The 56225-nt window shown below is 74.0% G+C and carries 54 protein-coding genes and 1 riboswitch (1 of these 55 only partly in view); of the genes, 27 read left to right on the top strand and 27 right to left on the bottom strand.

Annotated elements, in window-relative coordinates:
- Positions 1-242 precede the first annotated feature (242 nt).
- The gene (locus ACQEVU_RS27070) at positions 243-626 is read left to right on the top strand and encodes a tetratricopeptide repeat protein (RefSeq protein ID WP_433328246.1); all 384 of its coding nucleotides are present in this window, start codon (positions 243-245) and stop codon (positions 624-626) included.
- On the opposite strand, the gene ACQEVU_RS27065 is transcribed toward ACQEVU_RS27070, so the two are convergent.
- A complete protein-coding gene (locus tag ACQEVU_RS27065; RefSeq protein WP_433328244.1) occupies positions 599-1495 on the bottom strand; it encodes a GlxA family transcriptional regulator in 897 nt (298 codons plus the stop codon). The two genes, ACQEVU_RS27070 and ACQEVU_RS27065, sit on opposite strands and share 28 nt — an antisense overlap.
- Here ACQEVU_RS27065 and ACQEVU_RS27060 point away from each other — a divergent pair.
- From ACQEVU_RS27060 to ACQEVU_RS27050, 3 genes are read left to right on the top strand one after another with little or no spacing between them, the layout of a single operon-like run.
- Positions 1470-2405, top strand: a complete 936-nt coding sequence (locus tag ACQEVU_RS27060; protein WP_433328242.1) for an MFS transporter — start codon at positions 1470-1472, stop codon at positions 2403-2405. The two genes, ACQEVU_RS27065 and ACQEVU_RS27060, sit on opposite strands and share 26 nt — an antisense overlap.
- Positions 2406-2414: 9 nt before the next feature.
- Positions 2415-3080, top strand: coding sequence for an alpha/beta hydrolase (locus ACQEVU_RS27055; protein WP_433328240.1), 666 nt, complete (start codon positions 2415-2417; stop codon positions 3078-3080).
- Positions 3077-4195: a hypothetical protein gene (locus ACQEVU_RS27050; protein WP_433328238.1), complete on the top strand. Its 1119-nt coding sequence runs from the start codon at positions 3077-3079 to the stop codon at positions 4193-4195. Before ACQEVU_RS27055 ends, ACQEVU_RS27050 begins: the two co-directional genes overlap by 4 nt.
- A 4-nt stretch (positions 4196-4199) precedes the next feature.
- Here ACQEVU_RS27050 and ACQEVU_RS27045 read toward each other — a convergent pair whose 3' ends face one another.
- From ACQEVU_RS27045 to ACQEVU_RS27030, 4 genes are read right to left on the bottom strand one after another with little or no spacing between them, the layout of a single operon-like run.
- A complete protein-coding gene (locus ACQEVU_RS27045; protein ID WP_433328236.1) occupies positions 4200-4988 on the bottom strand; it encodes an SDR family NAD(P)-dependent oxidoreductase in 789 nt (262 codons plus the stop codon).
- Positions 4985-5776, bottom strand: a complete 792-nt coding sequence (locus ACQEVU_RS27040; protein WP_433328234.1) for an alpha/beta hydrolase — start codon at positions 5774-5776, stop codon at positions 4985-4987. Before ACQEVU_RS27040 ends, ACQEVU_RS27045 begins: the two co-directional genes overlap by 4 nt.
- Before the next feature lie 35 nt (positions 5777-5811).
- Positions 5812-8571 carry an ATP-binding protein gene (locus ACQEVU_RS27035; RefSeq protein WP_433328232.1) on the bottom strand — a complete coding sequence of 920 codons (2760 nt, stop codon included), beginning with the start codon at positions 8569-8571 and terminating at the stop codon, positions 5812-5814.
- Positions 8572-8605: 34 nt separating this feature from the next.
- Positions 8606-9541 carry a LysR family transcriptional regulator gene (locus ACQEVU_RS27030; RefSeq protein ID WP_433328230.1) on the bottom strand — a complete coding sequence of 312 codons (936 nt, stop codon included), beginning with the start codon at positions 9539-9541 and terminating at the stop codon, positions 8606-8608.
- Positions 9542-9635: 94 nt separating this feature from the next.
- Between ACQEVU_RS27030 and ACQEVU_RS27025 the strand changes: the two genes are divergently transcribed.
- Positions 9636-10805 (top strand): TDT family transporter, encoded by a 1170-nt coding sequence (locus ACQEVU_RS27025; protein ID WP_433328228.1) that lies wholly within the window; start codon positions 9636-9638, stop codon positions 10803-10805.
- Between the two features lie 911 nt (positions 10806-11716).
- Here ACQEVU_RS27025 and ACQEVU_RS27020 read toward each other — a convergent pair.
- A complete protein-coding gene (locus ACQEVU_RS27020) occupies positions 11717-12433 on the bottom strand; it encodes a TIGR03943 family putative permease subunit (protein ID WP_433328226.1) in 717 nt (238 codons plus the stop codon).
- The gene (locus ACQEVU_RS27015) at positions 12430-13377 is read right to left on the bottom strand and encodes a permease (protein WP_433328224.1); all 948 of its coding nucleotides are present in this window, start codon (positions 13375-13377) and stop codon (positions 12430-12432) included. Before ACQEVU_RS27015 ends, ACQEVU_RS27020 begins: the two co-directional genes overlap by 4 nt.
- A 290-nt stretch (positions 13378-13667) precedes the next feature.
- Between ACQEVU_RS27015 and ACQEVU_RS27010 the strand changes: the two genes are divergently transcribed.
- The 8 genes from ACQEVU_RS27010 to ACQEVU_RS26975 all read left to right on the top strand — a co-directional run bounded on the left by ACQEVU_RS27010 (position 13668) and on the right by ACQEVU_RS26975 (position 24373).
- On the top strand, positions 13668-16022 hold the full coding sequence (locus ACQEVU_RS27010; RefSeq protein WP_433328222.1) for a hypothetical protein: 2355 nt from the start codon (positions 13668-13670) through the stop codon (positions 16020-16022).
- Between the two features lies 1 nt (position 16023).
- Complete coding sequence (locus ACQEVU_RS27005) at positions 16024-19329, top strand: hypothetical protein (protein WP_433328220.1); 3306 nt, start codon at positions 16024-16026, stop codon at positions 19327-19329.
- Positions 19326-20408 carry a hypothetical protein gene (locus ACQEVU_RS27000; RefSeq protein WP_433328218.1) on the top strand — a complete coding sequence of 361 codons (1083 nt, stop codon included), beginning with the start codon at positions 19326-19328 and terminating at the stop codon, positions 20406-20408. Before ACQEVU_RS27005 ends, ACQEVU_RS27000 begins: the two co-directional genes overlap by 4 nt.
- On the top strand, positions 20398-21159 hold the full coding sequence (locus ACQEVU_RS26995) for a hypothetical protein (protein WP_433328216.1): 762 nt from the start codon (positions 20398-20400) through the stop codon (positions 21157-21159). Before ACQEVU_RS27000 ends, ACQEVU_RS26995 begins: the two co-directional genes overlap by 11 nt.
- A gap of 65 nt (positions 21160-21224) precedes the next feature.
- Complete coding sequence (locus ACQEVU_RS26990; protein WP_433328214.1) at positions 21225-21860, top strand: hypothetical protein; 636 nt, start codon at positions 21225-21227, stop codon at positions 21858-21860.
- A gap of 117 nt (positions 21861-21977) precedes the next feature.
- Positions 21978-22205, top strand: a complete 228-nt coding sequence (locus tag ACQEVU_RS26985; RefSeq protein WP_433328212.1) for an FIST N-terminal domain-containing protein — start codon at positions 21978-21980, stop codon at positions 22203-22205.
- Complete coding sequence (locus tag ACQEVU_RS26980) at positions 22133-22738, top strand: FIST C-terminal domain-containing protein (protein ID WP_433335100.1); 606 nt, start codon at positions 22133-22135, stop codon at positions 22736-22738. The genes ACQEVU_RS26985 and ACQEVU_RS26980 overlap by 73 nt, the downstream gene beginning before the upstream one ends.
- A 69-nt stretch (positions 22739-22807) precedes the next feature.
- A complete protein-coding gene (locus ACQEVU_RS26975; protein WP_433328210.1) occupies positions 22808-24373 on the top strand; it encodes a diguanylate cyclase domain-containing protein in 1566 nt (521 codons plus the stop codon).
- Here ACQEVU_RS26975 and ACQEVU_RS26970 read toward each other — a convergent pair.
- Positions 24359-25132: a helix-turn-helix domain-containing protein gene (locus tag ACQEVU_RS26970; protein ID WP_433328208.1), complete on the bottom strand. Its 774-nt coding sequence runs from the start codon at positions 25130-25132 to the stop codon at positions 24359-24361. The genes ACQEVU_RS26975 and ACQEVU_RS26970 overlap by 15 nt on opposite strands.
- A 112-nt stretch (positions 25133-25244) precedes the next feature.
- Between ACQEVU_RS26970 and ACQEVU_RS26965 the strand changes: the two genes are divergently transcribed.
- Positions 25245-25595: a VOC family protein gene (locus tag ACQEVU_RS26965; protein ID WP_433328206.1), complete on the top strand. Its 351-nt coding sequence runs from the start codon at positions 25245-25247 to the stop codon at positions 25593-25595.
- A 91-nt stretch (positions 25596-25686) separates the two neighbouring features.
- On the opposite strand, the gene ACQEVU_RS26960 is transcribed toward ACQEVU_RS26965, so the two are convergent.
- Together ACQEVU_RS26960 and ACQEVU_RS26955 are read right to left on the bottom strand one after the other, a co-directional pair.
- Complete coding sequence (locus tag ACQEVU_RS26960) at positions 25687-26439, bottom strand: C39 family peptidase (RefSeq protein WP_433328204.1); 753 nt, start codon at positions 26437-26439, stop codon at positions 25687-25689.
- Positions 26440-26445: 6 nt separating this feature from the next.
- A riboswitch (cyclic di-AMP (ydaO/yuaA leader) is annotated at positions 26446-26584 on the bottom strand.
- A 115-nt stretch (positions 26585-26699) separates the two neighbouring features.
- Complete coding sequence (locus tag ACQEVU_RS26955; RefSeq protein ID WP_433328202.1) at positions 26700-27434, bottom strand: class I SAM-dependent DNA methyltransferase; 735 nt, start codon at positions 27432-27434, stop codon at positions 26700-26702.
- Between the two features lie 197 nt (positions 27435-27631).
- Between ACQEVU_RS26955 and ACQEVU_RS26950 the strand changes: the two genes are divergently transcribed.
- The 3 genes from ACQEVU_RS26950 to ACQEVU_RS26940 all read left to right on the top strand — a co-directional run bounded on the left by ACQEVU_RS26950 (position 27632) and on the right by ACQEVU_RS26940 (position 31902).
- Entirely contained in the window at positions 27632-30580 is a 2949-nt protein-coding gene (locus ACQEVU_RS26950; protein WP_433328200.1) for a glycosyl hydrolase, read from the top strand.
- A 166-nt stretch (positions 30581-30746) separates the two neighbouring features.
- On the top strand, positions 30747-31196 hold the full coding sequence (locus ACQEVU_RS26945) for a GNAT family N-acetyltransferase (protein ID WP_433328198.1): 450 nt from the start codon (positions 30747-30749) through the stop codon (positions 31194-31196).
- Positions 31197-31200: 4 nt separating this feature from the next.
- On the top strand, positions 31201-31902 hold the full coding sequence (locus ACQEVU_RS26940) for a hypothetical protein (protein ID WP_433328196.1): 702 nt from the start codon (positions 31201-31203) through the stop codon (positions 31900-31902).
- A 152-nt stretch (positions 31903-32054) separates the two neighbouring features.
- On the opposite strand, the gene ACQEVU_RS26935 is transcribed toward ACQEVU_RS26940, so the two are convergent.
- The 9 genes from ACQEVU_RS26935 to ACQEVU_RS26895 all read right to left on the bottom strand — a co-directional run bounded on the left by ACQEVU_RS26935 (position 32055) and on the right by ACQEVU_RS26895 (position 40168).
- Positions 32055-32585, bottom strand: a complete 531-nt coding sequence (locus ACQEVU_RS26935; RefSeq protein WP_433328194.1) for a hypothetical protein — start codon at positions 32583-32585, stop codon at positions 32055-32057.
- A 110-nt stretch (positions 32586-32695) separates the two neighbouring features.
- Entirely contained in the window at positions 32696-33592 is an 897-nt protein-coding gene (locus ACQEVU_RS26930) for a phosphotransferase (protein ID WP_433328192.1), read from the bottom strand.
- The gene (locus ACQEVU_RS26925) at positions 33582-33974 is read right to left on the bottom strand and encodes an RrF2 family transcriptional regulator (RefSeq protein ID WP_433328190.1); all 393 of its coding nucleotides are present in this window, start codon (positions 33972-33974) and stop codon (positions 33582-33584) included. The genes ACQEVU_RS26930 and ACQEVU_RS26925 overlap by 11 nt, the downstream gene beginning before the upstream one ends.
- Before the next feature lie 28 nt (positions 33975-34002).
- Positions 34003-34962 carry a sulfate/molybdate ABC transporter ATP-binding protein gene (locus tag ACQEVU_RS26920; protein ID WP_433328188.1) on the bottom strand — a complete coding sequence of 320 codons (960 nt, stop codon included), beginning with the start codon at positions 34960-34962 and terminating at the stop codon, positions 34003-34005.
- Positions 34962-35750 (bottom strand): sulfate ABC transporter permease, encoded by a 789-nt coding sequence (locus tag ACQEVU_RS26915; protein ID WP_433328186.1) that lies wholly within the window; start codon positions 35748-35750, stop codon positions 34962-34964. The genes ACQEVU_RS26920 and ACQEVU_RS26915 overlap by 1 nt, the downstream gene beginning before the upstream one ends.
- On the bottom strand, positions 35743-36600 hold the full coding sequence (cysT, locus tag ACQEVU_RS26910) for a sulfate ABC transporter permease subunit CysT (protein WP_433328184.1): 858 nt from the start codon (positions 36598-36600) through the stop codon (positions 35743-35745). Before cysT ends, ACQEVU_RS26915 begins: the two co-directional genes overlap by 8 nt.
- Complete coding sequence (locus tag ACQEVU_RS26905; protein WP_433328182.1) at positions 36597-37649, bottom strand: sulfate ABC transporter substrate-binding protein; 1053 nt, start codon at positions 37647-37649, stop codon at positions 36597-36599. The genes cysT and ACQEVU_RS26905 overlap by 4 nt, the downstream gene beginning before the upstream one ends.
- A 98-nt stretch (positions 37650-37747) precedes the next feature.
- Positions 37748-39349: a Na+/H+ antiporter gene (locus ACQEVU_RS26900; RefSeq protein WP_433328180.1), complete on the bottom strand. Its 1602-nt coding sequence runs from the start codon at positions 39347-39349 to the stop codon at positions 37748-37750.
- A 9-nt stretch (positions 39350-39358) separates the two neighbouring features.
- Positions 39359-40168, bottom strand: a complete 810-nt coding sequence (locus ACQEVU_RS26895) for a helix-turn-helix transcriptional regulator (RefSeq protein ID WP_433328178.1) — start codon at positions 40166-40168, stop codon at positions 39359-39361.
- Positions 40169-40235: 67 nt separating this feature from the next.
- Between ACQEVU_RS26895 and ACQEVU_RS26890 the strand changes: the two genes are divergently transcribed.
- The gene (locus ACQEVU_RS26890; protein ID WP_433328176.1) at positions 40236-40949 is read left to right on the top strand and encodes an SDR family NAD(P)-dependent oxidoreductase; all 714 of its coding nucleotides are present in this window, start codon (positions 40236-40238) and stop codon (positions 40947-40949) included.
- Between the two features lie 6 nt (positions 40950-40955).
- On the opposite strand, the gene ACQEVU_RS26885 is transcribed toward ACQEVU_RS26890, so the two are convergent.
- The 3 genes from ACQEVU_RS26885 to ACQEVU_RS26875 form a co-directional block, all read right to left on the bottom strand.
- The gene (locus ACQEVU_RS26885) at positions 40956-41489 is read right to left on the bottom strand and encodes a carboxymuconolactone decarboxylase family protein (protein ID WP_433328174.1); all 534 of its coding nucleotides are present in this window, start codon (positions 41487-41489) and stop codon (positions 40956-40958) included.
- A gap of 63 nt (positions 41490-41552) precedes the next feature.
- On the bottom strand, positions 41553-42131 hold the full coding sequence (locus ACQEVU_RS26880) for an adenylate kinase (protein WP_433328172.1): 579 nt from the start codon (positions 42129-42131) through the stop codon (positions 41553-41555).
- 148 nt (positions 42132-42279) lie between these two features.
- On the bottom strand, positions 42280-42480 hold the full coding sequence (locus tag ACQEVU_RS26875) for a tetratricopeptide repeat protein (RefSeq protein WP_433328170.1): 201 nt from the start codon (positions 42478-42480) through the stop codon (positions 42280-42282).
- Positions 42481-42580: 100 nt separating this feature from the next.
- Here ACQEVU_RS26875 and ACQEVU_RS26870 point away from each other — a divergent pair, with 100 nt between their 5' ends.
- The 6 genes from ACQEVU_RS26870 (at position 42581) to ACQEVU_RS26845 (ending at position 49705) form a co-directional block, all read left to right on the top strand.
- A complete protein-coding gene (locus ACQEVU_RS26870) occupies positions 42581-42703 on the top strand; it encodes a hypothetical protein (protein ID WP_433328168.1) in 123 nt (40 codons plus the stop codon).
- 211 nt (positions 42704-42914) lie between these two features.
- On the top strand, positions 42915-44498 hold the full coding sequence (locus ACQEVU_RS26865) for a methyl-accepting chemotaxis protein (RefSeq protein ID WP_433328166.1): 1584 nt from the start codon (positions 42915-42917) through the stop codon (positions 44496-44498).
- 10 nt (positions 44499-44508) lie between these two features.
- The gene (locus ACQEVU_RS26860; RefSeq protein ID WP_433328164.1) at positions 44509-44880 is read left to right on the top strand and encodes a VOC family protein; all 372 of its coding nucleotides are present in this window, start codon (positions 44509-44511) and stop codon (positions 44878-44880) included.
- A gap of 22 nt (positions 44881-44902) precedes the next feature.
- The gene (locus ACQEVU_RS26855) at positions 44903-45874 is read left to right on the top strand and encodes a Gfo/Idh/MocA family protein (protein ID WP_433328162.1); all 972 of its coding nucleotides are present in this window, start codon (positions 44903-44905) and stop codon (positions 45872-45874) included.
- A 61-nt stretch (positions 45875-45935) separates the two neighbouring features.
- Positions 45936-46124 (top strand): hypothetical protein, encoded by a 189-nt coding sequence (locus tag ACQEVU_RS26850; RefSeq protein WP_433328160.1) that lies wholly within the window; start codon positions 45936-45938, stop codon positions 46122-46124.
- A gap of 524 nt (positions 46125-46648) precedes the next feature.
- On the top strand, positions 46649-49705 hold the full coding sequence (locus ACQEVU_RS26845) for a hypothetical protein (protein WP_433328158.1): 3057 nt from the start codon (positions 46649-46651) through the stop codon (positions 49703-49705).
- Positions 49706-49767: 62 nt separating this feature from the next.
- On the opposite strand, the gene ACQEVU_RS26840 is transcribed toward ACQEVU_RS26845, so the two are convergent.
- Both ACQEVU_RS26840 and ACQEVU_RS26835 read right to left on the bottom strand, forming a co-directional pair.
- Positions 49768-50172, bottom strand: coding sequence for a VOC family protein (locus tag ACQEVU_RS26840; RefSeq protein ID WP_433328156.1), 405 nt, complete (start codon positions 50170-50172; stop codon positions 49768-49770).
- A 10-nt stretch (positions 50173-50182) separates the two neighbouring features.
- Positions 50183-50542: a cytoplasmic protein gene (locus ACQEVU_RS26835; protein WP_433328154.1), complete on the bottom strand. Its 360-nt coding sequence runs from the start codon at positions 50540-50542 to the stop codon at positions 50183-50185.
- Positions 50543-50566: 24 nt separating this feature from the next.
- Here ACQEVU_RS26835 and ACQEVU_RS26830 point away from each other — a divergent pair, with 24 nt between their 5' ends.
- Positions 50567-51163, top strand: a complete 597-nt coding sequence (locus tag ACQEVU_RS26830; protein WP_433328152.1) for a TetR/AcrR family transcriptional regulator — start codon at positions 50567-50569, stop codon at positions 51161-51163.
- 83 nt (positions 51164-51246) lie between these two features.
- Positions 51247-53526 carry a glycosyl hydrolase family 18 protein gene (locus ACQEVU_RS26825; protein ID WP_433328150.1) on the top strand — a complete coding sequence of 760 codons (2280 nt, stop codon included), beginning with the start codon at positions 51247-51249 and terminating at the stop codon, positions 53524-53526.
- A gap of 97 nt (positions 53527-53623) precedes the next feature.
- Here ACQEVU_RS26825 and ACQEVU_RS26820 read toward each other — a convergent pair whose 3' ends face one another.
- The gene (locus ACQEVU_RS26820) at positions 53624-54556 is read right to left on the bottom strand and encodes a helix-turn-helix transcriptional regulator (protein ID WP_433328148.1); all 933 of its coding nucleotides are present in this window, start codon (positions 54554-54556) and stop codon (positions 53624-53626) included.
- Between the two features lie 64 nt (positions 54557-54620).
- Here ACQEVU_RS26820 and ACQEVU_RS26815 point away from each other — a divergent pair, with 64 nt between their 5' ends.
- Complete coding sequence (locus ACQEVU_RS26815; RefSeq protein ID WP_433328146.1) at positions 54621-55484, top strand: DNA-3-methyladenine glycosylase family protein; 864 nt, start codon at positions 54621-54623, stop codon at positions 55482-55484.
- Between the two features lie 188 nt (positions 55485-55672).
- Here ACQEVU_RS26815 and ACQEVU_RS26810 read toward each other — a convergent pair whose 3' ends face one another.
- Both ACQEVU_RS26810 and ACQEVU_RS26805 read right to left on the bottom strand, forming a co-directional pair.
- Positions 55673-55801, bottom strand: coding sequence for a hypothetical protein (locus ACQEVU_RS26810; protein ID WP_433328144.1), 129 nt, complete (start codon positions 55799-55801; stop codon positions 55673-55675).
- Positions 55798-56225, bottom strand: the end of a protein-coding gene (locus tag ACQEVU_RS26805) for a serine hydrolase domain-containing protein (protein ID WP_433328142.1). 637 nt of this gene lie beyond the right edge of the window; the window shows 428 of its 1065 coding nt (coding positions 638-1065); its start codon lies off the right edge, out of view — the gene reads right to left on this strand; the stop codon is at positions 55798-55800. The genes ACQEVU_RS26810 and ACQEVU_RS26805 overlap by 4 nt, the downstream gene beginning before the upstream one ends.

Raw genomic sequence — 56225 nt, 5'->3', positions numbered from 1 at the left:
GGTCAGCGCTCGCCTCGGCGCCGAGGAAACCGCGACCTGGCTGGCGCAGGACCGCACCCTGGACGCGGCGATGGCCGACACCGTCACCCTGGCGGCCGACGACGTCCTGCTGCGCGAGCACCTCGACCGCCTGGAGCCGATTCCGGGCGCCATCGAGCATCGCTATCGGCTGGCGCTGGCCCTCCACGAGCAGGTCGGCGACCCGGCCGGCATCGCCAGGGCCAACGGCCGCCTCGGCATCCTTGCCGGCGACCGCGGCGACCCCGCCGAGGCGGAACGCCGCCCGCGCTTCGCGCGAGTCCCATCGGCGGGCGCTTGCCATCTTCGAGCGGCTCGGCACGCAAACCGGACAGGCGGCGGCCCTCGGCCGGCTCGGCATCCTTCGCTCCGAGGCGGGGCGGCCCGTCCAAGCCATCGAGTTCCATCTCCGGGCCGCCGCCATCCGTCTCGCCTTCAGCGCGCGCGAAGCCACACCCGACCTCCGGCGCCTGGCTGAGCTTCGCGCGGGCCTGGGCGACGCCGTGTTCGACGATGCGCTCGCGCAGCTCCTGGACGCCGACAGTCACCGGCGCCTCATCGCGATCCTCGACGAATGCGATCAGGCGGCGGGGGAGCGGAACGAGTGACGGTACGCGGCGGGGGTGGTCGACAACGCGTTGCGGAAGCGGCGGCGCAGGTTCACCGCCGACGACAGGCCGACTCGCGTCGCGATCGTCTCGACCGGCAGGTCCGTCTCCTCCAGCAGCGCCCGCGTCCACGCGATCCGCTGGTCCAGCAGCCACCGGCCCGGCGAGATGCCGAGCTGCTCCAGGAAGTGCCGGTTCAGCGTCCGCGCCGACAGGCCCGAGCGGTTCGCCATGTCCCGCAGGGTCAGGGGGCGGTCCAGGTTGGCGATCGCCCAGTCCAGCAGCGGGGCGAGGGAGTCGGGCGCCGGGCCGAGGGCGGTCGGGGCCGGGCCCTGGCGCTGGCAGCCCTCCCGCGGCGGCGCGGCCGACAGCTGGCGGCCGATCCGCATCGCCAGGGCCGCGCCGTGCTGGCGGCGGACCTGGTTGAGGCACAGGTCGACGGCCGTGGCCGAGGCGCCGGCGGTGGCCACGTCGCCGTGGTCGATGTACAGCACCGAGCCGTCCGCATTGACCCGCGGATAGCGGCGGGCCAGGTCGTCCGTGCACTCCCAGTGTGCCGCGGCCCGGCGGCCGTCGAGCAGGCCGAGGGCGGCCGGGACGTACACGCCGCCGAAGACGCCGACGATGCGGGCGCCGCGGTCGTACGCCGCCCGCACCGCCGAGCCGAGGGCGGCCGAGAAGTCGGGGCCGGGGCACCAGCCGGCGATCAGGACCGTGTCGGCGTCGGACAGGGCCGAGAGGTCGTCCGCGACGACGATGTCGGTGCCCAGGGTGGTCGGGATCGGGCCCGGATGCTCGGTGCACAGCCGGAAGTCGTACTGCTGCGGGATCTCCGGGCCGTGGTTGCCGAAGACCGTCGCGTTCTTCACCGGCGTCCCGCCGATGTGGCTGCTGCTGCTCGCCTCGGCGCTGGCGGGCACCGCCGCCGCCATGTTCCAGCCGGGCGTCAACGGCATGGTGCCGCTCGTGGCCCGCGACCCGCAGCGGGCCAACGGCACGCTCAAGGTCGCCGACGCGCTCACGCAGCTCGCCGGGCCCGTCCTGGCCGGCCTGCTGATGGCGGCGACCAGCGCCGGCGCGGTGTACGCGTTCGACGCCGTCACCTTCCTGGTCAGCGGCGTGTGCCTGGGGCTGATCCGGCGCACGCTCACCAGGGACGCGAAGCCGGCCTCGACGGTGTTCACGGACCTCCGCCGCGGCTGGGTGGAGTTCCGCTCCCGCACGTGGGAGTGGGGGGTGATCCTCATCTGGATGGGCTTCGGCCTGTTCGTCTTCGGCCCGTACATCCCCCTGTCGTCTCAGCTCGTCGGCGCCCGGCTCGGCGACGCGGCGTACGGCTGGATGATGGCCGGCCTCGGCACCGGCACCGTGATCGGCGGCCTCGTCGCCATCCGGTTCCGCCCGGCCCGGCCGCTCGCCGCCGGCGCGGTCGTCCTCGCCGGCTGGGTGGCGATCCCGCTGTCGGTCGCGCTGGAGCCGCCGCTGCCCGTCCTCGTCGCCGGGCACGTCGCCGGCGGGGCGGCGTGGGCGTTCTGGTCGGTGATGTGGTCGACGAGCGTGCAGACGCTCGTCCCGCCGGAGGTGCTCAACCGGGTCACGGCGTACGAGGTCGCGGGCTCCGTCTGCGGCATCGCGGCGGGCCAGGCGCTGGTCGGCCCGGTCTCCGCCGTCGTGGCGCCCCGCGACCTGCTGCTGGTCGCGACCGCCGTCACGGCCGGGGTGGTCGCCGTGCTGCTGCTCGTGCGGCCGGTCCGCGACCTGCGCCGGGCGGCGCCGTAGGGTCGGGGGATGGCGTTCGGGTACCTCCTCGTGCACAGCCCCCTGGTCGGCCCGCGCACCTGGGCGGGCGTCGCCGACCGGCTGGAGACGGCCGCCGTGCCGTCGCTGGCGGACATCGGCGCCGGCGGCCCGCCGTTCTGGCCGCGGATCGTGCGCGCGGCCGCCGAGGGGGCGGCCGCGCTGCCGCCCGATCGGCCGGTGGTGCTGGTCGTGCACAGCAGCGCCGGCCTGTTCGTACCGGTGCTGGTGCGGGACCTGCCGCGGACCCCGGCCGCGGTCGTGTTCGTCGAGGCGGCGCTGCCGGCCCGCACCGGCCCGACGCACCCGGCCACCCCGCAGCGCCTCACCCAGCTGCGGGCCATGGCCGAGGACGGCCTGCTGCCGCGCTGGACGGACTGGTGGGGCGCGGACGACATCGCCCGGATGCTCCCGGACGAGCAGCCGCGGCTGCCGCTGAGCTACTACGAGCATCCGGTGCCGAACCCGCCCGGCTGGGAAGCGCTCGTCCGCGGGTACATCCGGTTCAGCGCCCCCTACGCCGACCGCGCCGCCGACGCCCGGGACCGCGGCTGGCCCGTCGTGCACCTGCCCGGCGGCCACCTGCACCAGCTGGTCGACCCGGCGGCGGTGGCCACCGCGATCACCGGACTCGCCGCGGCAGCAGCGCCGCGGTGACGGCCACCCGCGGCACCGCGATCCGCGCGAGCGCGATGGTCGTCGCGCTGCTCGTCGGCGGATGGCTGGTCTTCAGCGGGCCCGCGCGCCCGGCCCCGCCCGCGCCGCCCGGACCGCCCCAGCTCTCGCTGCGCAAGGCCTTCCCGGCCGCCCTGGTCACCGACAGCCCCGGCGCGCTGCCCGACGGCGCGCCGTTCATCCCCGGCCTGTACGTCGACGCGACGACCCAGGTCGGCGTCGCGCCCACCCCGGACGGCACCGCCCAGCGCGTCGTCCTGCGCACCGGCTCGCGGGTGCGCGAGCTGCAGCGGGTGGCGCAGTCCCGGTTCCCGCGCTTCACCGCGTTCGCCCGTGCCGGGTCGAGCGTCCTCTGGGTCGAGTCGACGGCCACCACGACCGAGCCGCTCACCCACCGCCTGTGGCGGGCCTCGATCGACGGGGATTCGGCGGCGGTACCGCTGAGCGCCGACACCGGCGACGCCGAGTTTCTCGGCGCCGAGCACGACCTGGTCGTCCACGGCGACCGGGTGTACTGGGCCGCGGCCACCCCGGACGGCCGGGACACGCAGGTCCGCTCGGTGCCGGTGACCGGCGGCGCGGTGACGGTCGAGCCGGTGGACGGCGCCTACGAGCTGTCGGCCTGGCCCTGGCTGCAGACGGCGGCGAACGTCCGGCAGGGCGGCGGCCGGCACGAGCTGCGCAACCTCGAGACCGGGCAGCGCGTCACGGTCGTGCGCTCCCCGGCCGAGACAGTCGACTGCGGGCCGTCCTGGTGCCGCTCATCGATCAGCGCCGGTACGGGCGGCGACACCAGCTACGACGTCATGCGCCCGGACGGCACGGGCCGTCGCCGGGTCGGCGGTACGGGCACGTTCGCGGCCGTGCCGGCGGTCGCGCTGCTGGACCGCTTCGCGGCGGTGACCGAGGCCGGCACGAGCGGCGCGTTCGACTCGGCGCGCCGGCTCGCGCTGTTCGACGTCGCGACGGGCCGCCTGGTGACGGTCGCCGACGGCGTCGACCAGGTCATGGCCGACGACCACACGCTGTGGTGGTCGGCCGGGGCCCGCCCGGCCGGCGTGTGGCACAGCCTCGACCTGGCGACGCTCGCCGCCTGAGGCGTCAGACGGTGCTGACCATGCCGCCGTCGATCAGCACGTCGGCGCCGGTGATGTTGCCGGCGGTCTCGGACGCCAGCAGCAGCACGACCTGGGCGACCTCGGACGGGCGGCTGAACCGGGCCGTCGGGATGCCGGCGACCGCGGCCGCCCGCACCGCGGCCGGGTCGAGGCCCTGCGCCCGGCCGACGGTCTCGGCCACGCCGCCGGGGCCCAGCCACAGGTCGGTCTCGACCGGGCCCGGGCTGACGGTGTTGACCCGCACCCCGGCCGGTCCCAGCTCCTTCGACAGCGACTTGCAGAAGCTGCGCAGCGCCGCCTTGGCCGCGCTGTAGTCGATGACGCCGGGGTCCGGCAGCGCGGCGTTCACCGAGCACACGGTGACGATGGCCGACGGGGCGCGGCGCAGCAGGTGCGGGACGGCCGCCCGCGTCGCGCGGACGGCCGAGAAGAGGTTGGCCTCCAGCGCCCACTGCCAGTCCTCGTCGGACACCTCGAGGAAGCCCCGGGTGCGCGGATGCACGCCGCCGACGTTGTTGACGAGCAGGTCGATGCCGCCGAAGCGGGCCACCGCCTCGTCGACGAGCGCCTGGCAGCCGGCCGCGGTCGTGAGGTCGTCCAGGACGATGCTCATCTCGCCCCGCTCGGCGAGCGCGCTGAGCTCGGCCGAGCCGTGGCGGGCGCCCGCGGCGACGCGGACGCCCTCCTCGACCAGGGCCTGCGCCACCGCGAGCCCGATGCCCCGGCCGGCGCCGGTCACCACCGCCGTCCGGCCGGCGAGGCCGAGGTTCACAGCGACTGGTCCTTCAGCCAGGTCAGGCAGGCGTCGGCCACCTCGCGCCACCCGGAGTCGATCGTCAGCGAGTGCGCCTTGCCGGGGAACGTCAGGATGTCGGTGACGGCCTCGGAGTGGCGGTACTGCTTGAGGGTCGCCCGGGTCACGGACTCGGGCACGGTGTGGTCCTTGCCGCTGGCGATCAGCAGCAGGGGCCCGCGGTTCTGGTTCTCGGTGTCGACCTTGGCCGGGGAGTGCGGGTTGAAGTTCGCCGTCGCCGCCTCGAACAGCGGCTTGCCCGGCGCCGGGATGCTCCAGCGCTGGAAGAGCTCGTCCGACTCCTCCTCCGACACGGTGTTGGTGAAGGCGAACCGGAACTGCTCCGCGGTCAGCGACACCGCCCGGTGCAGGTTCGCCGGGTTCTTGAACACCGGCAGCGTGGCCCGCAGCGCCGAGAGCGGCACTGGGAGTACACCCTTGATCTGCGCGGCGTCGATCGCGATGGCCGCGCGGGCCCGGTCCTGGCCGAGCAGCTTCTGGGCGATCATGCCGCCGAACGAGTGCCCGATGAGGATCGGCGCCGACGGCAGCCGCTCGATGACGGCCGCGAAGTGGTCCACCACGTCGTCGATGCCGTGGTCGCCGATCGCGTCGGGGTTGGCGCGCGACGACTCGACCGTGTCGCCGTCGCCGGGCCAGCCCGGGGCCTGCGGGTCGTAGCCGGCGTCGCGGAACAGCTGTACCCACGGGTCCCAGGACGAGGCGTGCAGCCAGAGGCCGTGGATGAAGAGCACGGGGATGGTCACGCGAGCACGGTAGGACGGCGCCGGACCGGCCGGCTTCAGTCGCGGCTAGCGTCAGTTGACTGCAACGCGGCGGCGAGCTGGTTGCGGGAGGTGATGCCGAGCTTCGGGAACATCCGGTACAGGTGCGAGCTGACCGTCCGATGTGACAGGAACAACCGCTGGCCGATCTCCCGGTTGGACAGGCCCTGCGCGGCCAGCTCGGCGATCTGGGCCTCCTGCGGCGACAGCAGCTCGCGCGGGTTTGACGTCGGCTGCCACCCGCGCTCGCCGGTCGCGCGCAGCTCCTGGTCGGCTCGCTGCGCCCAGGTGCGCGCGCCGACGGCGTCGAAGGCGCCGCGCGCCGCCCGCAGCGGGTCGCGGGACTCCACGACGCGCCGCTGCCGGCGCAGCCACGAGCCGTAGGCCAGCTCGACCCGGGCCCGGTGCCAGGGCAGGTGGCCGGCGGCGCCGTGCAGCGCGGCCCGGAACAGCGGCTCGGCCGACGCGCGGTCGGCCAGGACCGCCCGAGAGTACTCCAGGGCGATGATCGACCCCATCGCCGGGGAGCCGCCCGCGAGCTGCTCCATGGCGCCCAGCACCGACCGGGCCTCGGCGCGGCGGCCGGTGCGCACCGCGGCGTCGGCGAGGTAGCTGATCGTCCACACCTGCTGCATGCGCTGGAAGGCCGGGTCGGCGGGCTGGAACACGCGGCGCAGCTCGGCGTGCGCCTGTTCGTGCCGGTCGGCGCCCAGCTCGGCGATGCCGCGGGCCAGCTGCACGCCGGCCAGCAGCGACGACGCGGCGTTCGGGGTGCGCCGGGCCACGTGCTCGGCCTCGGCGAGCAGGTCGTGGCGGGTGTCCCAGCCCCGGCCCACCGCGTCGATGAGCGCCACGGCGATGCGCGCGGTCGCCGCCCACAGCGACTGGCCCGTCTCGTCGGCGAGCCGCATGGCCTCGTCGGCCGAGCTCGCCGCGTCGAAGACCCCGAGGTAGATCTCGCCCCAGGCCCGGATCGCCAGCGCCTCGGCGAGCAGGCTCATGCGGCCCTGGGTGCGCAGCTCCTGCACGGGCGTGGACAGGAACGCGACGGCCCGGCGGAAGTCGCCGGTGCAGAACGCGGCGATGCCCAGCAGGCCGGCCAGGTCGGCCCGCCCGCCGGCGTCGGCGGGCCATCGCGCGAGCTGCTCGATGACCACCGGTGCCTGCTCGGTGGACTCGGCCAGCGCGTAGATGGCCAGCAGGCGCGGGTCGTGCGCGGCGACGCCGACCTGCCGGGCGGCCAGCACGACCTCGTGGCGCAGCGCCTCGCCGGGGTCGCGCCACCAGACCCGCCGGGCCGCGCCGACCAGCAGCTGCATGGCCAGCTCGAGGTCCTGCCCGGCGGTGGCGTGCCGTGCCATGTCGACCAGGCGGCGGACCTCCGCCGGCTCGCCGGTGGAGCCGTCGTGGAAGACGCCCTCCAGCCACGTCAGCCGGGACCGGTCCCGCGGCCGCAGCGTCATGCCGGCGACCTGGGTCTTGATCTGCTCGACCTGGTCGAACCGGCCCAGCTGGTAGCCGAGCTCGGCCGCGCTGAGCAGGCGGGCGGCCTGGGCCTGCGGGTCGGGGCTCAGCGCGGCCGCCCGCTCCAGCCAGGCGGCGGCCGAGGCGACGGCGCCGCGGCGCTGGGCGTTGTCGGCCGCCTGTTCCAGCTCGGCGGCGACGCGCTCGTCGCGGCCGGACACGGCCGCCGCGCGGTGCCACACCGCGCGGTCCGGGTGGGCGACCAGGACGACGGCGAGGGCCTCGTGCGCCTGCTGCCGCTCGACCGGCGGCATGGCCTGGCGCAGGGCCGAACCGACCAGCGGGTGGGCGATGCGGCACCGCTCGCCGGCCACGGTCAGCAGCCCGTGCTCGAACGCCGGCTGCGCCGCGCCGCGGTCCAGCGGCGCGCCGTGCAGGATCTGCGCGGCGGCGAGGACGTCGTTGATGTCGTCGCCGTCGTCGACCGCGGCGACGGTCAGGATCGCGCGCACGGCCGGGCCGAGGTGCTCGGCCCGCGCGGCGAACGCCCGCTCCAGCCGCGTGGTCATCGGCAGGTCCTCGTCGAGCTCGGTCCAGCCGTGCCGCCCGGACTCCAGCGCGGTGGCGAACTCCAGCAGCGCGAGCGGGTTGCCGCGGGCCTGGCGCAGGACCCGTTCGCGGACCGTGGGCGACAGGCCCGGCGCCCGCGCGGTCAGCAGCGCGGCCGCCGACGCCTCGTCGATGCCGCCCAGCTCCATCCACTCGACCGTGTGGGCGTCGGCGAACGGCAGCGTCTCGGGCCGGGACGTGCACAGCACGACGACCCGCTCGCTGACGACCCGGCGGATGACGAAGGCCAGGGCGTCGATCGAGGGCCGGTCCATCCAGTGCAGGTCGTCGAGGCACACCAGCACCGGCGCCTGGCCGGCCGCGTCGACGAGCAGCTCCAGGACCGCCAGGAAGGTGAAGAACGGGTTGACCTCGTGCGGGTCGCTCATGGCGAAGCAGGCCAGCAGGGCCTCGCGCTGCATGGCCGGCAGCCGGTCGGCCCGCGGCAGCAGGGGCCGCAGCACCTGGTGGAGGCTGGCGTACGGCAGGTGCGTCTCGGACTGGCTGCCACGCGCGGTGAGCACGGTGAACCCGAGCGACCGCGCCTGCTCCACGGCCTCGGCCTGCAGGGCGCTCTTGCCGACGCCGGGCTCGCCGAGCAGCCCGACGGCCCGGCCCCGGGTGCCGACCCCGTCGAGGTGCCCGAACAGGGTCTGCAGCTCGCCGTCGCGCCCGACGAGGCGCTGGCCGGTCGTTGTCCCCACGGCGTCGAGCATTCCGGGGCGGACGGGCCCGTGTCTACCGGGCCCCGGCGATGTGGGCCAGGAAACTGCGCACGGCCCCGGCGGGCGGCACCCGCGGCCCGGTCCACACGGCGCGCAGCTCCCGGCGCAGGTCGAGCCCGGCGACGGGGACGCGGCGCAGGCGGCCGGTGCGGATGTCGTCGGCCAGGGCCAGCTCGCTCAGCACGGCCGGGCCGGCGCCGGCCAGCACCGCGGCACGCACGGAGGCGGTCGTGGACAGCTCCAGCGCGGGCCGCGCCTGGCTGACGTCCGGGCCGAGGCGGTGGCGCAGCGCGGTGGCCAGGAACTCGCGGGTGCCGGAGCCGACCTCGCGGGACACCAGCGGCGTGTCGCAGAGCTCCTCGGCGTCGACGGCGGCGGCGCGGCGGGCCCACCGGTGCTCGGGCAGCACGACGAGGACCAGCTCGTCGCGGGCGACGACCCGGCTGCGCAGGCCGCGCGGGGCGGCGAAGCCCTCGACGAAGCCGAGGTCGGCGTCGCCGGCGCGGACCTGGTCGATGACCTGGTTGCTGTTGGTGGCGTGCAGCACGACGTGCAGCGGCTCCTGGCCGCGGTGGCGGGCGTCGGCCTGCAGGGTGACCAGCCACGCCGGCAGCAGCTGCTCGGCGACGGTGAGGCTGGCGGCGATCCGCATCCGGCCGCGGGTGTCGGCGCGCAGCGACGCGATGCCGGCGTCGACCTCGCGGGCGGCCTCCAGCAGGCGATCGGCCCAGCCGGCGAGGACCGTCCCGGCGGACGTGAGGGTGGCGCCCCGGGTGGTGCGCACCGCCAGGCGCACGCCGATGCGCGCCTCGAGGCCGGCCAGGCGCGCGGAGACGGCCTGCTGGGTGAGGCCGAGGTCGCGCCCGGCCGCGCTCAGGCTGCCGGTGCGCGCGATCGCGAGCAGCAGCTCCAGCGACGGCAGGTCGGGCATCTTCGCGCTCAGGGGCACAATCAGTCATGGTATCCGGCCACAAGCCGCGCTTGTGGCCTCACAACCTAGCGCCTGCTACCGGGCGGTGCGCCGCGCGGGCAGCGTAGGGGACGTGAACACTCCGAACTGGTATGCGTCGGTCATGGGGACCGGCATCGTGGCCACCGCCGCGGCGTCGCTGCCCCTCCAGGTCCCCGGGCTGCGGGCGTTCGCCACCGTCGTGTGGGCACTGGCGGTACTGCTGCTGCTCGCCCTCACCGCGGCCGCCCTGGCCCATCGGCGCGGGCACCACCTCGACCCGGTCATGGCGCACTTCTACGGCGCCCCGCCGATGGCACTGCTCACCGTCGGCGCCGGCACGCTGCTGCTGGGCCGCGACGTCATCGGGACCCGCGCCGCGGTCGACATCGACTGGGTGCTGTGGTTCGCCGGGACCCTGGCCGGGCTGTTCACCGCGGCGGCGATCCCGTACCTGCAGTTCACCCGGCACCCGGGCGCGGACCGGCGGCCCGCGTTCGGCGGTTGGCTGATGCCGGTCGTGCCGCCGATGGTGTCGGCGTCGACCGGGGCACTGCTCGTGCCCTACGCGCCGGCCGGGCAGGCCCGCCTGACGCTGGTGCTGGCCTGTTACGCCATGTTCGGGCTCAGCCTGCTCGCCTCGCTGGTCATCATCACCCTGATCTGGGGCGCGCTGGTACGCCAGCAGGCCGGGATGGTGCCGACCCTGTGGATCGGCCTCGGGCCGCTCGGCCAGTCGATCACCGCCGCGAACCTGCTCGGCGGCGTGGCCGGCCTGGCCCTGCCGGCCCCGTACGCGGACGCGCTGCGGGCCTTCGGGGTGCTGTTCGGCGTGCCGGTCTGGGGCTTCGCGCTGCTGTGGGCGTCGCTCGCCGCCGCCGTCACGATCCGCGCCGCCCGCGACCACCTGCCGTTCGCGCTGACCTGGTGGTCGTTCACGTTCCCGGTCGGCACGGTCGTCACCGGCACCTCGGCCCTGGCCCTGCACACCGGCGCCGACCTGTTCCGCGTCGCCGCCGCGCTGTTCTACGCCGGCCTGCTGGCCGCCTGGGCCGTCGTCGCCGTGCGCACCGCCCGGGGCGTCATCCGCGGCGAGCTGACCTCAGCGCAGGGCGGACAGGTCCAGCAGGTGCCAGGTCATCGTCTCGTTGTCGCCGGTGGCCCACCACAGCCAGGAGCCGGACAGGCCCTCGGCGGTCGCGACCGCGATGCTCAGGCGGCGGCCGGCCTTCAGGTCGTACACGCTGAGCCGCTCGCTCGCTGAGGCCGCCTGTGTGGAGATCGGCGCGCTGAGGAACTCGAAGCGGTCCAGCGCGGCGACGTCGACGAACAGCGGCACCTCGCCGTCGGCGTTGATCCGGCCCGTGTCGCCGGTGCCGTCGGTGCGGCGCAGCGTGACGACCGCCGACTGCTGGGTGGTGACGACGGTGCGGCACCAGACGGCGCCGCAGTACACGTCCTGGCCCGGCGGCTCGGTGAACGTGCGCCGCCGGCCGGTGGTCAGGTCGAGCTGGATGACCGGCCGCCCGCCGATGCCGTCGTCGGCCGCCCACGGCCACCCGGTGAGGTGGAAGGTGCCCTCCAGTGGGCGGACGTCGACGGTACCCCCACTCAGCGCCACCGACCGCAGGTCGGTCGTCGGCACGGTCGTGCCGCGGGTCGCCGTCCACCACACCCGGCCCTCGGCGACCTGCAGGTCGTGGGTGCTGCCGGTGAAGGTGGCGTGCCCCGTGTCGGTGGCCAGGACCGTCACGTGCCCGGCGGCGTCGGCCCGGTGCAGGGTGGCGCGGCTGCCGCCCTGATCGTCGGCGACGCTGGACATCCAGTACACCCAGCCGCCGTCGACGGTGACGGCGTCGAAGGAGCCGCCGCCGGCGATCGGGATCCGGTCCAGGCGCCGCGGGTGGGCCGGGTCGGCCGGGTCGAGCAGCGCCAGGGACGCGGTGTCCGGGTCGGCGTCGGCGATCTGGACGACGACGCTGTGCGGGTCCAGCACCGCCGCCGGCGTGAACGTGGTCCCGTCGGGCAGCGTCGCCGCCAGGTCGACGGTGGACCCGCCGAGGGTGTCCGGCGCGGCCGGCGGCGTCGTCGGGCCGCCCGGCGTCGGCAGCAGCAGCAGCGCCGCGGCCGCCGCGGTGGCGGCCCCGGCGGCGAAGCGCAGGCGCACGGCGGCCCTCATGTCTCGTACGGCTGCTTCGGCGCCGGGATCGCGCGCGCGGACGCGACGGCGACGTACGGGATCGGCTCGCCGTCGACCGGGTCGGCGTCGGTGCGGGCCGTGTACGCCCCGGTGACCTCCAGCCACGAGTCCGCGGCCGTCCCGGGCGGCACGGCGCCGTCGAGGCCGACCTTGACCGGCCGGGCGTCGGCCGCGCAGCAGGTGATGATCATGCGGGTCAGGTAGCGCCGGTCGCCGTCCACGACGATGAACCCCGACATCGTGACGGTCCGGCCCTGCAGGCTGCGGCCCTTGTCGAACACGGACCGGGACGCGTACTCCAGCAGCGACACCCGCACCGGGTCCCCGGCCGGCAGCGGCGGGAAGTCGGAGTCCGCGGCCGCGCCGAGCGCCGTGCCGCCGCGGGCGGCCGCGTAGGAGCCGAGGGCGGGCGGAGCGACCAGCAGCAGCGCCAGCGCCGGGGCGACGATCAGCCACGAGGGCTCGAAGCGCCCGTGCCCGTGCTCGTGGTGGTGGTCGTGGTCCTCGCGGCCGGCGAAGAGCCGGACCAGGCTGACGGCGGCGACGGCGAGCAGCACCAGGCCGGCGGCGATGAGGTACCACTGCAGCCCCGGCTTGACGTAGCGCACGTAGGTGCCGGTCCACGCCGTGCGGATGAGCGCGCCGCCGGCCAGCAGCAGCACGACCGACTGGATGCCGGCCCGGGCGTTCACAGCAGCACCGCGCCGGTGAGGGCGGCGATGGCGACGCCGACGGCGAACGTGGCCGGGGCGAAGCGGACCGCGAAGCGGCGGCCGAACGTGCCGGCCTGCATCGCGAACAGCTTCAGGTCGACCATCGGGCCGACGACGAGGAACGCCAGCCGCGCGGTGAGCGAGAACTGGGCCAGCGACGCGGCGACGAACGCGTCGGCCTCGGAGCAGATCGACAGCAGCACCGCGAGGCCGGCCAGGGCGACGACGGCGATCGCGGGGTGGGCCGCGAGCGTGTGCAGCCAGCGCGGCGGGACCAGCACGTTGAGGCAGGCCGCGGCGGCCGCGCCGATGACGAGGAACCCGGCGGCGGAGGCGGCGTCCTCGCGTACCGCCACGAAGAACGACATCGGCGCCCGGCGCGGGATGCGCAGCAGGTCGTCGCGGCCCAGCCGCAGCCACAGCCAGCCCATCGCGAGGCTGGTGGCCAGGCTCGCGACGAGGCGCGCGGCGACCATCATCGGCCGGCCCGGGAAGGCGACCGCGGTGGCGGCCAGCACGACCGGGTTGATCGCCGGCGCGGCGAGCAGGAACGCCAGCGCAGCGGCCGGCGTGACGCCGCGGCGCATGAGCGCGCCGGCGACCGGGACGGAGGCGCACTCGCAGCCGGGCAACGCAAGCCCGGCGACGCCGGCGACCGGCACGGCCAGGGCCGGGCGGGACGGCAGCGCGCGGGCGAAGAACCGCTCCGGCACCAGGGTGGCGATCGCCGCGGACAGCAGCGTGCCGAGCACCACGAACGGCATCGCCTGCACGACGATCGCGACGAAGACGGTCACCCACTCCTGGGCGCGGGGCGACGTGAACGCCCCGCCGATCCAGGTGCGGGCCACGACCGCCGCGACGAGGGCCGCGGCCAGCAGCTCGAGGCCGGCGACGCGGCCCGCCCGTTGGACTTCGTGCACCGGGCGAGGCTACCCGACCGATGCCCACGTAGAAGTATTGCTACATCTGCATCCGGCTACCTGAGGCGGCGGCCCCAGCGCACGCTCCGGCGCTGGTACGGCTGGCCATCGGGGCGGCGTTGGCCGTCCCGCCGTGAAAATCGATTGATGTCGAAACCTTGCCGTGCAACCGGAATGGCCGCCCCGAAGGTCCGGGCGGCCCGGCCGGATCGGATCGACCCGCGCGCCGATAGGTTCGCTCGCGCCGATTTCCTTGCTGTGCGCGACGGCGCCACCACACCATGACGTCCATGGACGACACGCCACGGCCGCCCGCCGGCGGCGCCCAGGCCGCGCGCCGCGACCAGGTGGCATACGCCGAGCGGCTCGCCGTCGACGCGCTCGCGCTCGTTGCCGCGGCCCGGACCGGCCCCGACCTCGCCCCGGCGCTGCAGCGGCTGGGCGAGCAGGCCGAGCGGGTGCTCGCCCTGGTCCGGGAGCCGTACAAGATCGGGGTCATCGGCGAGTACGGCGCCGGCAAGACGCTCTTCGTCGCCTCGCTGCTGGGTTTCCTCGACGACCTGCCGATCGGCGACCGCGCGACCACCGGCAACGTCACGCGGTTCCGGCTGCGCCCGGCGCCGCAGGCCGCCGCGACGACGGTCGCGGCCCGCTCGGTCGTCTTCCTCAGCCGCACCGAGACCGACGCCTGCCTGGCCGACCTGGCCCGGCAGATCCGCGACGGCGGCCTGGCACCGGGCGCCGCGGCCCCGGCGGCCCAGGCGGCCGGCGGCGACCCGTGGCCGCTGCACGAGTGGCTGCGCACCGCCGGCCCGCTCGACGACAGCGCCACCCGGCTCGTCGCGCAGCTGGTCGCGGTGTCGGCGAGCGCGCAGCGCCACGGCGCCGTCCTCGGCACCACCCGCCCGGTGAGCCGGGAGGAGCTCGCCGAGCTCGTCCAGATCCCGTACGCGAGCCCGGTCCGCCCCGCCGAGCCGCCGGCCGACCTGTTCTGGCTGGTCCGGCAGGTGGAGCTGCTGCTCGACGTCCCGGCCGCCCTCGTCGAGGCCCTCGCCGGCGCCGACGCGGCGGCGGCCGACGGCACCACGCTGGAGCTGTGGGACTTCCCGGGCATCCTCAACCACGTCTCCTCCGAGCGCGACCGGCGCCTGACCGAGGTCCTGCTGCACGATGTCGACACCGCCGTGGCCCTGCTCAAGGCGGCCAACCCCGACGGCACCGCCTCCGACGAGCTGTCCCGGCTGCTGGCCGCGGTCAACGGCGGCGCGCTCGCCGGGGTCGGCAACATCTTCGACAGCCCGCAGGCGATCCGGTTCGCCGAGCCCGGGCTCGACACCGACGACGCGGTGCAGCGGCGCCTGCCGGCCGTCGCCGAGCTGCTGCGCACCGCCCGCAACCTGGTGCCGGGCGAGAGCCCGCTGCTGTACGCCGGCCTGGTCGCCCTGAGCCGGCTCGACCCGCGCCCGTCGCTGGCCGGCTTCGACGGCCGCGTCGGCGAGCAGCAGCGCCTCGCCGAGGCCGCCCACGTGGTCGCGCTGCGGTTGCCGGCGGCGAGCATCCTGCGCTCCGCGCTGCAGCCGGTGACCCAGGACGGCGGCCGGGCGCACGCCATGGCCTGCCTGCGCGGGCAGCTCGCCACCCACGGCCTGCGCCGCCGGGCCGAGCGCGTCGAACGCGAGCACGCCCGGCTGCTCGAGCTGCTCGAGCAGCTCGAGGCCGAGGTCGAGCGCGCCCCGGCGGCCGGGACCGTCGCCGCCGACCTCGAGTTCCACCAGGTCCGCTCCGGCCTGGTCATGGCGCTGTCCGCCCTGCGCCGCAGCGTGCCGCTGCAGCTGAACCTGGCGCTGACGGGCGGCGACCCGGGCGAGCTGCCGTTCGCGCGCTTCGTGGAGCAGGCCAGCGCGTGCGCCGTCTACCAGTGGCCCGAGTGGCGCCGGATCCTCGGATCCGTGCGCGGCCGGGACGTGCGCGGCGGCCCCGAGCTGTCCGACGAGCTGATCGCGCCGTTCGCCGACAGCTGCGTGGAGGCCTTCGCGACGGTACGGGCGGAGGCCCTGCGCCGCTGCGAGCGCGCCGTGCAGCGGCAGGCCGAGGTGCTGCTCGCCCACGATCCGACGCTGCTGCCGCGGGCCCGCGACCTGTTCGCCGAGCACCCGGGGCCGTGGACGCACCTGGGCCGGCCGGCGGGCTGGCGGGGCGTGCTGACGAACCCGTCGCCGGGCATGCTGCGGCTGGTGCCCTACCGGGCGCCGGACCGGCAGCGCTACGCCGATGCGGCGCCGGTGCGCCGCAACTCCCGCTTCCTGTGGTCCGTCACCGCCCCGGCGGGCCGGCGACCGGGCGACGCCGACGCCCGCCACCGCCGCCACCCCGGCTACGTGATCCGGCTGCGGCACGAGTTCGTGGCCGCGGCCGCCTACCTGATGCAGAGCGACATCGACGCCCTGCGCGCCTGGGCCGGCGAGATGGTCGAGCTGTTCTTCGACCGGCTCGAGGACGCGGCCGCGCGGACCGGCCCGCCCGCGCCGCCGCCAGGGGCGCAGGAGGCCCGCAACGACCTGCTGGAGGCGATCCGCCGGCTGCTGGCCGCCGGGCCGGATCCTGAGCCGGTGCCCGACTGGATCAACGACCTGGGATTGGCCTGAGATGGACATCGACCTGAGCTTCATCGCGAGCACCGACGGCCAGCCGCGGCAGAGCTTCGCCCTCGACGTCACCGGGCCGGCCGTGCTGCTGCCCGCGCTGGTCATCGCCAACCGGTCGAACCGGGCGCTGCTCGTGCGCTCGATCGTGGTGCGGCCGATCGACCCCGGCGCGCCGGCGGCCGCGGCCCGGCTCGGCGCCGAGTGGGCCCCGGTCATCCCCGGGCCGGGGCTGGACCTGGCCGGGCACGGCCGATACCGCGCGCCGTGGAAGCAGGTGCCGGTCGCCGCCCTGCCGCCCGGCACCACCGAGTTCGTGTGGATGGTCGAGGCCGCCGTTCGCCTCCCCGACGGCCGGCTGCAGCCCGGCACGCCGGTGTACGGCCGCTGTGTGCTGTCCGTGCCGCAGGCCGGGGCGGCGCCTTCGGTGGTGCCGGAGCCGGTCGTGGTGGCGCCGGAGCCCGTCGCGGTGGCGCCGGAGCCGGTCCTGGTGGTCGAGGCGCCGCCGGCGGCGGACGAGGAACCGGCCGAGGAACTGCACGACGGCTGGCTGGCCATCGACTTCGGCATGTCGAACTCGACGATCACGATGTTCGACCAGAACCAGAAACGCGCCCTGATCGGCATCGCGCCGACCCAGGCCGCGGTGCTGCGCGACCGGCTCACCGACCTGCTCGACGGCACGGCCGCCGACACGTTCGGCCTGCCCGCCGAGCGGTGGCGGCAGGCGCTGGAGTCGGCGGGCCGCGCGCTGTCGGCCGGCCGGCCCGGCGACCCGCTCGTCCGGCTCAAGGAGTCCCTCGCCGGCGACGGGCTGTTCGATGTGCTGCTCGCGCTCGACCTGGACATGCACGCGGCCATGCCGGCCGAGCGCGACGCCATGGCCGGCGCGCTGCAGCGGCTGTACCACGAGGCGTTCGCCTGCCCGCCGCTGGAGGAGATGCAGCTGTTCCCGGTGCCCCTGCACGCCGGCGAGCGCACCATCTCCAGCGATGCGCGCATCCTGGGCCTCGACCCGCTGCAGCTGACGCTGCACGCCGACGGCGACGCGGACGCGCACGGCGAGGTGCCGCTGGCGGCGCGGCACCAGCCGGGGCTGAAGCGCTTCGTCGGCACCACCCGGCCGCTGCCCGGCCTGCCCGACGGGCGCGAGCAGCCCACCGCCGGCGAGGCGCTGATCGCGCTGTGGCGCTGCCTGCTGGACAAGGTCGACCGGTTTCGAAGCGACCACGGCGAGCGGTTCGCCGCCGGCCGGATCACCCGCGCCGTGGTCACCTACCCCACGACGGCCCCGCCCCAGACCCGGCTCGACATGGAGGAGCTGGCCGCGTCGGTCGGCCTGACCATCGTCGACACCCGCTTCGACGAGGCCACCGCCGCCGCCATGTTCTCGCTCATGCGCGAGTTCGGCGGCGACCACGCCGTCGGCATCGAGGCCTTCCGCGCCCGCAGCCGCCCCGTCGGCCCGGGCGTGTGGCACTACAACACCCTGGTGATCGACATCGGCGGCGGCTCGACCGACGTGGCGCTGCTCGGGCTCACCCTGCGCGACCGCACCGAGCTGGACGCCGGCGTCCCGCCGGAGCGGCAGGGCCGCTTCTACGAGCTGCGCCCGACGGTGCTGGGCAAGGCCGGCGACCTGCAGCTCGGCGGGGACCGGATCACCCTCGGCATCTTCCACCTGATCAAGGCGACGATCGCCGACCGGCTGCTGACCGTGATGGCCGACCGGGTGAACTTCGAGCAGCCGCCGTTCATCGTGAACGGCCGCTACGTGCCCGGCTCGCTGCTGGCCGCCACCGCCGGCCCGGACGCCGAGGACGGCAACTCCCGCGCGCTCGTCATCGACCGGGCGGTGCCGACCCGGTGGGCCCTGGCGCACGGCGAGTCCGACACGCGCGCCGCACGCGAGCGTTTCGACCGGCTGTGGGCCGAGGCCGAGCGGGCCAAGCGCGCCTCCGTCGGCGGCGGCCCGTTCGTCATGCGCCACGTCGGCGACGTGCTGCAGCTGCCCGTGCCGGCCGCGGCGATCGGGCCGATCGAGATTCCGGTCGCCGCCGTGCGCGCCGAGGTCGAGAAGGTCGTGCGCCGGTCGATGGAGATCGGCCGGGAGGTGGCCCGCCACCGGCTGCCGGTGGCCGACGCCGGCGGGCAGGAGCCGCTGGACGCGGTCATCCTCTCCGGCGGTACCGCGGCGCTGCCGCAGGTCCGCGAGCTGCTGCACGACGTGTTCACCGGCGAGGCGGACGCGGACGAGGGCTCGCTCGGCTGGAACCCGCTGCGGGTGGTGCACGACCAGGCGTACGCGAAGCTCGGCACCTCCATCGGCGCCTGCTGGGCCGAGTACGTGCTGCAGAAGGGCTTCCTCGACGCCCGCTCGGCCAAGGAGCACGTCGCGATGGGCCGCACCGAGCTGCTCATCGACGTCGAGAACCTGCTGCACGGCCTGCCCTACGGCCTCGAGCTGGCCGTGCAGGGCCCGTCCCGGCCGGTGTTCCCGGCCGGTCAGGAGTTCGACCGCATCGGCGAGGACGGCCGGGGCGCGCTGCGCTCGGGCTGGATGAGCGTCGTCAAGGACCTCAAGCTCCACCGGCAGCGGTACATCGAGCACGGCGACCGGCCCAACGACGGCTGGGGGCACCTGAGCCTGGACAGGCTGGCCGACGCCGACAGCGGGCCGCGCCGCGTCGACCTCGACGACTGGGTCCGCCGGGTCCAGGTGCAGTTCGAGATCGACGAGAGGGACATGCTCAAGGCGCACTTCTGCTCCGGCCCGCCCCGCTTCGACCTCGACATGACGACGGGCCGCCCGGACCCGCACCTGATCGGCCCCGCCCACCCGGGCGGGCCGCCGCTGCTGCGCCACGACCTGCTGGTCAACCCGGACGCGGCCGGCGGTTTGGCCAACCACGGCACCACGGTGCTGGCCCGCGGCGCCGAGCCGAACGGCTCGATCCAGTCGCCGGACTCGCCGGCGCCGCTGCGCTGCTGGGAGAGCACGCGGTTCCCGCGCGACACGCCGGCCGACGGCACCTGGTGGATCGGGCGCCGCGACGCCGACAACCCGGAGCTGCTGCACCGCGTCGGCGGCGCGGTCCCGGCCGGCATCCAGCACGGCCGCGGCGCCGACACCCGCCTCGTCGTCGACGAGCGCGGCCGGGTCCGGGCGGTTCGCGGCTTCGTGCCGTACCTGCAGGCGCGGCACATGGCCGACGTCGTCGACCGCCCCGGCTCGGTGCTCAGCGTCCCCATGAAACCGGGGAGCATGGACCTCGACAAGCAGTTCGACCCGTTCACCGGCCGGCAGTGATGGACGGCCTCGAGACCGCGCTGCGCGAGCTGCTCGACGGCGGCGGGCCGCCCGCGGCGGTGGTGCGCGGGCTCATGTCCGGTCTGCAGACGGCGCTGAGCACCCTCGCGCGCGACGGCTCGGCGCCCGACCCGGCGGTGCTGACGCGCGCCGTGGACGCCATCGACCGTCTGGCGGCCCCCGAGCCGCCGCCCTTTGCGGCGGCGGCACCTGCCGTTGTGGCGGCACCGGCCGGGGGCCTCGTCGGGGCGCTCACCGCGCTGTGGCCGGAGGCGGCGAAGCGGGCCGACCAGCGCGATCCGGGCGCGCCGCCGAACGCGCCGGGCCCGCTGTGGGAGGCGCTGCACCTGCTGAGCCTGCGCATGGCGCCGGCCGACGCCGCGGACCTGTCCGCCCGGGCCGCCCGGGCCGCCGTCGCCGAGGGGGCCGAGGCCGTACCGGCCACGGTCACGATCCTGGGCCCGGCCCGCGAGACGCTCCTGCCCGGCCTGCGCGCCGGCGACCGCGTCCTCGCCCCCGGCCTGGCCACCGACCCGCAGGCGCCCCCGCCGGACGGCCTCGCGGCCGGCCCCGGCGCCGACGGGCTGCTGCGGCTGGTGTCGCCCGTGCTGTACCTCCTGGAAGCCGACCCGTATCTGGCGCACTGCCTGCAGGTGCTGCAGTTCACCGGCCTCGCCGACCTGGCCGCGCTGGGGGAGAAGGACCGGCTGCGCACCCAGCTGCTCGGCCGCGCCGCCGCCGTGGCCGCCGCCGACCCGAGCACCCAGGAGTGGCTCGAGCATCTGGTCCGCGCCCACGAGGCGGTCTCCTCGGTGGTGCACAGCCCGCCCGCGCACGACGACAGCTGGTGGGGCCGGCTGCGCACCCAGGGCCACACCCTGGTCCGCGACGCCGCCGCGCCGTTCGGCCCCGGCCTGGTGAAGCTCCCCTCGGCCACCTTCGTCTCGGCGCGGGCCCTCACCGAGCACGACATCCCCCTCAAGGTCCCCACGCGCTCCGGCATGGTGCTGGCCTGCGTGCGGCTCTGGTCGAACATCGGCGGCACCGAGCGTCCCGGACGGGTGATCTATGCAAGCTGAGCCGCCGTACGCCGCCGGCCCGCCCTGGAGGGGCTCGGCCGACGCCTACGCCACCCTGCTGGCCAACGCCGGCGCCGAGTTCCACCCCGACGAGCTGCGTCACGGCTGGCTGGCCGTCGACCGCGACCACCGCCCCACCCCGGAGCGCGTCGGCACGCAGACGGCGTCGTTCCGCATGACCACCGCCAACGGCCGCCGCATCGTCGAGTGCTTCCTGGCCCGCCCGTCCGCCAAGCTGCGTGAGCACTGCCTGCGCCTGACCCGCCTGGACGCCGAGAACGTGCTGCCCCCGGAGGTGCTCGTCCCGCGCTGGTACGACGACGGTCTCTCCCTCGGTACCACCACGATCCCGGTCCTCGTCCACACCGAGCCGTCCGGCCCGACGCTGGCCGAGCGCCTGCCGTTCCTGGCCCCCGCCGAGATCGCCGACCTGCTGCACCGCTGGACCACGCTGCGCGACGACCTGGCCCGCACCTTCGGCCTGCGCCACCGCGGCGCCGCCCCCGAACTGGTCTTCCTGCCCGGCCCCGGCGTGCTGAAGATCCGCGTCGCCGGCTGGGAGCACCCACCGCCCCCCGGCCCGGTCGAGGACCGCCTGGCCGAAGCCTTGGAGCGCCTCCTACCCCCGCCCGCCGCCGAGCCCTCGCCGCCCAAGCCTCGCCCGCGCGACCGCCGGTTGACGCTCGTGGCGATGGCGGCCGCGCTGGTGTTGTGCATCGGCGCCCTCGTCGCATTGGTCGTGGTCGCATGAAGAAGCCGAAGCTCCCGCCGATTCCCCTGCGCCGCCCGAGCCTGCCGGCGTCACTCTTCGCGGCGATGGCCGTGGTCTGCCTCGCCACGGTGGTCGTCGGCATCGTCCGGATCTCGGCCGCGCAGCGGGAGGCCGCGTCGGCCCGCGAGGAGGCGGACGCCGCTCACCGAGCGGCCATGGCGGCCCAGGGCGCGACGGCCTCGGCGGACGCCGTGCAGAGCCAGACCCAGAAGGATTTGGAGGCGGCGCGCCAGGCTCGAGTTGTCGTCGACCCGACGCGCATGCAGGTCGCGTTCCGGGCCATCGGCGAGCGGTCGATGACGCTGGAGAACGCCACCTGCCAGTCGACCAACGTCTGCGACCACCGCAAGACCGTGACCATCGTGCTGGGCCGGTGTGGCGACCGGATCTGTGTATCGGCGTCATCCTGGCCCGAGGTGGAGTCATCCGCCGCCGAACCGTACGGCGACGCGTGGCGCGCGAACGGCACCGTTACGGCCGGTGCAATCGTCTGCAACCTCGGTTCTACCGTACCGGTGGACGACGTCACGTGGACATTCACGGCGACGGTCACCGCGGCGCAATACAGCATTGCCGGCGGCTGGGTTCCGACGGCCCTCGACGTCACCTTCGCCATCGACATACCCCGGGGGACGTGCTCCTCCGGGACCGCGCAGTGGAAGAAGAGCGTGACTCTCTAGCGCGAGGTCCGATGGCCGCCTGCAGGGGCGCGGGCGTCGCCGAGCCGGCGCCCCTTGCGGGGGTGCTGGACGTCTGACGTTTCCGCGCGCGACGAGGCATAGGATCTGGTTGATGGGTTGGCGGGCGGTGACGGCGCCCGCCGCGGGGCCTACGGGGTGCTCGGGGCGAGCGTGCCGCTGTTCGGGGGCGCGGCCGGCGACGGGTGGCGCATGTCGGGGACGTTCCAGCTGCACGGGAGCGACGTGTTCAGCAACGGGGCGTCGCGGCGTGCATCGGGTCGGACGCGCCGATCACGATCGGCATCGACCACGGGTGGAAGCCCGCCGGCGAGCCCCTGGTGGTGACGCAGAGCGGCGAAGGGAGGGTGCATGAGCTCGACGACGAGCCGGCCCTGGACGCCTACCTCGACCGCCTGGGCGCACCCGAGGAGGTCTACAAGGACGAGGTCGCGCTGCGCCACTACGTGCTCAGCCGGCCGCTCGGGGTGCAGCGGCGCAGCGGCATCGAGATCCGCAACATGAGCACCGAGGTCGACGTCGACGGGCGGACCATCGGCGGCGGCGGTGACCTGTCGCTCGGCGCGCTGGCGTTCGCCATGGAGGGCGACGAGGAGTCGGTGGTGACGGCCTCGGCCCGGGCCTGCCGCTCCGCGATCGAGCAGCTCGACGAGGCCACGCCGGTCGGCCTGCTCACCTTCAGCTGCGCCGCCTGCCGGGCCGTGCTCGGCGACGAGTGCGTCGCGATCGAGGGCGCGCGGCTCGCCGGCGAGGCGGGCAGCATTCCCTACGCCGGGTTCTGCACGTACGGTGAGATCGCCCGCACCCGGGGCATCAACGGCTTCCACAACCAGACGATGGCCGTGCTGGCATTCGGCTGAACAGCCGCGCGGAGACACGCCAGGCCGCCCGGCCGAAGCGACATCCGCCGTCGAAACGAGTGTCCAGCCGTGGCCGACGGAGCCCTCGCGGCGCAGCAGCTGGTCGAGCTGCTCGCGGTCGTCACCAGCTGCGACGACGAGGAGACCGCCATCCACGCGGCGATCGAGCGGGCCGCGGAGACCGGCGAGGCGGAGGTCTGCGGCCTGCTCGTCGGCGACGTCGTCATCGACGCCGTCGGCCTGCCCGAGGGCTCGCCCGACTACGCCACCCTGGCCTCGGTGCCGCGCGGCCGCGGCACGATCGAGCTGCCCGGCATCGGGCCGTGCGGCGCCGGCTGGGCCCAGCTCGGCCGGGCCGACGAGGGCGTCCTCGTGCTCGCCCGGCTCGGCGACACGTTCACCGTCGCCGAGCGCAACCTGATCCGCGGCATGGCGAAGGTCCTCGGCCTGACCCTGCGCATGCTGCGCACCCCGGAGGCCGAGCGCCGCCGCGAGCGCCTCATGCGCCACCTCTACGACATCCAGCGCCTCATCTCGCGCCGCGCCCCGCTCGCCGAGGCGCTGCGCGCGGCCCTGTCGGCGGCGGCCGACGTGCTCGCCGCCGGGTCCGGCGACGTGGAGCTGGTGCTGCTCGACCACGACGACCCGGGCCACGCGATGGCCACCCGCGGCGTCGCGTCGGGCCCGATGCGCTGGGTGCGCCGGGCGATGACCGACGACGACCTCGCCGCCGGCGTGATCGGCATCGACCGCGTCCAGGAGCGCGCCGACGACCGCGGGGCCCGCTCGATCGCGGTCCCGGTCCACGAGCGCGGCCGCGCCGTCGGCGCGCTCGCCGTCGACCTGGCCGACGGCCGCCGCCTCGGCGACACCGACCGCGACAACCTGCTGTCGTTCGCGGAGCACATCAGCCTCGCCCTGACCGACGCGCGCACGGCCAGGGACATGGAGGCGGCGCGCCACGACCCGCTGACCGGCCTGCCGGGCCGCGCCCTGTTCCACGAGCGCCTGCGTCACTGCCTGGCCCAGAGCCGCGCGCCGGGCACGGTGGCGCTGCTCTTCGTCGACCTGGACCGCTTCAAGGCCGTCAACGACACCATGGGCCACGCCGCCGGTGACGCCCTGCCGGCCGAGCTGTCCCGGCGCCTGCAGGCGGTCGTGCGCCACGACGACCTGGTCGGCCGCCTCGGCGGCGACGAGTTTGTGGTCGTGCTGTGCCCGGCCGGCGAGCACCACGCCGGCGAGGTCGCGGCCCGCATCATCGACGAGCTGTCGCATCCCGTCCTCCTCCCGGGCGGCATGGCCGAGGTCGGCGCCAGCATCGGCATCGCCCTGAACCGCTCCGGCGACGACGAGGAGCTCATCGCCGACGCCGACGTGGCCATGTATGAGGCCAAGCGCGCCGGCCGCGGCCGCTGCGTGCTGTCCGGGGCCGCCGACGCCGACGCTCGGCGCATCCTCAAGGGCCCGTCACTCGTCCCGCGCGGCCGCTGCGTGCTGTCCGGGGCCGCCGACGCCGACGCTCGGCGCATCCTCAAGGGCCCGTCACTCGTCCCGCGCGGCCGCTACGTGCTGTCCGGGGCCGCCGACGCCGACGCTCGGCGCATCCTCAAGAGCCCGTCACTCGTCCCGTAACAGGCGGCGCACGGCACTCGGCGGGTGCCCGAGGTGCTGGCGCATCGTCCGGCACAGGTGCGCCTGGTCGGTGAAGCCGAGGTCGGCGGCCAGCGCCGCCAGGTCCTCCGCGCCGTCCTCGAGCTTGTCCAGGGCCCGCTCGACCCGGACCCGGTTGCGATAGCGGGTCAGCGACACCCCGAGCTGCCGCGTGAACGCCCGGCTGAGCCGGAACGGCGACACCCCCAGCCGCGCCGCCAGCGGCATCAGCCCGCCGGCCGCCGGATCGTCCGCCCGGATCGCCTCGCGCGCCCGGTCCACCAGCGCCCGGTCCGGGTCGTTCGCCGCCGTCGACCCCAGGGCCGCGGACAGCAGCGCCGTCAGCCGCTCGACGACCCCGTATTCGACGTCGCCGTCGCGCGCCGCCCGCAGCAGCCGGCGATGGGCGAGATCGAGGTGTGCGTCGACGTAGACGGTCCGCGCGGCCGGATCGCCGGCGAGGGCGTCCCACAGCGCCGGTGAGAGGCGCACGGACGTGCACACGTCGCCGCCGGCCGGGTGCGCGAAGTGTTCCTCGTCGCCGGGGCGGCCGATGTAGCCGACGGTCGGGTCGAGATCGGCGGCCCGGCCCGCGACCCGTCGCCGGAACCGGCCGCGCCGGACCAGGACCACGCGATAGTCGGTCTGCTCCTCCGGCGGGGACCAGCCGGCGTGCTGCCGTCCGCAGGTCACCGCGGCGATGTCGAGGCCCGGACGGGATGCCACCAGCTCTGCCTTCACGCCGGTGACGCTACGCCGGGGGTACGACAAAAACGCCCGCCGCAAAGATGTCCAAGCCGGATCGCGCGGCGGGCGGGCAGGCTGGCCGGCGACCAGAAAGGAAGTGGACGACATGGCCACGCTGAGCACGATCATCTTCGACTGCGCCGACCCGGGCGCCCTGGCCGAGTTCTACCGCAAGGCGACCGGATGGGAGGTGGCCTCCGCCGACGACGACTTCGTGTACCTCGGCGACGGGGGCCCGGTCCAGCTGGCGTTCCAGCGCGTCGCCGGCTACCGGGCGCCGGGCTGGCCCGACGACGCCAAGCAGGCCCACCTGGACCTCAAGGTCGACGACGTCGAGCGCGCCGCCGCCGAGCTGGTGGCGTCGGGGGCGACGCGGCCGCAGTTCCAGCCGGGCGACGGGGGCTGGCTGGTCCTGCTCGACCCGGCCGGCCACCCGTTCTGCATCGCCGCCGGCTGACGGACGTCGCGCAACGGTGGCGGTCACGCCGTACGGCGTGACCGCCACCCGCCGCGTCAGGCCGGCGTCATCCGGGTCGAGCAGGTGATGGTCAGGCCGAGTAGCCGCGGCTGGCGACCCAGTTGGCCATCGGATACGTTTCCATCCAGTAGGTGCGCGGGCCGAACATGCCCGACGGGTCGGCGATCTCGACGGCGCGGCCGCGGTCGCGGTAGCCGATGATCGAGATGTAGTGGCCGCCGCCGAACTCGTGGTACCGGCCCGTCACGTCCGTGGCGCCGCCGACGATGTTGGCCACGACGCCGCGGCCCTCGCCGATGGCGCGCACGACGTCGCGCTGCAGCTGCTCGGCCTGGGCGCCGCTCGCGCGCTGGCCGGGGATCCAGTGGGTCTGGTACGCGTCGCGGCCCAGCACCTGGTTGAGCGCCCGAGTGGTGTCCTGGGCGGAGTTGGTGCCGTTGACCGTGGTGCCGAGCAGCCCGGCCAGGTCGCTCTGCGACGGGGCGTTGACGCTGGACGACAGGGCGATCCGCGTGGAGGCGGGGCCACAGAAGTAGAAGTTCGGCTGGAACTGGAAGTCGTAGCTCACCTCCTTCGCCTCCGGCGCCAGCAGCAGCGGGTCGGGCTTGGCCGCCTCGGCCGGCGCCGCCGGGCGCTCGGGCGCGGCGGTGCTGAGGGCGGCGGCGGCTCCCGTGACGTGCGCGTCGGCCGGCTCGGGGGACTGGTTGAGCATGGCCGCGGTCCCGATCGAGACGACGGCGAGCGCGGCGGTGCCCAGTACGGCGGGCAGGGGGCGGCGCAGCGAGGCGAGGTGGTGACGTACGTCGGCCAGTTGCAGGCGCAACAGAAGAACTCCTTCCGGTGCCGCCTACCGGGTTAGCTGACGGATTCGGGCGGGAAGCTCGCCCTACCACGGCCACATGGCCGACGGATTCACCCCGGGACGCATGGGTCCCCGGCTCGCATGCGCGACTCGGCGGGTCCGCGGCCGGGGCCGGGCATTCACGGCGAGGGGACCGGCGCGGACGAGGTGACATTACTGGTCGGTACCGCCCCTGCCAAGAGGGTAAAAGATACTGCCACCAGGCAAAACGCGGTCGCGCCTTACGGTCGGCGGTAGACCGACACGTGCGTGGTGGACTCCGCGGTGAACGACGCGCCCGCCCAGTCCGCGTGCCGGGACTCCAGCTCGAGGCCGGCCAGCCGGGCCATGAGGTCCATTTCGGACGGCCAGATGTAGCGGTGCGGGCTGCGCGTCACGCGCGCCTGCCGCGAGTCGTCGAAGCGGACGTGGTGCGACACGAGGATCTGGTGCAGCGGGTCGTACGTGTCGATGCCGAGGTAGCCGGGCTCGGCCGCGAACACCGTGGCCGGCTGGCCCGGCGGCAGCACGCGCAGCGCCGGCACCTCCAGCTCCACCACGAACCGGCCGCCGGGCCCGAGGTGCGCGGCCGCGTTGGCGAAGCAGGCGACCTGCTCGTCCTGCGTGACCAGGTTGGAGATGGTGTTGAAGACCAGGTACACCAGGCTGTACTCGCCGGGCGCCCGGGTCGTGGCCATGTCGCCGACGACGACCGGGATCGCCGCCTCGTCCGCCTTCGCCCGCAGCCGCTCGAGCATCGGCCGGGACAGCTCGATCCCGGTCACGGGCACGCCCCGCGCGGCCAGCGGCACGGCGATGCGCCCGGTGCCGATCGCGAACTCCAGCGCCCGCCCGCCGCCGGCGAGCGCGGCGAGCCGCTCGACGACCGGGTCCACCGCCTCGGGCGCGAACATGCCGGCGCCGGGTGTGTCGTAGGCCGCGGCCACCTCAGCGTCCCAGATCTCGTCCTGTCGCATGCCCCGACCCTGCCCGCCCGCCGCCGTCGCCGTCCACCGGGTTTCTCCGGACGAGAGCGCTCTCAGCATGTTTGAGCAGCTCATGCCACAGATTGAGAGCGCTCTCTGAAAACTCACCATTGACACTGGTCACAATTGGTGCGCATCATTCCCAGGGACCCCGCAGTGACCGCCACTCTCATCACGGAGTCCATGCCATGCGTCTTGCCCGAGGACGACCCGCCGCGGCCGGTGCCATCGCCGTTGCCCTCGTCGCCACCGCCCTGACCTTCGTCGCATTGACCAACGCCGAGGCCGCCACCCTCGGCTCCGGCAGCTACGCCACCACCGCGCCGGCCGGCACCAGCGGCCCGACCGGGTGCGGCAGCATCGCGACCAACCCCCGCCAGTACGTCACCGCCAACGCCCCCGCCGGCGCGGTGCCGACGAACGACTGGTGGTCGTCGCTGCTGTTCAAGCGCACCGACTGCAACTACTCCTCGCCGCTGCAGGCCCACCCGATGGCCTTCCAGCCCTCCGCCGGCGGCCTCGGCGTCTCCTACACCACCGACGCCGCCATCTCCGGCACCGCCACCGGCGTCGGGGAGTACCACTACCCGTACACCACCGAGTTCACGATCGGCGTGACCGGCCTCAACGCGCCGAACACCCTGGTGGACGGCTGGACCGACTGGACCGTCACGCCGAGCTGGTCCGACGGCGCCCGCACGCTGCGCACCACCATCGGCCACGGCCTGCCGTTCGTCTACGCCCGCACGAGCGGCGGCAACGCCCAGCTCACGTTCGGCGGCGCCCCGGCGGTGTGGTCCAACAGCGGCAACCGGGTCGGGTTCACCGTCCGCGGCCACGACTACATGGCGTACGCGCCGACGGGCGCCACCTGGACCGTCAGCGGCGCCAGCATCACCTCGACGCTGGCCGGCAAGGACTACTTCTCGGTCGCGCTGCTGCCCACGACCACGTCGACGCCGGCCGCCGACCGCACCGCGCTGGCCAACACCTACGGGCAGTACGCCCACAACCACGTCACCGGCACCCGCGTCGGGTGGAGCTACGACCAGGGGTCCAGCACCGTCAACGCGACCTACACGGTCACCACGACGGCCCGCGAGGGCACCGGCTCCGGCACCGTCCTCGCGCTCTACCCGCACCAGTGGAAGAACCTGGCCGGCGCGACGCCCATCGCGCAGACCTACGTCTCCGCGCGGGGACCCATGAAGATCCTGACCGGCGCGGGCGCCTTCACCACCGCCACCCGCTTCCAAGGTGTACTGCCTGAGGTGCCCGCCGTCGCGGACTCCTCCGGCGCCGACCTGACGACCGTCGGCGGCTACCTGGACCAGATCACCGGCGGCGACCCCCTCGCGGGCTTCGGCAACGACACGTACTGGACCGGCAAGGGCCTCGGCCGCGCCGCCCGCGCCGCCGAGATCGCCGACCAGCTCGGCCGCACCGCCCAGCGCGACACGCTGCTGGCCGCGATCCGCACCCGGCTCACCGACTGGTTCACCGCGGGCAGCGGCGAGACGGGCCGCCTGTTCGCGTACAACCAGGCGTGGGGCACGCTCATCGGCTACCCGGCGTCGTACGGTTCGGACCAGGAGCTCAACGACCACCACTTCCACTACGGCTACTACATCGCCGCCGCCGCGACCCTCGCCAAGTACGACAAGGCCTGGGCGGCCACGAGCGCGTACGGCGGCATGGTCAACCTGCTGATCCGCGACGCGAACAACCCCGACCGCGCCGACACGATGTTCCCGTTCCTGCGCGACTTCGACATCTACGCCGGCCACGACTGGGCCTCCGGCCACGGCAACTTCTTCGCCGGCAACAACCAGGAGTCGTCGTCGGAGGGCATGAACTTCGCCAACGCCCTCATCCAGTGGGGCATCGCCACCGGCAACACCGCGGTCCGCGACGCCGGCCTGTACATCTACTCCACGCAGGCGCAGGCGATCCAGGAGTACTGGTTCGACTCGGCCAACCAGAACTTCCCCCCGGCGTTCGCCCACAACACCGTCGGCATGGTCTGGGGCGACGGCGGCGCCTACGCCACCTGGTTCAGCGGCGAGCCCGAGCAGATCCAGGGCATCAACATGCTGCCGGTGACCGGCGGCTCGTTCTACATGGGGTACCGCCCGGCGTACAACACCGTCAACTACAACGAGATGGTGACCAACAACGGCGGCCCGCCCACGATCTGGCAGGACGTGCTGTGGTCGTTCCAGGCGCTGGGCAACGGCGACCAGGCGCTGGCCAACCTGCGGGCCAACCCGGGGTACACCCCGGAGGAGGGCGAAAGCCGGGCACACACGTTCCACTGGATCCGCAACCTGGCCGCGCTCGGCACCGTCGACACCAGCGTCACCGCCAACACGCCGCTGTACGCGGTCTTCACGAAGAACGGCGCCCGCACGTACGCCGCGACGAACCTCGGCACCGCGCCGCTCACCGTGACGTTCTCCGACGGCCGCACCCTGACGGTCGCGGCCGGCAAGACGGCGACCACGGGCGCGTTCACCTGGTCCGGCGGCAACGGCACGAGCACCCCGCCGTCGTCGACCCCGCCCACGTCCCCGTCCCCGTCGCCCTCCAAGTCGCCATCGGCCTCTGCGTCGCCGTCCACGTCCACCTCCACCCCGCCCGCCGGCTCGAACCGCTTCTTCCTGCGCTCGGGCCCGGCACTGTCCACTGTGGCCGGTAGCGCGGCGACGACCCAGACGGTGACCGCGGCGAACGGCAACTGGGACGGCAACCCGCACAACCCGGTCACGTACCAGGCGTGCGGCATCACCGGCCCCACGAACGGCACGGCAACCCAGTTCACGTTCCACGTCGACGCCGGCACCGCCGTCGGCCAGGGCATCCAGGCCCGCGTGTCGTACGACTTCACCGGCGCCGGCACCTACGGCCGGGTGGAGACGTACCGCTACTTCGCCACCGACCCGGTCGTGGGCACGGAGCAGTACACCCAGGCGGTCGGCCTGTCGTCCTCGACGGGCACCCTGTCGGCCATGAACCACGGCTGCGTCCGCCTGGAGCTGTGGAACGCGATCGGCAACGCCCTGACGACGGTCCGCATCGACGCCACGGCCACGGAGGGCCGCCAGTCGACCGTCACCATCCCGTACACCGTCTCCTGACCCTCGTCACGCTCCGCCCGTGCGGCCGGCCCCCGGGCCGGCCGCACGGCGTGCCAGACGACGTCAGCGAGGACGCGGTAGCCGGAGTCCCGCCACGGGCAAGAGACGGTGCAGGTGACGCGTTTATCGCTCGCCCGATCCCGCGCCCGGTGTCATGGTTACGGGCATGGAGGTGGAGCGCGTCGCGGACGGCGAGCGGCTGGTGCCGATCCTGCACGACGCCGAGGAGGACGACGAGCGTATCCGGGCCGCGCTGCGCGACCCGGCCGTCCGGGCGTATGCCGTGCGGCTCGGCGGCGAGACCGTCGGCGCCGCCGTCGTGCGGTGGGCTGAGCCGTCCGAGCTGCTGTACATCGCGATCGTCCCGGGCCGCCGCGGCGCCGGCATCGGCCGGCGGCTCGTCGCCGCGATCCAGGGCGAGCTGCCCGCCCACGGCCGGACCCTGCTCGTCGGCACCGGCAACTGCTCGCTGGACAACATCGCGTTCTACCAGAAGTGTGGCTTCCGCATGCACTCCGTGCGGCGGGACTTCTTCGGCTACATCGACCCGCCATTGGCCGAGCACGGCATCACCATGCGGGACATGATCGTGTTCTCGTACGAGATCGGCGGTTGACGGCGTGGCCAACATCGCGACCGTGTTCGTCCGCGTCGAGCCGGCCGAGGACGGGCTGACGGCGCCGGACGTCGTCGCCGCGGTCGTCAACCCGGACCGGGACAGCTACAACGTGCCGCTGTGGCACGCCGAGCGCGACGGCTTCATCGACATCCAGTACGGCGCCCGCTGGAGCGGCGTCCCGGCCGTGGACTTCATCTGGAACGCGCTCGGCGACGGCGACCAGCTCGGGTCGGTATGGGTGCGCTACTACGACGAGGGCGGCGACTTCGACGTCATCGGCCACCGCACCCTCGCCATGCTCGACACGTCGCCGTGGCGGGTGTGCGAGTACCACTACGACGAGGTCCGGCTCATCGACGGCGCTGGCGCGGTCCGGCGGCGGTCCGTTCCCGGTTCGCGGCGGCGCGCGGCGAACCGGCGCGACGTGCTCGGGCAGTTCGAGCGCGACACGCCGACCACGCCGGCGTCGGCGTGGGCGGGCAAGTACTGCTTCGCGCAGTGGCGCGCCTACGGCGTGCCGCGGGAGACCCTGGACGAGGTCGCCGCGCTCGGGCCGGACCTGCAGCGGGCCGAGCTGTGCTGGCGTGGCCGGCCCGTCGAGGTGGCCGAGCGGGTCGCCCCCGGGGAGCACGGCTGGATCCGCTGGGCGCTCGACGACTGGGACACCTGCGCGGACGCCGCCTACGCCGAGTACTTCGCGTAGTAGCCGGCCACGGCGCGGAACGCCGCCTTCGGCGTCCACGGCAGGCCGCGGTACGGCTCGCCGACCGTCGCGCCCGCCCACGGTATCCAGGCCGCCGGCGTAGGCGTCTTCCGCCCGCGCGGCCGCGACGTTCGCAGGCCGAGGGCGTCCCATCAGGCCGTTTGGTTGACCGTGCCGTCCGCGCCGATGCGCAGCCGCGCCTGGGGTGTGCCGCCCGCGCAGGCGGTCTGCTCGGCGCGGGGGTCCGGGCAGATCAGGCGCGGCTGTACCCGTACCTCCGCGGAGATCCGCGTCGGCGCGTCCGCCGGCGTCGTCACGGTCACGGTCACGGGGTCGAGGGTCAGCTGCGGCACGGGCGCGTAGCCGTACCCCGGCCCCGGCCCCGGCAGCTGCACCGGGCCGCACGCCACCGCGTCGGGGCCCGTCGACGCGCCGGGGCAGGGCGCCGTGCTCGTCGGACCGGCGATCGACAGCGGCACGTCCTGCTCGGCGCAGCCCCACGTGCCGCAGGTCCGCAGGTGTACCTGCGGCACGCGGGCCGAGATCGCCTGGTCCACGTCGATACCGAATCCGCGCAGGGGAGCGGCGCCCGGTGCCGATTGGCCGCCGGGGTCTGACGTGCCGCACCCGTTCGTGCCGGACCAGACGCCGACGAGCAGCACCATGAGGAGAAGTCGCTTCACGCTCGATCCGACGCGGTCGTCGCGGTCCCCGTTCCCTGCTGCCGTTGATCGTCTTGGCGGTTCAGCCGAAGGGCACGGTCGCGGCGAAGGGCGACGAAAGGCCGACGGGTTCAGGTTCGGATGAGTGCGCGGATGTGTGCGACCGCCTTCGCGAAGTAGCGGTGTTCGGGCGGGCGGGTGAGGAAGTCGGCCAGGGAGAACAGGTCCAGGGCGCGGGCCACGCGGCGCCAGCCGGGTGGCAGCTCGCCGCCGGCGTCGCGGTAGCCGGCGACGAACGCGTCGGCGAAGGCGTGCGGGCCCGGGTCGCGCAGCATGTTGGCGACGTCGAACAGTGGCGGCCCGGCGAACGCGAACTCCCAGTCGAGGACGGCGGTGACGCGCCACCGGCCGCCCTCGTGGGCGGCGAGGAGGTTCTTCGGGTTGTAGTCGGCGTGGACGAGCGAGCGCCGGCCGGCCAGCGCGCCGAGGTCGGGCGCGGCCTGCCGGGCGTGGCGCAGCAGGGCGTCCTGCTCGGCGGGGGTGAGGTGGCCGCCGGCGTTGCCCTCGCGCAGGCAGCGCTCGACGAACGCGTCGAGGCCGCTCGCCGGTTCGATGCCGGGCGGGCCGGGCGCGAGGTCGCCGCCGCCGAAGAAGCCGGGCGCGGCGAAGGTCACGGTGCCGACGGCGGCCAGCGTCGCGCCGATCGCGCGGCCCAGCGCGGCGGCGGTGCCGGGGTCGGCGCCGGCGAGCAGCCGGTCGACCGGGCAACCGGGCATGTACCGCGACAGCAGCACCGCGCCGGCCTCGTCGGCGGCGAGCACCTCGGCGACGGGCACGGTGCCGGCCAGCCGCCGGGCCAGGGCCGCCTCGACGGCGCAGGCGTTGCGCCCGCGGTAGCGCCGCAGCACGTACCGCTCGTTGAGCAGCACGTTGTCGTTGCTGTAGCCGCCGGTCAGCGGCCGTGCCGAGGTGACCGGCGCGCCGATGGCGGCCTCGGCCCACGCGGCAAGGCGCGGCTCAAGCTCCATGGTGCATGAGGTCGGCGAGCGTCACCGCATCAAGGTAGTCGAGGCGGGCGCGGTTCGCCCGCTCCCAGAGTCGGCGCAGCCGCTCGATGGAGCGGTCCTCGGGGCCGCCCGCGGCCGGGTCGGCGGCGCCGGGGCCGTCGAGCAGGCGCACGATCTCGCCGAGGGTCAGCTCCGCAGCCGGGCGGGCCAGGACGTAGCCGCCGCCCGTGCCGCGCTGGACCTGCACGAGGTCGGCGCGGCGCAGGTCGGCGAGCAGGTCGTAGAGGTATCCGGCCGGGATGTCCTGGGCGTCGGCGACGTCCTGGGCCTTGACGGTCTGCGGCGCGGCCACGGCCAGGGCCACGAGGGCCCGGACCGAGTACTCGATGCGCTTAGGGACCACGATGCACTTTCGGGACCATGAGAGCGGGTCAGACGGCGGCGAGCGTCCGGGCGTTGGCCTCCGGGCTGAAGTACACCGTGTCGCCGGGCTGCACGTCGATCGCCTTCGCCCCGGCCCGGGTGAGCTGCGCCCAGACGTCCACGTCGCCGGCCCGCGCCTCGATGCGCACCTCGAAGCCCAGCGACACGACCCGGGTCACGACGGCCGCGGTGGCGCCCTCGGCGGGCTCCCGGGAGAGTGCCACGTCGTGCGGGCGGACCAGCTTGCCGTCGAGGCGGGTGACCGGGCCGAGGAAGCTCATGACGAACGGGTTCGCCGGGTTCTCGTAGATCTCGTGCGGGCTGCCGGCCTGCTGCACGACGCCGTCGGCGAGCACGACGATCTCGTCGGAGACGTCCATCGCCTCCTCCTGGTCGTGGGTGACGAACACGGTGGTCACGTGGACCTCGTCGTGCAGGCGGCGCAGCCACGTGCGCAGCTCCTTGCGCACCTGCGCGTCGAGGGCCCCGAACGGCTCGTCGAGCAGCAGCACCTGCGGCTCGGGGGCGAGCGCCCGGGCCAGGGCCATGCGCTGGCGCTGGCCGCCGGACAGCTGCGCGGGGTAGCGGTCGGCGAACTGGTCGAGGTGGACGAGCTCGAGCAGCTCCATGACCCGCTTGCGGATGTCCGGCTTCGGGCGGCGGCGGACCTCGAGGCCGAAGGCGACGTTGCGGTACACCGTCATGTGCTTGAACGCCGCGTAGTGCTGGAACACGAAGCCGACGTTGCGCCGCTGCGGGGTGAGCCGCGTGGCGTCGACCTCGTTGATCCGCACGGTGCCGGTGTCGGGCTGCTCGAGGCCGGCGATGACCCGCAGCAGCGTGGACTTGCCGCCGCCGCTCGGGCCGAGCAGCGCGGTCAGCGAACCGGAGTTGATGTCGATGGAGATGTCGCGCAGCACCGGGGTCTTGCCGAACGACTTGTTGACGTCGCGGACTTCGATGGCCATCAGTCGTTCTCTTTCGGCCGCAGGAGCTTGGTGATGAGCAGGATGACGATCGCGATCAGGGCCAGCACGGCCGCGGTGGTGAACGCCGCCGTCTGCTGGTAGTTCTGGTAGCGCTCCTCGACGTACAGCGTGGCGGTCTGGGTCTGGCCGACGAGGCGGCCGGAGACGACGGCGACGGCACCGTACTCGCCGAGGGCCCGGGCCAGGCACAGCACGACGCCGTAGCCCAGCGCGGCCCGGATGCCGGGCACCGTGATGCGCCGGAAGGTCTGCCAGCGGCTCGCGCCGAGGGTGTGCGCGGCCTGCTCCTGCTCGTCGCCCATCTCCTCCAGGACGGGGACGATGGCCCGCACGACGAGCGGCAGCGACACGAAGATGGTGGCGAGCACCATGCCGGGCAGGGAGAAGATGATCTGCAGGCCGTGGGCCTCGAGCCAGCCGCCGACCGGGGCGAACTTGCCGTACACCAGGATGAGCGCCAGCCCCACGACCACCGGCGACACCGCGAGCGGCAGGTCGATGAGCGCGCCGAGCAGCCGCTTGCCGGGGAAGCGGTGCCGCACGAGCAGCAGCGCCGCGCCGACGCCGAAGATGGTGTTGGCCAGCACCGCCCACACCGCCACCGACAGCGTGACGGCGAACGCGTGCGTGGCGTTCTCCGACGTCAGGGTGTCGATCACCGGCCGCAGCCCGTGCTCGAACGTGCGCCACAGGACCAGGCCGATCGGCAGCACGAGCAGGAACAGCAGGTACACCAGGGCGAGGATGCGCAGGGGGTACTTAGCCACGGCGGGCGCTCCAGCGCTGGAAGACGTCGAGCAGGATGAGCACGACGAACGCGACGACAAGCAGCACGGTGGAGATGGCGGCCGCGGCGGTGGTGTCGTCGCTCTCGATGCGGCCGAAGATGTTCACGGCCGACACCTGCGTCTGGAAGGGGATGCTGCCGGTGAGCAGGTTCGTCGAGCCGTACTCGGCGATCGCCCGGGTGAACGCGAGCCCGGCGCCGGAGATCATGGCCGGGGCGAGGTTCGGCAGGATGATGCGCCGGAACGTGGTGAACGGCGAGGCGCCGAGGGAGTAGGCGGCCTGCTCCATGTCCCGGTCGAGCTCCTTGAGCACCGGCTGCACCGTGCGGACCACGAACGGCAGGGTGACGAACAGCAGCGCGACGCCGACGCTCGCCCTGGTGTAGGCGAGGTTGATGTGCAGGGGGCTGCTGGTGCCGTACAGCGCGAGCAGGACCAGGCCGGCGACGATCGTCGGCAGCGCGAACGGCAGGTCGATGAGGGTGTCGACGACGCCCTTGCCCGGGAACTTGTCGCGCACCAGCACCCAGGCGATGACGGTGCCCATCACGACGTTGATGAGCGCGACGACCAGCGACGCGCCGACGGTGAGCTCGAGCGCGGACCAGGCGTCCGGCGTGCGCACCGCCGCCCAGAACGTGTCCCAGCCGCCGTCGGTGGAGCGCCAGACGACGGCGGCGAGCGGGATGAGCACGATGAGGCTCAGGTACAGCACCGCGGTGCCGAGCCCCAGCGCGGTGCCGACCGGCCGGCGCTTGCGGAACACGGGCCCGGCCGGGCCCGGCGCAATGCCGGACCCGGTGGGCTTCTGGACGGCGGTGGCGGTCATGACTTGGAGGCCGCCGGGCTCGGGGCGGCGGACGTGGACACGCCGAGCTTCTGCTCGATGGTGGCCATGACGCTCTGGCCCGGGTCGAACAGCTCCTTGTTCACCTTCGACCAGCCGCCGAGGTCGCCGATGGTGAACAGCCCGGACGGGTTCGGGAACGACGGGCCGCCGGCGTCCTTGACGACCGGGCGGTAGCCGTTCTCGGCGTAGATCTTCTGTGCGGCCGGGGTGTGCAGGAAGTCCAGGAACGCCTTGGCCTCGGCCGGGTGGGCGCTGTTGGTGGTCACCGCGATCGGGTTCTCGATGAGGATCGTGTCGTCCGGCACGGTGTAGTCGACGGCCTGGCCGTTCTTCTGGGCGAAGAGGGCCTCGTTCTCGTAGGAGATGAACGCGTCGCCCTTGCCGCTGGTGAACGTCTGCAGCGAGGCGCGGCCGCTGTTGTCCTGCACGGGCACGTTGTGGAACAGCGCGTCGAGGTAGGCGGCGCCGGCGGCCTTGTCGGTGCCCTTCTTCGACTTGGCGCCGTAGCCGGCGAGGATGTTCCACTTCGCCCCGCCCGAGGTGAACGGGTTGGGGGTGAGCACCTGCACGCCGGACTTGGCCAGGTCGTCCCACGTCTTGATGTTCTTCGGGTTGCCCTTGCGGGTGCCGATGACCGCGACCGAGTCGGTGATCATGCCCTTGTACTGGTCGGAGTTCCAGCCCGCGTCGACGAGCTTCGCGGTGACCAGGCGGGTGATGTCGGGCTCGAGGGAGAACGCGACGATGTCGGCCTTGAGGCCGGCGGCGACGGCGCGGCTCTGGTCGCCCGACGCGCCGTAGGACTGGGTGAACTTGACCTTCTTGCCCGCGTCGGTCTTCTGGAACGCGGCGATGAGCTGCTCGTACGCGGCCTGCGGGGTCGAGTAGGCGACCAGCGCGAGGGTGACCTCGCCGCCGCTGTCGCCGGAGCTGGAGGAGTTGTCGGCGGTGCCGGCGCAAGCGGTCAGCGCGGTCCCGGGGAGGAGTAACGCTGCAGCGACAGCGAGCACACGGGTACGCAGCTTCACGGGGCCATCCTTGAGGTCAAAGTCTACGTTGCCTACTTAATGAGTAGACAATGTAGTGAAGGTGGCCGCCGATCGTCAATCCCACTCAGCCGATGGGATTAGGCGGGTCGCTCGGGGAGCATCCGCTCCTCGTGGTCGAGCTCCCGCTCAAGGCGGCGCAGGCCCTCGTCCGGCAGGTTGCCGGCGTCGCGCCAGCGCAGCAGCTCCTCCCGCTGCGCCTCGATGGCCAGGCGCTGGATGCGCAGCGCCGACTCGTAGCGCTCCGACACCGGCATCTCGTCGGACTCGGCGCTGTCCAGCACGTCGAGGCGGTGCTCGTAGCGCCGCAGCCGCACCTGCAGCTTGTTGCGCAGCGACTCGACGGCCGGCCCGTCGGCCGGGTCGTCGCCCTCGAGCTCGTCGAGGCGGTCCAGCGCGGCCTGCACGGCGGCGACCCGGGCCTCGTTGCGCTGCCGCGCCTCGTCGACCTCGTTGGCCCGCAGCCCCAGCGCCCGCACCAGCGGCGCGAACGTGAGCCCCTGCCCGACGAGTGTGACGAGCACCACCACGAACGTGCAGAACAGCAGCAGGTCGCGGTCGGGGAACGGGTCGCCGGCGTCGGTGGTCAGCGGCAGCGTGAACACGGCCGCGAGGCTGATCACGCCGCGGGTCCCGGCCCAGCTCAGCGCCATGATCTCCCGCCGGGCCAGGCCCTCGTCCTCCCGGCGCAGCAGCAGGTGGGCCGCCTGCGTCAGGCTCAGCCAGACCGGGCGTAGCAGCAGCGTCACGCCGACGGCGACGGCGACCGCGATCACGACGGTGCTGAGGTGGTACTGCTTGAGCCCGCGGATCACCGTGGGCAGCTGCTGGCCGATGAGCAGGAAGACCAGCCCCTCGAGCAGGAAGTCGACCAGCCGCCACACGGCGCTGGTCTGCAGCCGCCCGGCGCCGGTGCCCGACCGGGGCGTGTCGTGCCCGACGATGAGGCCGGCGACGACGACCGCGAGGACGCCGGAGACGTGCAGCTCCTCGCCGATGAGGTAGGCCACGAACGGGGTGGCCAGCGACAGGGCGTTGGCCAGCAGCGGGTCGCGGGCCAGGGGGCGCAGCAGGCGCACGGCATAGGCGACCCCGATCCCGACGGCGGTGCCGCCGGCCGCGGCCAGCAGGAACAGCGCGCCCGCCTTCGGCAGCGAGAACTGCCCGCCCACGGCCGCGGCGACCGCGACGTTGAGGATGGTGAGCGCGGTGGCGTCGTTGAGCAGCCCCTCGCCCTGGATGATGGTGACGAGCCGCGGCGGCAGCCCGACCCGCCGCCCGACGGCGAGCGCGGCGACCGGGTCCGGCGGGGCGACCGCCGCGCCGACGGCGACCCCGGCGGCGAGCGTCGCACCGGCCACGAACAGCGCGAACCCGGCCCCGATGAGCAGTGCGGTGGCGAACACCAGCAGCACCGACAACCCGATCACGATGCGCAGGTTGGCCCGGATGGCCAGCAGCGAGGAGTCCAGGGCGGCGCTGTACAGCAGCGGCGGCAGCACGAACGTCAGCACGATGTGCGGGTCCAGCTCGATGTTGGGCCCGGGCAGCAGCGCGTACAGGATCCCGATGACGGGCAGCAGCGCCGCCGCCGGCAGCCCGGAGCGCTCACCGAGCCACCGCACCGCCGCGATCACGATGACGGCGCCGAGGCCGAGCAGCAGCAGTGTTTCAGGGCTCACCCGTCGACATTAGTCGGGCGTTGTCACCGATCGGGCCAGTTCGTGCAGCGCCCGGGCCGACGGCGAGCCCGGGGCGGCGGTGATGAACACCACTTGCTGGTCGTCGCCGGGCACGTCGAGCACGTCGCAGTCCAGGCGCAGCCGGCCGAGCCGCGGGTGCTCGACCGTCTTGCTGCGGTGGCCGGCCGCGCGGACCGGGTTGGTGTCCCACACGGCCCGGAACTCGGCGCTGGTGCGCAGGTCGGCGAGGAGGCGCCGCAGCGGCTCGTCGCCGGGGTAGCGGTCGGCGGCCGCGCGCAGCCGGGCCACCGCGATCGCGGCGAACTCCTCGGCGCCGCTGCCCAGCGCCGCGCCGCCGCCGAGAAACCGGCGCCGGGCGAGGTTCGGCGCCCGCCGCAGGTCGCCGAGCAGCGCCTCCGCGAGCGGGTTCCAGGCGATGACGTCGTACGTCGCCGCGGTCACCACGGCCGCGGCGCCGGGGATGCGGCCCAGCAGGTCGGCCACGTGCGGGCGCACCCGCCGGGCGGGCCCGGGCGGCGCGGCCGGCGCCGCCCCGGCCAGGCGGAACAGGTGGTCGCGCTCGGCGGCGGTGAGCCGCAGCGCGCCGGCGAGGGCGCCGAGGATCCGCCGCGACGGCTGGGGCCCGCGGGCCTGTTCGAGCCGGGCGTAGTACTCCACCGACATGCTCGCGAGCCCGGCGACCTCCTCGCGGCGCAGCCCGGGCGTGCGCCGGCGCGGCCCGGCCGGCAGGTCCACGTCCGCCGGTCGCAGCGCCTCCCGCCGGTCGCGCAGGAACCGCCCGAGCTCGGTGCGTGCCATGCCGTACCCCCTTCCAGGCCCAGTCTGTACCTGGAAGCGCGCTTCCGCCCGCGCCAGGCTGGGCGTCATGAACATTTCCACGGCATTGGTCACGGGCGCCAACAAGGGGATCGGCTGGCACATCGCCCGGCAGCTGGCCGACGCGGGCCTGACCGTCTACGTCGGCTCCCGCGACCCGGGGCGCGGCGCGGAGGCGGCCGCGCGCATCGGCGCCGGCGCCCGGCCGCTCACCCTGGACGTGACCGACGCGGGCTCGATCGCCGCCGCGGCCGAGCGGGTCGAGGCGCTCGACGTGCTGGTGAACAACGCCGGCATCATCGCCGAGGAGGCCGCCCCGCCGGAGGCGACCGTCGAGGCGTTCCGCCGCACGTACGAGACGAACGTCTTCGGCGTCCTCGCCGTCACCAACGCGTTCCTGCCGGCGCTGCGCCGCTCGGAGCATCCGCGGATCGTGAACATCTCCAGCGGTACCGGATCCATCTCCGCCAGTGCGGACGGCCCGCAGGCGCGGCACGCGGCCGGCAGCGGCGCGGCCTACCGCTCCTCCAAGGCCGCCCTCAACGCCCTCACGCTCTTCTACGCGCAGGCCCTCGACGAGGCCGGCTTCAGGGTCAACGCCCTGGCGCCGGGCCTGCGCCGCACCGACCTGAACCCGCGGGCCCGGGCCGCCGACGGCGACCCGGCCGAGGCCGCGGCCGCCGCGGTCCGCCTGGCCCTGCTCGGCGACGACGGCCCGACCGGCCGCTTCCACTCGTGGGACGGCACCGAGATGCCCTGGTGAACGCGGCTACCCCGCGGCGCGCAGGGCCGGGTCAGGTTCGGCGCCCATGGCCGCGATGACGGTACTGAAGAAGCAGCGCGCCGCCGCCGCGAGCGCGACGTCGAGGATCTCCGGGTCGCTCAGGCCGTGGCGGCGCAGCGCCTCGACGTCGTCGGCGGTGATGCCGTTCGGGTCGCTGGCGACGCGCTCGGCGAAGTCCATGACCGCGGCGTCGACCGGCGGCAGGGCGCCGTGGCGGTCCTCGGCGATGCGGCGCACTTCGGCGGCGTCGTAGAACCGGTCGCGCAGCACCTTCTCGTGGGCGAGCGTGCAGTAGTCCGAGCCGAGGCGGCGGGCCGCGGCGAGGGTCGCCAGCTCGAAGCGGCGCAGGTCCATGGCGCCCTTGATGGCCTGGCCCAGGCCCTGCCAGGCGGCGATCGCGCCGGGGCGGTGGGCGAGGGCGCGGGTGTAGTTGGCGACGTACCCGAGGCGCTCGCGGTCCTCGGCGTACAGGCGGGCGACGGCCGGGTCGCTCTCCTGCGGCGGTTCCAGGTAGGACATGCGCCTGACGGTAGACCGGGCCGCCGGCGCCGCGCATGGGCAACTCTGCCCATGTTGGGCCGCCTACCGGGCGGCGCGGTCCTCCAGGGCGGCGATGATGTCGGCGCTGACCACCTCGACCGGGCGCACCGCGTCGACGGTGAGCAGGATGCCGCGCCGGGCGTAGAACGCCAGGACGGGCTGCGTCACCTCGCGGTACAGCTTCAGCCGCTGGTGGATGACGGCCTCGGTGTCGTCGGTGCGGTGCTCGATCTCGGCCCGCTTGAGCAGCCGCCGTATGAGCTCGTCGTCGTCCGCGGCGAGGTGCAGCGCGACCTGGGCGGTCATCTGCAGCTCCAGCGCCACCCGGTAGGCGGCCAGGGCCTGCGCCATCGTCCGCGGCACGCCGTCGAGCACGTACCCGCCGCCGTCCGCCCGCGCCTGCGTCAGCCCCTGCCGCATGAGCTCGAGGACCACGTCGTCGGGCACGAGGTCGCCGCGCTCGAGGTACCGCTGCACGCTGCGGCCGAGCGGCGTGCCCTCGGCCACGTTCCGGCGCAGCAGGTCGCCGATGGCCACCCGGGTCAGGTGGAAGTGCTCGGCGATGACCGCACCCTGCGTTCCCTTGCCCGCGCCGGGCGGCGCAATCATCAACACCCGCACCACGCCCACGCTAACGCAGTTCCTATTCGTCCGGAAGAATGGGCACGTCGGCGTGACCTGTCGTTGCTGGAGAACGTCTGCCCGGTGGCTCGCTGGAGCAGATCACCGCGGTGCCTCGATGAATGCCATCAGGTTTCGGTAGCTGTCCTCATCGCCCAGGGCACCGGCCAAGCTCGCCGTAACTGCTGGCGACGCCGGCCTGGTCGCCGAGCTGCTCGTCGATGTCCCACGATTGCCGGTAGCGCCGTTCGGCCTCGGCATAGTCGCCACGATTCTGGGCGAGCATGCCGAGCTGGTGATACGTGTCACTCAGGGCGGCCCCGTCACCCAACTGTCGTTGGATGCCCACCGCCTTCGACGTCGACGTGTCCCGTGCGGCGCCTCGGCCTGACAGGGGCGGTCGCGGCCGCGATCACGTTCGGGGCGGTGTTCGCGTTGTCTTCGTCGCGGTGCGCAGCTTCCCGTGGATGTGGGGCGTGCTCGCCGGGTTCGCCGTCGTGGGGCCGTTCGCGCTCGTGTCGACCGGCCGGTTGCGCGCCGTGGCCCGCCGCTGCCTGGAGGTCGCCGGCTGAGGTTCAGGTGCGGCTGTCGGCCGCTCGGTGGCGCGCTGTGGCCCGCCGCTGCCTGGAGGTCGGCGGCTGAGGCTCAGGTGCGGGCTGTCGACCGTCCGGTGGCGCGCCGCGGGACGGCGCCAACTCGACGTCGTCGGTTGAGGCTCAGGTGTGGCGTGAGGCCGCCGATGTCCACGGTGAGAGATGCCGGCAGGACGGAAGTGGGTGCGTCATGGGTGCGGACAACGGCAGCGGCGGGTGGCTCGCCGATCGGCGAATCCGCACGAAGTTCCTGTTCGCGCTCGTCGCCATGGCGCTGACGGCCGTGCTGACCGGCGGTCTGGCGCTGTCGCGGATGTCGGCGATGAACGACAAGGTCAGCCGGCTGCGGGCCGAGAACGTGCAGGACCTGGTGCTGCTCAGCGACATCCGCGGCGCCCAGTCGCTGATCAACCACAACGCCGCCATGCAGCTCGGGGCCAACGGCGACCCACAGGTGATCGCGGCGGCGGGCAAGGGGACGGCCGACGCGGTGGCGCAGCTCAACGTGGCCCTCACGGCGTACCTCAAGCAGCCCATGACCCCGGCCGCCCAGCAGATCGTGGACCAGTTCACGACCCTGTGGCGGCAGTTCACCGGGGCCATGGCCGACCTCGCCGCCGGGCGGCCGCCGGGCATCGACTTCAACGTCGTCGTGCCCGGCATGGAGGCGGCCGTCGCCAAGCTCGCCGCGCAGCAGACCGCCGACGCCGACGCGGCCGTCGCCGACGCTCACTCGCAGTACTCGACGGCCCGCCTGCAGGTCGCCCTCGCGCTCATCATCGGGCTGGTGGTGGCGACGGGCATCGCGATGTACATCGCCGGGACCATCACCCGCCGGCTCAGCCCCGTCGTCGACGCGATGGACGCGATGGCCGCGGGGGACCTGTCGCGTGAGGCCGGCGTGGCCGGGCGCGACGAGATCGGGGCGATGGCCGGCGCCGTCGACCGGGCCACGGCCAGCGTCCGGGAGACCGTCGGCGCGCTCGCCCGCAGCGCCGAGCTCGTCGCCCGCAGCTCCAGCCAGCTCGACGCGGTCACCGCCGGGGTCGCCGGCAGCGCCCGGGCCGTGTCCGAGCGGGCCCGCGCCGCCGACGCGACCGCCGAGGGGGTCTCCGGCAACGTGCAGACCGTGGCCGCCGCCTCCGACGAGATGTCCGCGTCGATCCGCGAGATCGCCCGCAACGCCAGCGAGGGAGCCCGGGTCGCCGCCCAGGCCGTCACCGTCGTCACCGCCACCAACGAGACGGTCACGAAGCTCGGCGACTCCTCCGCCGAGATCGGCAACGTCGTCAAGGTGATCACGTCGATCGCCGAGCAGACGAACCTGCTCGCCCTCAACGCGACCATCGAGGCGGCCCGCGCCGGGGAGGCCGGCAAGGGCTTCGCCGTCGTCGCCGGCGAGGTCAAGGAGCTGGCCCAGGAGACCGCGCGGGCCACCGAGGACATCGCCACCCGGGTGCAGGCCATCCAGGCCGACACCGCCGGCGCCGTCGCCGCGATCGAGCAGATCAGCGCCATCATCGCGCAGATCAGCCAGTACCAGACGACGATCGCCTCGGCCGTCGACGAGCAGACCGCCACGACCGGCGAGATGACCAGGAACGTCGGCGAGGCGGCGGGCGGTGCGCGTACCATCGCCGCCACCATCGCGGAGGTCGCCGCCGCGGCGGAGGAGACCAACCGCAGCGTCGCCGCCGGCCGCGAGGCCAGCGTCGAGCTGGCCGGGCTCTCCGGCGAGCTGCAGCGGCTGGTGTCGCGCTTCAAACACCGGTAGAACTGCGGTCATGCGGTTGGTACAGGTGGCGCAGCGCGCCGAGGACCTCGAGCGGGCCACGACGTTCTACGCGCAGCTGCTCGGCGCCGCCCCGCGCGCCACCTACGACCCGCCCGGCCTGGTCTTCTTCGACCTCGACGGGGTCCGCCTGCTGCTGGAGCGCGGCGCGCCGTCCGCCCTGCTGTATCTCGCCGTCGACGACATCGACGCCGCCGTGCAACGGCTGCGCGCCGCCGGAGCCCCGATCCGCTCCGAGCCGCACATGATCTTCGCCCACGCCGACGACGCGCTCGGCCCGGCCGGCACCCAGGAGTGGCAGGCCGCGGTCGAGGACAGCGAGGGCAACCTCGTCGTGCTCGTCGAGCAGCGCCCGGCCGGGTAGGCACGGGCGGTACAGTCGCGGCATGCTGCGCATCGGCGTGCTCGGCGCCGCCCGGATCGCACCCGCCGCCATCGTCCGCCCGGCCCGCGCCGTCGAAGGGGTCGCGGTCACGGCCGTCGCCGCCCGCGACCGCGACCGGGCCGCCTCCTTCGCCGGCAAGCACGGCATCGGCACCGTCCACGCGGGCTACGCCGAGCTGCTCGCCGACCCTTCCCTGGACGCGGTGTACAACCCGCTGCCCAACGGCCTGCACGCCGAGTGGACCCTGGCGGCCCTCGCCGCCGGCAAGCACGTGCTGTGCGAGAAGCCGCTCACCGCCAATGCGGCCGAGGCCCGCGCCGTGGCCGAGGCCGCCCGGACCTCCGGGCTCGTCGTCATGGAGGCCTTCCATTATCGGTACCACCCGTTGATGGCCCGCGCGCTGGAGCTCCTGCCGAGCCTCGGCGCCCCGCGCCGCGTCGAGACGTCGCTGGCGTTCCCGCTGCCGAGGTTCGGCGACATCCGGTACAACCTGTCCCTGGCCGGCGGCGCCATGATGGACGCCGGCTGCTACGCGGTCCACGCCCTGCGCACCCTGGCCGGCGCCGAGCCCACGGTCGCGTCGGCCCGCGCCCGGCTGCAGAAGCCCGGCGTCGACCGCGCGATGACGGCGTCGTACACCTTCCCGGGCGGCGCCACCGGCGCGACCACCGCCAGCCTGTGGTCCCGCCGCCTGCTGAGCCTGTCGGCGCGGTACACCGGCAGCGAAGGCTCACTGAAGATCTTCAACTACGTGATGCCGAGCGCCTACCACCGCCTGACGGTGACCGTCGCCGGCCGCACGACCCACGAACGCGTCCCCGGATCGGCGACGTACGTCCACCAGCTGCGCGCCTTCGCGGCGGCCGTCGCCGGCGACGCGTCGGCCAACCTGACCCCGCCGCCGGACTCGATCGCCAACATGACGGTCATCGACGCCGTGTACACCGCCGCCGGCCTCACCCCGCGCGGCTGACTTTCTTACGGTTCCGGAACGCCCATTGCGCGCCGGCGGCCGGCGCCCCATCGTGGAGGCCATGCGGTGGGTCTTCGTCATCGTCGGCGCCCTGCTGACGCTGTCCGGCGCGGTGTGGACGCTGCAGGGCCTGAACGTGCTGGGCGGCAGCGCGATGAGCGGCGCGACGATGTGGGCGATCATCGGCCCGATCGTCGCCGTGATCGGCCTGATCCTGCTGTTCTCCGGGGTCCGCCGCTTCCGCAGCTGAGGGTTCACGGCTGGAGCGCGACGTCGCGCTCCGCCGGCCCGTCGTACCTGGAGCACGAGAAGGCCAGCCGGTCGGCGGCTCGCCTTCGACATCGCCACGGCGATGTGCGCCGCGGGCCTGCTGATGCTGGGCCTGCTCCATCGCGCAAGCTGACCCGCGAAGAGGTGGCCGCCGGCATGGGCGTCATCGCAGGGCGGTGCGGGTCGCCCGGCGAGATCCGATGTTTACCGGGCGCGCGTTCAGCAATCCACCGATTTCAGTGGCGATTGCCGATTGACAACCGCGATACATCCAATGTCTACTCGACACGTCGGCGTACAAGGTTCATCCCTTCCTCCCTCACGTCTTGAGGAGCGTCGATGCAATTCCGATGGCGTCCCGCCGCGCTGGTGTCCCGGAGCGCGGCCGCCTTGCCCCCGGCCCTTGGCCCGGCGTTGACCACGACCAGTGCCGCCGCCCCGACCGTGCGGTCCGCCGCATCCACCCGCGGCGGTCGAGGCGCCGCTGCCCGATATCTGCGGAAGGTGGCGGTAGCCGGTTCGGTCTCCGTCGCCGCGGCGGCCGTGTTCGTCAGCGTGCAGGCACTCGCGGCCACCGGGGTGACGCTGTACGCTTCGCCGTCCGGAACGGGAGGCGCTTGCACACAGGCCGCGCCGTGTTCGCTGCCGGGTGCGCAGGGTGCGGTCCGGACCTCGCTCGCGGCCAACCCCGGCGCCGACGTCAGCGTCCTGCTCGCGGACGGCGTCTACCGGCTGTCGAGCACGTGGCAGTTCGGGGCCGCAGACTCGGGCAGTGCGGGCCATCCCGTGGTGTGGTCGGCGGCGCCGGGGGCGCACCCGGTCATCTCCGGCGCGACACGGGTCACCGGGTGGACCCAGGTGGGGACGAGCGCCGTGTGGTCGGCGGCGACTCCGCCGGCAAGTGCCACCCGTCAGCTGTACGTGGACGGTACGCAGGCGCCGCTCGCCCAGTCCACGCCGTCCGGGCTTGGCATGTCCGGCGGGTGGGCCGGCTCCTCGACCGGGTACAACATCGGAGGCGACCCGGCCGCGAAGGCATGGTTCGGCAGTCTCACCGCCGCGCAGGTCGCCAACGTGGAGTTCGCCTATCCCGGCGGCAACGGCCCGTGGACGGAGTCGCGGTGCCGGGTGGCCTCGTACTCGGCCAGTTCGAGCACGTTGACGATGACCCAGCCGTGCTGGACCGACGTCACGGACCGGGCGCAGTTCAGCCAGGGCAGCGGCGGCCTGCCGTCGATGTCTGTCAACACCATGCCCGCCCGGATCATGAACGCGCGGAACCTGCTGCTCAGCCCCGGGCAGTGGTACCTCGACGGCCCCGCGAACACGCTGTACTACATGCCGCGCCCCGGCCAGTCGATGTCGGCGGCGGACGTCGAACTCCCGCGCCTTGAGTCACTGGTCCAGGGCGCCGGCACCCTCGCGGCTGCGCTGCACGACATCACCTTCAGCGGCCTGCAGTTCTCGTACGCGACGTGGAACGGCCCGTCGACCGGCGCCGGATTCGCCGAGGTCCAGAGCAACCTGCGCATGACCGGTGCCCGCAACCAGGGCATGTGCACGTTCTCCAACCCGGCCGGCAGCTGCCCGTGGGGCGCCCTGACCCAGCCACTGGGCAACATCGCGTTCACCGCCACCAGGAACCTCACCCTCACCGGCAACCGGTTCTCCGAGCTCGGTGGCGCGGGCCTGAGCGTCATGTACGGCGCCTCGAACACGCTGATCGACAGCAACGAATTTACGGACATCGCCTCGACAGCGCTGCTGCTGGGCTGCACCTACGACCCGCTCCCGACCGACCCCGCGCAAGCCGCGGGCATCAAGCAGAACTGCACGCCGAACCCTTCGGCGGTGGCCGGCGACACCATCGGTACCAACGAGATTCTGACCAACACCACCGTGTCCAACAACGTCATCCACCACATCGGCACCGACTACTCCGCCGCCTGCGGCATCACGTTGCTGTTCTCCCAGGGCACGAGCATCCAGAACAACAACCTGTACGACCTGCCGTACACCGGCATCACCGCCGGGGTCATCCAGGGCCACGTCGACCAGGCGAGCACGCCGCAGAATTCGACGAACATCAACAAGAACAACACGATCAAGAACAACGTCATCCACGAGTACATGTCGGTGCGCAGCGACGGCGGCGCCATCTACGTCGAGGGCCATCAGGCCCAGTACGTGTACCAGCCCGGCACCACGACGATCGACCCGGCGGCCACGCTGGCGCAGGGCCTGCAGGTCACCGGGAACATCGCGTACAACGGCGGCAACACCAACTTCACCTACTACGACGACGCCGGCTCGGAGTGGATCAACTGGCAGGGCAACGTCGCGTTCAGCCACGCCGGCAGCGCGGCCCAGGGTGGCTGCAGCTCGACCGGCCACTTCTGGATCACCGGAAACTTCTTCGCGGCCGGCGCGCAGGCCTATGTCTGCGCCGCGCCGGTCGACTCGAACGCGAGCGGGAACACGACCATCGCCGACACCCCCGGCGTCGGCGTCGTCCCGAACGCCAAACTCACCGCCGCCGGGACCGGCCTCGCCGGCACGGGTCCGGCCGGCGCGCGCAGCCCGCAGATCTTCTACGTCTCGCCGACCGCCGGCGTCACGCAGGTGCTGGTCGCGGGCGAAGGCTTCACGTCCAGCACGCCCGTCTACGTCGGCAGCACCCAGGTCAGCAATGTGACCCGCCTGTCGAGCGGCTTCCTCATCGTGCCGATCACGCCCGGCACCCGGGCCTCGCTCATCGGCGTGGGCCGGCCCGTCGCATCCGAACGCATCAACGACACCGACCCGTCGATCAGCTACAGCAACTTCGCCCTTGCCTCCAATCGGGGCCTCGGCGACTACCAGGACGACGTCCACTACGCCACCGCCAACGGGGCGACCGCGACGTTCACCTTCACCGGAACCGGCATCCAGGTCTACGGCGAGCAGAACACCGATCAGGGCAACATCGGTGTACGCATTGACGGAGGCACCCAGACCACGGTCAGCACCGTGCCCAGCGACGGAACGCGACACTCCAACGTTGCCGTCTACACCGCCACCGGCCTGACATCGGCGACGCACACCGTCGTGGTCACCAAGCTGTCCGGCACGTACAGCACCCTGGACGGGTTCCAGGTCTCGGGGCAGTCCGGCCCGGCGAACCCGCAATCATCGATCAGCCTCCGTTCGCACGCGAACAGCAGGTACGTGTGCGCCGACAATGCGGGGAGCCAGCCGCTCATCGCCAACCGCACGGCCATCGGGCCGTGGGAGACGTTCGACGTGCTGGACGCGGGCAACGGCGCCGTCGCGCTGCGCTCACGGGCGAACAACCTCATCGTGACCGCGGACAACGCGGGAGCGCAGCCGCTGATCGCCAGCCGGACCGCGATCGGGCCGTGGGAGAGCTTCCAGCTCATCAACAACGCCGACGGCAGCGTCAGCCTCAAGGCCCTGGCCAACAACCGGTACGTCACCGCCGAGAACGCCGGCGCGCAGCCGCTGATCGCCAACCGGACCACGATCGGCCAATGGGAGGAGTTCGATCTCATCAACGACTGACTGCCTGTGACGACGTCGCGGACGAGCGGTGCGGGGACCTTCTCCGCACGGCTCGTGCGCGGTCAGGCGAAGTCGGACGACGACATGCCGGCGGGGTGGCCGGGCGGCCACTGGACGAGCTCGATGCGGTAGCCGTCGGGGTCGGTGAGCATCGACGTCCGCATGCCCCCGCCCAGGTCGTTGAGCGGCTCGGCCTCGACGCCCCGGCCGGCCAGCTCGGCGATCGTGGCGGCGAGGTCGTCGACCTGGATCACGAGGTGGTTGACGGCGCCGATGTCCGTGACCGGCCGCGCCGGGTCGTGGACGAGCTCGAGGCTGACGAACGGGTCGCCGGGGAGCTGCAGCATGGTGAGGCTGCCGTACGGCGTGTCCGGGACCGTGCCGACCTTCGCGTACCCGACCGCGGTGTAGAAGGCGAGCGACCGCTCCAGGTCGGTGACCCGGAGCCCGGGATGCAGCATGCGCATGCGACGCAGACTAGCCCGGCCCGAGGCGAGCGGGGCCGGCCGGCGGCGCCGGGGCGGGCTCCTTGAGCTCGACAAAGATGCTGTGCGTCGGCGTCGTGCCGGTGTTCTCGCCCGTGTGCTCCTGGGCGCCGACCCACCGGACCGAACCCGCCTCGAGCGTCACGTCGACCGACCGGCCGCCCGATGACACGCGGCGGTCGAAGGAGGTCAGGGTCACCATCACGCTGTCCGGGTGACGGTGCGGGTGGGTCCGGTCGCCGGGCGCGTCGCGGTACTCCAGCACGCGCACCCGCTCGTTCTCGAAGACCACGCGGTAGTGCTCCGGGTCGCTGACCGTCGGGTCGAGCGCTTCATGGGACTCCAGTACCATGGGACCACGGTACCATGAAGCCCGATGAGCGTTCCATATGAGGCGACCGGGCGCACCGGGCAGAAGGCGAAGACCCGGCAGGCGCTCGTGCAGGCCACGCGCGAGCTGCTGGGGGAGGGGTGCACGCCGCAGGTCGAGGAGGCCGCCGAGCGCGCCGGGATCTCGCGGACCACCGCCTACCGGTACTTCCCCAACCAGCGCAGCCTGCTGCTCGCCGCGCACCCCCAGATCTCGCCGGACCGCCTGCTCGGCGACGACGCGCCGGCCGACGCGGTCGCCCGGCTGGATGCCTTCATGGCGGCGTTCTCGCGCTACAACTTCGCCTGGGAGCCGCAGCTGCGCGCCTCGCTGCGGCTGTCGCTCGAGCCCGAGGCGGGGCGCACGGCCCTGCGGCAGGGGCGGGCGATCGGGTGGATCGAGGACGCGCTGCGGCCGTTGCGGGACAGCCACCCGCACATCGACATCACCGCGCTGGCCGTGGCGATCCGCTCCGCGACCGGGATCGAGACGCTCATCTGGCTCGTCGACATCGCCGGGCAGAGCCGGGCGGAGGCCGCCGAAACCGTGCGGCGCACGGCGCAGGCCCTGCTGGCCCAGGCCCTGCCGGCGCCCAAGCCATAACGAATCATTAAAACATCGACATACTTGACTTGCGGCGGAGGTGGACTCGAAACTAATAGGAAACTTTCCTAAGGGAGGGACGAGTGCACCCCACCAGGCTTCTCGCCGCCACTCTGCTCCTTGTATCGACCGCCGTCGCCGTGCCGGGCAGTGCGGACGCCGCCACCGCCGGGCTTACCGCCGCGTTCTCGGCCGCCGACTACGGGTCCTACTGGGTCGACAAGTACATCGTCACGAACCCCACCAGCGCGTCCATCACGGGGTGGACGCTCGAGTTCGACGTGCCCGCCGGGCTCAACGTCGGGCAGGGCTACAACGGGCAGGTGACCAGGACCGGCAACCACGTCACGGTCACCAACGAGCACTACAACGCCACCGTCGCCGCCGGCAAGAACACCGAGCCCTACAGCTTCTGGTTCATCGCGACCGGCACCAACACCGCGCCGCTCAACTGCCGCATCAACGGCAACAAGTGCGACGGCAGCGCCGACCGGGCGCCGGGCGTGCCCGGCGGGCTCGCGGTCAGCGGCCGCACCACGAAGACGGTGTCGCTGACCTGGAACGCCGCCGCGGCGACCGACTTCCCGATCGCCGGGTACGACGTCTACCAGGGCACCACGCTCAAGACGAGCGTCACCGGGACGGCCGCCACCGTGACCGGGCTCAACCCGAACACGTCCTACTCCTTCACGGTCCGGGCGAAGGACACGCGGGGCAACGTCTCCGCCGACAGCGCGCCCGTCAGCGCCACCACGCTCAACCCGGCCGACGACACCACGGCGCCGCCCGCGCCCGGCAACCTGCGCGCGGTCGGCAAGACCGCCGTCAGCGTGAGCCTGGCGTGGAACGCGGTGACCGACCCGAGCGGTATCGCGGGGTACGACATCTACGCCGGCGGCACTCTTAAGGCCACGACGACGGCCACCACCGCGACCGTCACCGGGCTCGCCCCGCTCACCGCCTACTCGTTCACGGTCAAGGCCCGCGACACCTACGACAACGCCTCGCCGGCCAGCGCGGCGCTGGCGGTGACGACCGACGACTCGGTCGGCTCCGGCAGCTACGCCAAGGTGGGGTACTTCGTGCAGTGGGGCATCTACGGCCGTCAGTACTTCGTGCGCAACCTCGACACGTCCGGCGCCGCGGCGAAGCTGACGCACCTCAACTACGCGTTCGCCAACCTCGACCCCGTCAACCTGACGTGCCTGCAGGGCGTCACCCGCGGTACCACCGCGAACCCCCAGGACCCGGACCAGGGCACGGGCGCCGGGGACGCCGACGCCGACTACGGCCGGCCGATGAGCGCGGCGCAGTCCGTGGACGGCGTCGCCGACACCGGCTGGGAGACGCTGCGCGGCAACTACAACCAGCTGCGCAAGCTCAAGGCGAAGTACCCGAACCTCAAGGTGCTCATCTCGATCGGCGGCTGGACGTACTCGAAGTTCTTCGCCGACGCCGCCGCCACCCCGGCGTCGCGGCAGAAGTTCGTGGCCTCCTGCATCGACATGTACATCAAGGGCAACCTGCCGACGTACAACGGCGCCGGCGGCCCGGGCAGCGCGGCCGGCATCTTCGACGGCATCGACCTCGACTGGGAGTGGCCGGGGGCCGATGGGCACGCCGGCAACCGCTACGGCGCGCAGGACAAGGCGAACCTGCTGGCGCTGACCGCCGAGTTCCGCAGGCAGCTCGACGCCCTCGGCGGCAAGCGCTACCTGCTGACCGCGTTCACGCCGGCCGACCCGGTGAAGCTGGCCGCGGGCTGGGACGTGTCCAAGGCCGACGGCACCCCGAGCGTGTTCGACTACCTCGACTTCGCCAACGTGCAGGGGTACGACTTCCACGGGGCCGGCAGCGACAACTCGTGGGAGCCCAACCGCACCGGGCACCAGGGCAACCTCTACGCCGACGCCCAGGACCCCTACTCGTTCACGTTCTCCGTCGACCGGGCCGTCAAGGCGTACACCGACCAGGGCGTCAACCCGCGCCAGCTCACGATCGGCTTCGCGTTCTACGGCCGCGGCTGGCAGGGCGTGGCGGCCGGGCCGGCCGGGACCAACGGCGAGTGGCAGAGCGCGACCGGCGCCGCGCCCGGGCAGTTCGCCGAGGAGGCGGGCACGCGGGGGTACGCCAACCTGCTGGCCATGGTCCCGGGCTGCACCGTCTACCACGACACGCAGTCGGTGTCGACGTACTGCTACACCGGCCCGAACGGCCAGTGGTGGACGTTCGACGACACCTGGTCGATCGGCCAGAAGACGGCCTGGGTCAAGCAGCAGAACCTGCTCGGCGGCATGATCTGGGAGATGTCCGGCGACACGGCGAACGGCACGCTCATGGGTGCCCTGTCCGCCGGACTCTGAACCGCAGCAGCGACCGTTCCGCGGGTTGCCGGCGAGCGCCAGCGCGCGCTCGCCGGCGCCCCGCGCCCCGCCCGGGCGGTCCGCCGCCGGGCAATGATCACATGTCGTACAGCTTCGCGACCTCGAGGGCGGCCGCGCCCAGCGCGGCGCGGACCTCGGGCGGCTCGACCACCTCGACGCGGGCGCCGAAGCCGAGCAGGCCGGCGACGGCGTGGTCCACGCCGTTGAACGACAGCTCCAGCCGGGTGCCGGCGGCGGCCGGGTTGCGCAGGTGGCGGCGCAGCATCCGCCGGCACAGCGCGGCCGCCTCGGGCCGGGCCTCGGCCACCACGTGCAGGTCGCGGGGGCGGGACTCGACGCCCTCGCGCAGCGCCGCCCACGCCGCCTCCAGGTCGAAGCCGTCCGGGCGGGGCGCCGGCTCGTCCAGCACGGTGCACGACTCGACCCGGGCCACGCGCAGCAGCGCCGGCTCGGCCGTGACCAGGTACCACACGCCGGCCTTGGCGACGAGCCCCGCCGGGACGACCGTGCGCTCGGCGCGGAGGTCGTCGCTGTCGCGGTACACCATGGAGATCCGCCGCCGCCGCAGCAGCGCCTCGTGGATGGCGGGCAGGTGCGGGACCGCCTCGCCGGTGCGCATCCACGGGTCGACGTCGACGAGCACGTGGCTGCGGGCCTCGGCCAGCCCGCCGCGCAGGGCCCGCCCGCCGGCGCCGGTGAGCTTCTCCAGGGCGGTGTCGAGGGCGTCGCCGAGCCCCAGGTCGCCGGCCAGCCGCGCCTGCCCGACGGCCAGCCCGGCGCCCTCGGCCCGGCTCAGGTGGGCCAGCCCCGCCCGGTAGGTGTCGAGCAGCCGGATGCCGCCGCCGCGCCCCCGCTCGGTGTAGACCGGGATGCCGGCCGCGCTGAGCGCCTCCACGTCGCGCAGCACGGTCCGCACGGACACCCCGAGCCGCTCGGCGAGGTCGGGCGCGGCCGCCGCGGGCCGCGCCTGGAGCAGCAGCACGAGGGAGAGGAGCCGGTCGCCGCGCATCCGGATACGGTACCGCGGAAAACATGACAACAGATGTCGTGTTCTGCGCCGCAGGCTCCTTCGCATGCAGACGCGAATCGCGGGCCCCTACGACATGGCCCGGCAGAACGAGTACTTCGGCGGCTGGGTCCGCCCCGCCGACCAGCCCCGCTCCATCGTCATGGCCTTCCCCGTCGAGGGCTGGCGGCACTCCGCCGCGGTGGTCCTGCACCAGCGCGGCGACGTGGTCGAGGGCACGGTGCACGGCGCCGCGGGCGAGCGCGCCTGGCAGCAGGCCCTCGCCGCGCTGTCGCTGGACGAGGACGGCTCCGGCTACCCAGCCGTCGGCGAGGCGGACCCGGTGATCGGCGCGCTGCAAGCTGAGCACGCGTACCTGCGCCCGGTGCTGTTCCACTCGCCGTACGAGGCGGCGTGCGCGTTCGTCATCGCCCACCGCCTGCGCATCACGCAGGGCCGCGCCATCCGCGCCCGCATCGCCCGCCTGCACGGCGAGGCCTTCGAGCTGCCGGGCGCCACCGTGCACGCGTTCCCGGCCCCACAGGTGCTGCGCCGCCTGACCGAGCTGCCCGGCGTCAACGCGGAGAAGATCTCCCGCCTGCACGGCATCGCCGACGCCGCGCTCGAGGGCCGCCTGGACCGCACCCGCCTGCGCGCGATGCCCCTCGCCGAGGCGTACGCGGACGTGAAGCGCCTGCGCGGCATCGGCGACTTCTTCGCCACGGCCATCGTGCTGCGCGGCGCCGGCCGCACGGACGCGCTGCCGGACGAGCCGATCACCCGGGCCGGGATCGGCCGCCTGTACGGCCTGCCGCACGACCCGTCGCCGGCGGAGGCGGCCCGGATCGCGGAACGGTGGGCGCCGTACCGGATGTGGTGCTCGGTGCTGATCCACGCGACCGAGCGGCGGTACCGCGCGATGGCGGCCTGATGCGTGCGGCGGGGAGCGGACCACGCTGTCCGCTCCCCGCCACCACCGCCGGAGTTGACGTCCGCCGTCCACATTGGCCGATATTTCTCGAGGATTGCGACAAGTCGGGCGCTCCGCGCCGCGACTTGTCGGATTTTTCTCCTGTCGGGCGAAAAATACGGCCAAAGGCTCACCGCGACATGTTGGATTTATGCCCCGGGCGACAGCACCTGCTCGACCAGGGTCATCGCGAGGCTGTCGAGGGTGCCGCCCGTCGCCGGGTCGGCGAAGGCCGTGGTGTGGTACAGCACGACCGCGCGGTCGCCGGAGTCGCTCACGCCGTTGAACGTGCTGGTGCCGGGACGTCGCCCGGGTGGGCCCAGAAGCCGCCGTCGCGGGTCGGGACCCAGAAGATGCCGAGGCCGTAGCGCATGCCCCGGCGGACGTCCTGGTACGTCTCGGCGAGCACTGTGCGGTGCAGGTCCGCCATCTGGGGCGGGCGCAGCAGCGCGCCGCGCTGCAGTGCGCGCCAGAAGCGGCACAGGTCGGCCGTGGTGCTCACCAGGCCGCCGGCCGCGTCCGCGGCGGTCGGGTTGAGCTCGGTCACGTCCAGCAGCGCGGCGCCGGGGGTGAACTGCTGGTAGGCGCGGGCCGAGGAGCGCGGCAGCGACGGGTGGTCGTACGGGAAGTAGGTGTCGCGCAGGCCCAGCGGCCGGGTGATGCGGTCGCGGACCTGCTCGGCCCAGGAGCGGCCGGTGACCC

Source organism: Dactylosporangium sp. CA-139066, from assembly GCF_050936175.1.
Taxonomy (GTDB): domain Bacteria; phylum Actinomycetota; class Actinomycetes; order Mycobacteriales; family Micromonosporaceae; genus Dactylosporangium.
The sequence above is the reverse complement of the archived record's forward strand: the minus strand, read 5'-3'. Positions and strand labels throughout refer to the sequence as shown.

What these genes read in the sequence shown, in the direction of transcription:
- ACQEVU_RS27055 (WP_433328240.1), top strand. Translation starts at nt 2,415, where the DNA reads ATGGCGTTCGGGTACCTCCTCGTGCACAGCCCCCTGGTCGGCCCGCGC.
- ACQEVU_RS27010 (WP_433328222.1), top strand. Translation starts at nt 13,668, where the DNA reads ATGGACGACACGCCACGGCCGCCCGCCGGCGGCGCCCAGGCCGCGCGC.
- ACQEVU_RS27005 (WP_433328220.1), top strand. Translation starts at nt 16,024, where the DNA reads ATGGACATCGACCTGAGCTTCATCGCGAGCACCGACGGCCAGCCGCGG.
- ACQEVU_RS26995 (WP_433328216.1), top strand. Translation starts at nt 20,398, where the DNA reads ATGCAAGCTGAGCCGCCGTACGCCGCCGGCCCGCCCTGGAGGGGCTCG.
- ACQEVU_RS26990 (WP_433328214.1), top strand. Translation starts at nt 21,225, where the DNA reads ATGGCCGTGGTCTGCCTCGCCACGGTGGTCGTCGGCATCGTCCGGATC.
- ACQEVU_RS26965 (WP_433328206.1), top strand. Translation starts at nt 25,245, where the DNA reads ATGGCCACGCTGAGCACGATCATCTTCGACTGCGCCGACCCGGGCGCC.
- ACQEVU_RS26955 (WP_433328202.1), bottom strand. Translation starts at nt 27,434, where the DNA reads ATGCGACAGGACGAGATCTGGGACGCTGAGGTGGCCGCGGCCTACGAC.
- ACQEVU_RS26950 (WP_433328200.1), top strand. Translation starts at nt 27,632, where the DNA reads ATGCGTCTTGCCCGAGGACGACCCGCCGCGGCCGGTGCCATCGCCGTT.
- ACQEVU_RS26945 (WP_433328198.1), top strand. Translation starts at nt 30,747, where the DNA reads ATGGAGGTGGAGCGCGTCGCGGACGGCGAGCGGCTGGTGCCGATCCTG.
- ACQEVU_RS26930 (WP_433328192.1), bottom strand. Translation starts at nt 33,592, where the DNA reads ATGGAGCTTGAGCCGCGCCTTGCCGCGTGGGCCGAGGCCGCCATCGGC.
- ACQEVU_RS26920 (WP_433328188.1), bottom strand. Translation starts at nt 34,962, where the DNA reads ATGGCCATCGAAGTCCGCGACGTCAACAAGTCGTTCGGCAAGACCCCG.
- cysT (WP_433328184.1), bottom strand. Translation starts at nt 36,600, where the DNA reads ATGACCGCCACCGCCGTCCAGAAGCCCACCGGGTCCGGCATTGCGCCG.
- ACQEVU_RS26895 (WP_433328178.1), bottom strand. Translation starts at nt 40,168, where the DNA reads ATGGCACGCACCGAGCTCGGGCGGTTCCTGCGCGACCGGCGGGAGGCG.
- ACQEVU_RS26890 (WP_433328176.1), top strand. Translation starts at nt 40,236, where the DNA reads ATGAACATTTCCACGGCATTGGTCACGGGCGCCAACAAGGGGATCGGC.
- ACQEVU_RS26885 (WP_433328174.1), bottom strand. Translation starts at nt 41,489, where the DNA reads ATGTCCTACCTGGAACCGCCGCAGGAGAGCGACCCGGCCGTCGCCCGC.
- ACQEVU_RS26865 (WP_433328166.1), top strand. Translation starts at nt 42,915, where the DNA reads ATGGGTGCGGACAACGGCAGCGGCGGGTGGCTCGCCGATCGGCGAATC.
- ACQEVU_RS26860 (WP_433328164.1), top strand. Translation starts at nt 44,509, where the DNA reads ATGCGGTTGGTACAGGTGGCGCAGCGCGCCGAGGACCTCGAGCGGGCC.
- ACQEVU_RS26855 (WP_433328162.1), top strand. Translation starts at nt 44,903, where the DNA reads ATGCTGCGCATCGGCGTGCTCGGCGCCGCCCGGATCGCACCCGCCGCC.
- ACQEVU_RS26850 (WP_433328160.1), top strand. Translation starts at nt 45,936, where the DNA reads ATGCGGTGGGTCTTCGTCATCGTCGGCGCCCTGCTGACGCTGTCCGGC.
- ACQEVU_RS26840 (WP_433328156.1), bottom strand. Translation starts at nt 50,172, where the DNA reads ATGCGCATGCTGCATCCCGGGCTCCGGGTCACCGACCTGGAGCGGTCG.
- ACQEVU_RS26835 (WP_433328154.1), bottom strand. Translation starts at nt 50,542, where the DNA reads ATGGTACTGGAGTCCCATGAAGCGCTCGACCCGACGGTCAGCGACCCG.
- ACQEVU_RS26830 (WP_433328152.1), top strand. Translation starts at nt 50,567, where the DNA reads ATGAGCGTTCCATATGAGGCGACCGGGCGCACCGGGCAGAAGGCGAAG.
- ACQEVU_RS26820 (WP_433328148.1), bottom strand. Translation starts at nt 54,556, where the DNA reads ATGCGCGGCGACCGGCTCCTCTCCCTCGTGCTGCTGCTCCAGGCGCGG.
- ACQEVU_RS26815 (WP_433328146.1), top strand. Translation starts at nt 54,621, where the DNA reads ATGCAGACGCGAATCGCGGGCCCCTACGACATGGCCCGGCAGAACGAG.